The 57,069-nt window shown below is 66.9% G+C and carries 51 protein-coding genes and 1 tRNA gene (1 of these 52 only partly in view); 22 read left to right on the forward strand and 30 right to left on the reverse strand.

What is annotated here, in order from left to right:
• Positions 1-335: 335 nt before the first annotated feature.
• The gene (locus HNQ08_RS10945; protein ID WP_184131559.1) at positions 336-1,448 is read left to right on the forward strand and encodes a 3-deoxy-7-phosphoheptulonate synthase; all 1,113 of its coding nucleotides are present in this window, start codon (positions 336-338) and stop codon (positions 1,446-1,448) included.
• A gap of 91 nt (positions 1,449-1,539) precedes the next feature.
• Here the strand turns inward: HNQ08_RS10945 and mglA are convergent, their stop codons facing one another.
• Positions 1,540-2,130 carry a GTPase MglA gene (gene mglA / locus HNQ08_RS10950; protein WP_184131561.1) on the reverse strand — a complete coding sequence of 197 codons (591 nt, stop codon included), beginning with the start codon at positions 2,128-2,130 and terminating at the stop codon, positions 1,540-1,542.
• A 79-nt stretch (positions 2,131-2,209) separates the two neighbouring features.
• Positions 2,210-2,695: a GTPase-activating protein MglB gene (gene mglB, locus HNQ08_RS10955; protein ID WP_184131563.1), complete on the reverse strand. Its 486-nt coding sequence runs from the start codon at positions 2,693-2,695 to the stop codon at positions 2,210-2,212.
• A 125-nt stretch (positions 2,696-2,820) separates the two neighbouring features.
• On the opposite strand from mglB, the gene HNQ08_RS10960 reads away from it, so the two are divergent.
• Together HNQ08_RS10960 and HNQ08_RS10965 are read left to right on the forward strand one after the other, a co-directional pair.
• Positions 2,821-4,818, forward strand: coding sequence for a phosphodiester glycosidase family protein (locus HNQ08_RS10960; protein WP_342355692.1), 1,998 nt, complete (start codon positions 2,821-2,823; stop codon positions 4,816-4,818).
• Between the two features lie 190 nt (positions 4,819-5,008).
• Entirely contained in the window at positions 5,009-6,142 is a 1,134-nt protein-coding gene (locus HNQ08_RS10965) for a S8 family peptidase (protein WP_184131566.1), read from the forward strand.
• An 85-nt stretch (positions 6,143-6,227) separates the two neighbouring features.
• On the opposite strand, the gene HNQ08_RS10970 is transcribed toward HNQ08_RS10965, so the two are convergent.
• From HNQ08_RS10970 to HNQ08_RS10990, 5 genes are all read right to left on the reverse strand, one after another.
• Complete coding sequence (locus tag HNQ08_RS10970; RefSeq protein ID WP_184131569.1) at positions 6,228-6,770, reverse strand: 3'-5' exonuclease; 543 nt, start codon at positions 6,768-6,770, stop codon at positions 6,228-6,230.
• Between the two features lie 84 nt (positions 6,771-6,854).
• A complete protein-coding gene (uvsE, locus tag HNQ08_RS10975) occupies positions 6,855-7,757 on the reverse strand; it encodes a UV DNA damage repair endonuclease UvsE (RefSeq protein WP_229789973.1) in 903 nt (300 codons plus the stop codon).
• Positions 7,754-7,933 carry a DUF2256 domain-containing protein gene (locus HNQ08_RS27325; protein WP_184131576.1) on the reverse strand — a complete coding sequence of 60 codons (180 nt, stop codon included), beginning with the start codon at positions 7,931-7,933 and terminating at the stop codon, positions 7,754-7,756. Before HNQ08_RS27325 ends, uvsE begins: the two co-directional genes overlap by 4 nt.
• Complete coding sequence (locus tag HNQ08_RS10985; protein WP_184131579.1) at positions 7,923-8,420, reverse strand: gluconokinase; 498 nt, start codon at positions 8,418-8,420, stop codon at positions 7,923-7,925. The genes HNQ08_RS27325 and HNQ08_RS10985 overlap by 11 nt, the downstream gene beginning before the upstream one ends.
• 125 nt (positions 8,421-8,545) lie before the next feature.
• The gene (locus HNQ08_RS10990; protein WP_184131583.1) at positions 8,546-9,100 is read right to left on the reverse strand and encodes a VUT family protein; all 555 of its coding nucleotides are present in this window, start codon (positions 9,098-9,100) and stop codon (positions 8,546-8,548) included.
• Positions 9,101-9,210: 110 nt separating this feature from the next.
• Here HNQ08_RS10990 and HNQ08_RS10995 point away from each other — a divergent pair, with 110 nt between their 5' ends.
• Positions 9,211-9,771 carry a C39 family peptidase gene (locus HNQ08_RS10995; RefSeq protein ID WP_229789971.1) on the forward strand — a complete coding sequence of 187 codons (561 nt, stop codon included), beginning with the start codon at positions 9,211-9,213 and terminating at the stop codon, positions 9,769-9,771.
• Here the strand turns inward: HNQ08_RS10995 and HNQ08_RS11000 are convergent.
• From HNQ08_RS11000 to HNQ08_RS11015, 4 genes are all read right to left on the reverse strand, one after another.
• Complete coding sequence (locus HNQ08_RS11000) at positions 9,768-10,292, reverse strand: AAA family ATPase (protein WP_184131586.1); 525 nt, start codon at positions 10,290-10,292, stop codon at positions 9,768-9,770. The two genes, HNQ08_RS10995 and HNQ08_RS11000, sit on opposite strands and share 4 nt — an antisense overlap.
• 22 nt (positions 10,293-10,314) lie before the next feature.
• Entirely contained in the window at positions 10,315-11,511 is a 1,197-nt protein-coding gene (locus tag HNQ08_RS11005) for an AI-2E family transporter (protein ID WP_184131589.1), read from the reverse strand.
• Between the two features lie 79 nt (positions 11,512-11,590).
• Positions 11,591-13,714, reverse strand: a complete 2,124-nt coding sequence (locus HNQ08_RS11010) for a TRAP transporter permease (protein ID WP_184132402.1) — start codon at positions 13,712-13,714, stop codon at positions 11,591-11,593.
• A gap of 144 nt (positions 13,715-13,858) precedes the next feature.
• The gene (locus HNQ08_RS11015; RefSeq protein ID WP_184131593.1) at positions 13,859-14,839 is read right to left on the reverse strand and encodes a TAXI family TRAP transporter solute-binding subunit; all 981 of its coding nucleotides are present in this window, start codon (positions 14,837-14,839) and stop codon (positions 13,859-13,861) included.
• Between the two features lie 200 nt (positions 14,840-15,039).
• Between HNQ08_RS11015 and HNQ08_RS11020 the strand changes: the two genes are divergently transcribed.
• A complete protein-coding gene (locus tag HNQ08_RS11020) occupies positions 15,040-15,804 on the forward strand; it encodes an amino acid ABC transporter ATP-binding protein (protein WP_221284137.1) in 765 nt (254 codons plus the stop codon).
• A 56-nt stretch (positions 15,805-15,860) separates the two neighbouring features.
• Here the strand turns inward: HNQ08_RS11020 and HNQ08_RS11025 are convergent, their stop codons facing one another.
• Positions 15,861-18,791, reverse strand: coding sequence for an AAA family ATPase (locus tag HNQ08_RS11025; RefSeq protein ID WP_229789970.1), 2,931 nt, complete (start codon positions 18,789-18,791; stop codon positions 15,861-15,863).
• A 173-nt stretch (positions 18,792-18,964) separates the two neighbouring features.
• On the opposite strand from HNQ08_RS11025, the gene HNQ08_RS11030 reads away from it, so the two are divergent.
• From HNQ08_RS11030 to HNQ08_RS11045, 4 genes are all read left to right on the forward strand, one after another.
• Complete coding sequence (locus HNQ08_RS11030; RefSeq protein WP_184131595.1) at positions 18,965-19,669, forward strand: hypothetical protein; 705 nt, start codon at positions 18,965-18,967, stop codon at positions 19,667-19,669.
• A gap of 135 nt (positions 19,670-19,804) precedes the next feature.
• Positions 19,805-20,704: a PhzF family phenazine biosynthesis isomerase gene (locus HNQ08_RS11035; RefSeq protein WP_184131598.1), complete on the forward strand. Its 900-nt coding sequence runs from the start codon at positions 19,805-19,807 to the stop codon at positions 20,702-20,704.
• A gap of 98 nt (positions 20,705-20,802) precedes the next feature.
• A complete protein-coding gene (locus HNQ08_RS11040) occupies positions 20,803-21,597 on the forward strand; it encodes a Cof-type HAD-IIB family hydrolase (protein WP_184131601.1) in 795 nt (264 codons plus the stop codon).
• A gap of 19 nt (positions 21,598-21,616) precedes the next feature.
• Positions 21,617-22,015: a DUF1622 domain-containing protein gene (locus HNQ08_RS11045; RefSeq protein WP_184131604.1), complete on the forward strand. Its 399-nt coding sequence runs from the start codon at positions 21,617-21,619 to the stop codon at positions 22,013-22,015.
• Between the two features lie 20 nt (positions 22,016-22,035).
• Here the strand turns inward: HNQ08_RS11045 and recQ are convergent, their stop codons facing one another.
• Positions 22,036-24,297 (reverse strand): DNA helicase RecQ, encoded by a 2,262-nt coding sequence (gene recQ / locus HNQ08_RS11050; protein WP_184131607.1) that lies wholly within the window; start codon positions 24,295-24,297, stop codon positions 22,036-22,038.
• 120 nt (positions 24,298-24,417) lie between these two features.
• On the opposite strand from recQ, the gene HNQ08_RS11055 reads away from it, so the two are divergent.
• Positions 24,418-26,631 carry an MMPL family transporter gene (locus tag HNQ08_RS11055; RefSeq protein WP_184131610.1) on the forward strand — a complete coding sequence of 738 codons (2,214 nt, stop codon included), beginning with the start codon at positions 24,418-24,420 and terminating at the stop codon, positions 26,629-26,631.
• Positions 26,632-26,637: 6 nt separating this feature from the next.
• Here the strand turns inward: HNQ08_RS11055 and map are convergent, their stop codons facing one another.
• Positions 26,638-27,381 (reverse strand): type I methionyl aminopeptidase, encoded by a 744-nt coding sequence (gene map, locus HNQ08_RS11060; protein WP_184131613.1) that lies wholly within the window; start codon positions 27,379-27,381, stop codon positions 26,638-26,640.
• Positions 27,382-27,484: 103 nt separating this feature from the next.
• Between map and HNQ08_RS11065 the strand changes: the two genes are divergently transcribed.
• Positions 27,485-28,093 (forward strand): GNAT family N-acetyltransferase, encoded by a 609-nt coding sequence (locus HNQ08_RS11065; protein ID WP_184131616.1) that lies wholly within the window; start codon positions 27,485-27,487, stop codon positions 28,091-28,093.
• Between the two features lie 7 nt (positions 28,094-28,100).
• Here the strand turns inward: HNQ08_RS11065 and HNQ08_RS11070 are convergent, their stop codons facing one another.
• The 3 genes from HNQ08_RS11070 to hpf all read right to left on the reverse strand — a co-directional run bounded on the left by HNQ08_RS11070 (position 28,101) and on the right by hpf (position 30,279).
• Entirely contained in the window at positions 28,101-28,475 is a 375-nt protein-coding gene (locus tag HNQ08_RS11070) for a hypothetical protein (protein ID WP_184131619.1), read from the reverse strand.
• A 48-nt stretch (positions 28,476-28,523) separates the two neighbouring features.
• A complete protein-coding gene (locus HNQ08_RS11075; RefSeq protein WP_184131622.1) occupies positions 28,524-29,612 on the reverse strand; it encodes a butyrate kinase in 1,089 nt (362 codons plus the stop codon).
• Between the two features lie 100 nt (positions 29,613-29,712).
• On the reverse strand, positions 29,713-30,279 hold the full coding sequence (gene hpf, locus HNQ08_RS11080; RefSeq protein WP_184132411.1) for a ribosome hibernation-promoting factor, HPF/YfiA family: 567 nt from the start codon (positions 30,277-30,279) through the stop codon (positions 29,713-29,715).
• A 266-nt stretch (positions 30,280-30,545) separates the two neighbouring features.
• Between hpf and HNQ08_RS11085 the strand changes: the two genes are divergently transcribed.
• The 3 genes from HNQ08_RS11085 to HNQ08_RS11095 all read left to right on the forward strand — a co-directional run bounded on the left by HNQ08_RS11085 (position 30,546) and on the right by HNQ08_RS11095 (position 33,362).
• Positions 30,546-31,235 carry a TetR/AcrR family transcriptional regulator gene (locus tag HNQ08_RS11085; RefSeq protein WP_184131626.1) on the forward strand — a complete coding sequence of 230 codons (690 nt, stop codon included), beginning with the start codon at positions 30,546-30,548 and terminating at the stop codon, positions 31,233-31,235.
• Positions 31,236-31,418: 183 nt separating this feature from the next.
• Positions 31,419-32,015 carry a Holliday junction branch migration protein RuvA gene (gene ruvA / locus HNQ08_RS11090; protein WP_184131629.1) on the forward strand — a complete coding sequence of 199 codons (597 nt, stop codon included), beginning with the start codon at positions 31,419-31,421 and terminating at the stop codon, positions 32,013-32,015.
• A gap of 27 nt (positions 32,016-32,042) precedes the next feature.
• Positions 32,043-33,362 carry a low temperature requirement protein A gene (locus HNQ08_RS11095; protein ID WP_184131633.1) on the forward strand — a complete coding sequence of 440 codons (1,320 nt, stop codon included), beginning with the start codon at positions 32,043-32,045 and terminating at the stop codon, positions 33,360-33,362.
• Here HNQ08_RS11095 and fni read toward each other — a convergent pair.
• Positions 33,323-34,342 (reverse strand): type 2 isopentenyl-diphosphate Delta-isomerase, encoded by a 1,020-nt coding sequence (gene fni / locus HNQ08_RS11100; RefSeq protein WP_184131636.1) that lies wholly within the window; start codon positions 34,340-34,342, stop codon positions 33,323-33,325. The two genes, HNQ08_RS11095 and fni, sit on opposite strands and share 40 nt — an antisense overlap.
• 160 nt (positions 34,343-34,502) lie before the next feature.
• Between fni and HNQ08_RS11105 the strand changes: the two genes are divergently transcribed.
• Positions 34,503-34,579: transfer RNA gene (locus tag HNQ08_RS11105), tRNA-Met, on the forward strand.
• Positions 34,580-34,670: 91 nt separating this feature from the next.
• A complete protein-coding gene (locus HNQ08_RS11110; RefSeq protein ID WP_184131639.1) occupies positions 34,671-35,174 on the forward strand; it encodes a DUF456 domain-containing protein in 504 nt (167 codons plus the stop codon).
• 24 nt (positions 35,175-35,198) lie between these two features.
• Here the strand turns inward: HNQ08_RS11110 and HNQ08_RS11115 are convergent, their stop codons facing one another.
• From HNQ08_RS11115 to fusA, 6 genes are all read right to left on the reverse strand, one after another.
• Entirely contained in the window at positions 35,199-35,924 is a 726-nt protein-coding gene (locus tag HNQ08_RS11115; protein WP_184131641.1) for a hypothetical protein, read from the reverse strand.
• Positions 35,925-35,969: 45 nt separating this feature from the next.
• Positions 35,970-36,938: a CPBP family intramembrane glutamic endopeptidase gene (locus tag HNQ08_RS11120; protein ID WP_184131645.1), complete on the reverse strand. Its 969-nt coding sequence runs from the start codon at positions 36,936-36,938 to the stop codon at positions 35,970-35,972.
• A 128-nt stretch (positions 36,939-37,066) separates the two neighbouring features.
• A complete protein-coding gene (locus HNQ08_RS11125) occupies positions 37,067-38,080 on the reverse strand; it encodes a threonine aldolase family protein (protein WP_184131647.1) in 1,014 nt (337 codons plus the stop codon).
• Positions 38,081-38,107: 27 nt separating this feature from the next.
• Positions 38,108-39,121 carry a DUF4034 domain-containing protein gene (locus tag HNQ08_RS11130; protein WP_184131650.1) on the reverse strand — a complete coding sequence of 338 codons (1,014 nt, stop codon included), beginning with the start codon at positions 39,119-39,121 and terminating at the stop codon, positions 38,108-38,110.
• Between the two features lie 53 nt (positions 39,122-39,174).
• On the reverse strand, positions 39,175-40,563 hold the full coding sequence (locus HNQ08_RS11135; RefSeq protein ID WP_184131653.1) for a carboxypeptidase-like regulatory domain-containing protein: 1,389 nt from the start codon (positions 40,561-40,563) through the stop codon (positions 39,175-39,177).
• 159 nt (positions 40,564-40,722) lie between these two features.
• Positions 40,723-42,738 (reverse strand): elongation factor G, encoded by a 2,016-nt coding sequence (gene fusA, locus HNQ08_RS11140; protein WP_184131656.1) that lies wholly within the window; start codon positions 42,736-42,738, stop codon positions 40,723-40,725.
• Positions 42,739-43,134: 396 nt separating this feature from the next.
• On the opposite strand from fusA, the gene metG reads away from it, so the two are divergent.
• From metG to HNQ08_RS11160, 4 genes are all read left to right on the forward strand, one after another.
• A complete protein-coding gene (metG, locus tag HNQ08_RS11145; RefSeq protein WP_184131660.1) occupies positions 43,135-45,144 on the forward strand; it encodes a methionine--tRNA ligase in 2,010 nt (669 codons plus the stop codon).
• A gap of 179 nt (positions 45,145-45,323) precedes the next feature.
• Positions 45,324-46,163 (forward strand): RNase adapter RapZ, encoded by an 840-nt coding sequence (gene rapZ / locus HNQ08_RS11150; RefSeq protein WP_184131663.1) that lies wholly within the window; start codon positions 45,324-45,326, stop codon positions 46,161-46,163.
• A gap of 78 nt (positions 46,164-46,241) precedes the next feature.
• Complete coding sequence (locus tag HNQ08_RS11155) at positions 46,242-47,624, forward strand: gluconeogenesis factor YvcK family protein (protein WP_229789967.1); 1,383 nt, start codon at positions 46,242-46,244, stop codon at positions 47,622-47,624.
• An 88-nt stretch (positions 47,625-47,712) separates the two neighbouring features.
• Positions 47,713-49,002, forward strand: coding sequence for a glutamate-5-semialdehyde dehydrogenase (locus HNQ08_RS11160; protein WP_184131666.1), 1,290 nt, complete (start codon positions 47,713-47,715; stop codon positions 49,000-49,002).
• Positions 49,003-49,038: 36 nt separating this feature from the next.
• Here HNQ08_RS11160 and dxs read toward each other — a convergent pair whose 3' ends face one another.
• From dxs to lipB, 4 genes are all read right to left on the reverse strand, one after another.
• Positions 49,039-50,958, reverse strand: coding sequence for a 1-deoxy-D-xylulose-5-phosphate synthase (dxs, locus tag HNQ08_RS11165; protein ID WP_184131669.1), 1,920 nt, complete (start codon positions 50,956-50,958; stop codon positions 49,039-49,041).
• Entirely contained in the window at positions 50,958-51,635 is a 678-nt protein-coding gene (locus tag HNQ08_RS11170) for a hypothetical protein (protein WP_184131672.1), read from the reverse strand. Before HNQ08_RS11170 ends, dxs begins: the two co-directional genes overlap by 1 nt.
• Before the next feature lie 249 nt (positions 51,636-51,884).
• A complete protein-coding gene (gene lipA, locus HNQ08_RS11175; protein WP_184131675.1) occupies positions 51,885-52,883 on the reverse strand; it encodes a lipoyl synthase in 999 nt (332 codons plus the stop codon).
• Positions 52,884-52,886: 3 nt separating this feature from the next.
• Positions 52,887-53,603: a lipoyl(octanoyl) transferase LipB gene (gene lipB, locus HNQ08_RS11180; protein WP_184131678.1), complete on the reverse strand. Its 717-nt coding sequence runs from the start codon at positions 53,601-53,603 to the stop codon at positions 52,887-52,889.
• Between the two features lie 154 nt (positions 53,604-53,757).
• Between lipB and HNQ08_RS11185 the strand changes: the two genes are divergently transcribed.
• Positions 53,758-54,282, forward strand: coding sequence for a GNAT family N-acetyltransferase (locus HNQ08_RS11185; RefSeq protein WP_184131681.1), 525 nt, complete (start codon positions 53,758-53,760; stop codon positions 54,280-54,282).
• A 1-nt stretch (position 54,283) separates the two neighbouring features.
• Here the strand turns inward: HNQ08_RS11185 and HNQ08_RS11190 are convergent, their stop codons facing one another.
• Positions 54,284-55,228 (reverse strand): hypothetical protein, encoded by a 945-nt coding sequence (locus HNQ08_RS11190; protein ID WP_229789959.1) that lies wholly within the window; start codon positions 55,226-55,228, stop codon positions 54,284-54,286.
• Positions 55,229-55,378: 150 nt separating this feature from the next.
• On the opposite strand from HNQ08_RS11190, the gene rplS reads away from it, so the two are divergent.
• On the forward strand, positions 55,379-55,873 hold the full coding sequence (gene rplS, locus HNQ08_RS11195; protein ID WP_184131684.1) for a 50S ribosomal protein L19: 495 nt from the start codon (positions 55,379-55,381) through the stop codon (positions 55,871-55,873).
• A 242-nt stretch (positions 55,874-56,115) separates the two neighbouring features.
• Here rplS and HNQ08_RS11200 read toward each other — a convergent pair whose 3' ends face one another.
• Positions 56,116-57,069, reverse strand: partial view of a ribose-phosphate diphosphokinase gene (locus tag HNQ08_RS11200; RefSeq protein ID WP_425321344.1) — the 3' portion only. The gene runs 42 nt beyond the window's last position; 954 of the gene's 996 nt are visible here — the last part of the coding sequence; its start codon lies beyond the right edge, outside the window; the stop codon is at positions 56,116-56,118.

Genomic DNA, 57,069 nt, shown 5'->3' on the forward strand with positions numbered 1-57,069 from the left:
GGCGGGCTCTTCGGGGCCATTCTCTTGGGGGGGGGGGGGTGTGGGGTGGGGGTTGTTGGCCGGTGAAGGCCCCCGCGGGCGGCCCGGGTGGGGGGGGGGGGGGGGGGGCCGGCCGCGCCCCCCCCCCCCCCCCCCACTCCCCCGCCTAGACCGCTGGCCCTCGGCCTTTCCCTTTCCCCATTACACTGCCCGCATGCACCCCAGCGCCGCGTACTTTTATTGGCCCCGTTTCCACCGGGCCTAGCGTCGCGCTGTTTCCACCTTCGACCGCCCGGTAGCTGCCCCGCAAAGGCCACCGGGCGGCGCTTCTTTCCCATATTTAAGGAGACCCGCCCATGCCCCAGCTTTCCCACGTCGAACGGTCCAGCGAACGGCCCAGTCCTGAGCCTCACACCCCCCCAAAGAGCCGCACTGAGAACCTGAACGTCTCCAGCTTCACGCCGCTGCCCACGCCCCGCGAACTCAAGACCGCGCTGCCGCTGACGCCGGGGGCCGAGCGCACCGTGCTGGCGGGGCGCCGGGCGGCGCAGGCCATCTTGCGCGGCGAGGACAGGCGGCTGCTGGTCGTGGTGGGGCCGTGCAGCGTTCACGACTCCGGCGCGGCGCTGGAATACGCCCGCCGTCTGGCCACCCTGCGCGAACGGGTGGCGGGGACGCTGGAAGTCCAGATGCGCGTCTACGTGGACAAACCGCGCACGACGGTGGGCTGGCGCGGCTTCCTGATGGACCCCGACATGACCGGCGAGAACGATGTGGGCCGGGGCCTGGCCCTGACCCGCCGCCTGATGCTGGAGGTAGGCGAGCTGGGCCTGCCGGTCGCCACCGAACTGCTCGATCCCTTCGCGCCGCAGTACCTGTTTGACGCTGTGGCCTGGGCCTGCCTGGGGGCGAGGACCACCGAATCCCAGACGCACCGGGTCATGGCCAGTGCCGTCAGCGCCCCGATGGGCTTCAAGAACGGCACCGGGGGCGGCCTCAAGCTGGCCGTGGACGCGATGGTGGCGGCGGCGCACCCGCACGTCTTTTTCACCGTGGACGACGACGGCCGTGCGTGCATCGTGCAGACTCAGGGCAACCCCAACGGTCACCTCATTCTGCGCGGCGGGAAGAACGGGCCGAACTACGCGCCGCAGTTTGTCAGGGAGGCCGCCGAGCTGATCACGGCGGCGGGCCTGGAGGCAGCGGTGATGGTGGACTGCTCGCATGCCAACAGCGGCAGCGATTTCAGGAGGCAGGGCCTGATCTGGCGTGACGTGGTGCAGCAACGCACCGGCGGCCAGCACGCGATCCGTGGCCTGATGCTGGAAAGCAACCTATTGGAGGGCAAGCAGGCCGTCCCGGCCAATCCAGCCGACCTGAAATACGGCGTCAGCGTCACCGACGCCTGCGTGGGCTGGGATGAAACCGAGGCCCTCCTGCTGGAAGCCGACGCGGCTTTGCGCGGCTGAATGGGGGCGGAGGTATTGAAGAGAGGAGCTAAACTCAGAACCGGAAATGCGGGGACACCCCCGCATTTCCGGCTCCGCCTAACGCCCACTCCTACTTGGTCTGCGACAGCCGTTCCAGGACCAGACGGCTGACCGTCTTGAGGGTCTCGAACACGCCCACGCCCTTGTCGGCCATGGCCTCGAACAGTTGCAGTTCGCCCCGGGGATCGATGACCGCGCGGATCATGCTGGCGGGCAGGGCGTCGGGCAAATCGCGCTTGTTGATCTGCAACACAATAGGCACGTCACGAACGTTGATGCCGTGTTCGGCCAGATTCTCGCGCAGGTTGCGCATGCTCTCGGCGTTGGCACGCAGGCGGTTGGGGGCACTGTCGGCCACAAAGACGATGCCGTCCACACCGCGCAGGATCAATTTGCGGCTGGCATTGTAGAAGACCTGACCTGGCACGGTGTACAGATGGAAGCGGGTCTTGAAGCCCTGCACGCTGCCCAGGTCGAGGGGCAGAAAGTCGAAGAACAGGGTGCGCTCGTCCTCGGTGGCCAGCGAGACCATCTCTCCGCGCAGGTGGCCAGGCACCTTGGAAAAGACCTGCTTGAGGTTGGTGGTCTTGCCGCTCATGCCGGGGCCGTAGTACACGATCTTGCAGTTGATTTCGCGGGCCGCGAAGTTGATGGTGCTCATGGGCTGGTGCCTCCTTGGGCGGATTCAGAAGAGGGGGGCGAGGGACGGATCAGCTGGGGCCGAGCCAAGACGTGGAGGCTTAACCCAGCAGATCGTCAAGCAGGGAGGTGGCCCCCGCACTGAAGTCGCTGTCGAGCTGGATCTCGGGGAGGTCCTTGAGTTCGTCCAGAATGGCGGCGAGTTGCGGCACCGTCTTCTTGGAATAGACCTTGACCTTCCCCAGCGGCACGCTGGAGTCGAAGATCAGGGTCAGCAGCGCCTGATCCCCCACCGATTCCACGTACAGGGTGCCGTTCTCGCCCTGGTGAATCTGCTCGCTGAAGGTGCGCTCGCCCAGCATGTTGGCCAGCGCGGCCGTGGCGGCGGCGTTGCTGGCCACCAGCGTTGCCACGCTGTCCAGCGCGGGCGGACGCGGGGCCCACAGTGCCTCCTTGTGGGACAGCACGAAGCCCTTGCGGTCTACCAGCAGACCGTAACGCACGCCGGCGGCGTCCAGCAGCTCCTGAATAAGCGCGTCCACGCGGGCGTAGGCTTCCCCGTACAACGCGAGTGAGGGTTCGATCATGAGATGCAGTATATGAACAGAGGCCAGCACAATAACCTGACGGCGAAGTGGGTGAGTGCCGAAAATGCCCCATTGGTCCTGCCCCTGGGCACCCGGTCCCGCACCCAGACGCTAGACTCCCCCGCGTGAAGTTCGGGCAGAAGATGGCAGGCGAGAGACGAACGCGGACCCTGGGGCTATGGCTGCTGATCGGCGCGGGTCTGTTGAGCGGAATGGCAACGGCGCGGCCCACCGCCATCGGTGGGGTCAGGCAGAGTGCCGGGGTGGATTCCAAGCTGCTGGGCGGCACCGAGATGCTGGCGGTGTGGACCCTGCCGCGGCTGGGGGTCTCGGTGCGCAACGATCCGCTGGACCTGCGGCTGCTGCTGGGCAAGCGGGAACTGCGGTATGCACCCGGCCGGGGCTGGACGGCGCTGGGGTTGACGCTTAGCGGCAAGCTGCCTGATCCCGTGACTGAGGGCGGCAGCCTGCATGTGCCGCTGCGGGCGCTGGAACTGCTGGGCGTCCGGATTCTGACCGACACGCCCGGCCTGCTGGGCTTTGCCACGCCCGCCAGGGTGCCCACAGCGACGCTGCTACCCTCGGACGGCGGCCCAGAACGACCAGTGATCAGACCGCCCGTGACAGTGTCCCCCCCTACATCCGCGCAGACCCAGCCTGCCGCCCTTCAGCCCACCCCGCCTGCCTCCACGGCACCTGCTCCAATCACGGCTCCAGTCACGCCACCTGCGGCAGCGTCCCCCAGCCTCCAGCCCGTTCCAAGCCTGCCCGCGCCACCGCCGCCCCTGACGCCCATCCTCAGCGTGCCGAAAGTGGCGAATCTGGACACCGTGCGGATCAGCCGGACCCTGTACCGCACGGTAGAGGTCCAGCGGGTGGTGCTGGACCTGAGCGCTCCAGCGTCGCAGGTGGTGTCGCGCGAGACGGGCGGGCTGGGCCTGTTCCTGCCGGGCGTGACGGTGACCGGCAGCCAGCAGACGCTGCCGGGCGGCGACACCCTGACCCTGGCCCAGACCACAGCGGGCGCGGCCCTGCGGCTGGCCACCGGGGGCGGACGCAGCGAGATCTTCACGCTGGAAGATCCGTTCCGCGTGGTCATTGACACCACCACCTACACCGACGCCAGCGTGCCGCCGCCCATCAACCCCGACGACCTCCCCGCCGGAGTGACCTACCGCAACCGGGGTCTGCTGCACCTGTTGAGCTTCGATCCGGCGATGTTCCAGCCGCGCGTAGTGAGCGCGCCGCTGGGCCGGTCCCTGTCGGTGCCGGATCTGGTGAAGTCGGCGGGCGGGGTGGCCGGGGTCAATGGCGGGTATTTCGATCCCAGAACTGCCCTGCCCGTCGATCTGGTGGCGGTGGGCGGCCTGATGACGGCGGCCAGTCTGGAGAAACGGGCCACGGTGGGCTTTACCGCCGGAGGCGAGGCGCTGTTCGGTTATCCACGTCCGCGCTACGTCCTGAGTGGGCCATTTGGCAGCGTCACGGTCAACAGCGTGCGTTCTGCCCCCAACGCCGCGCTGCTGACCGCCTTCGTGGGCGACGGCAAAACGTCGGTGGGCGGCGCGGGGCTGACCACCCTGCTCGTGGCCCCCGGCAGCGCCAGCGTGACCCGGGCCGCAACCGGGCAGTTCATCGCCCCGGCCAGAACGCTGGCCTTTACCTTCGATCCGGCGCACTTTCCGGCCCTGCCCCGCGAGGCGGGCGCGGCCCTGAACGTCACCCTGAACTGGCAGGCCACCGACGCCCCCTGGGAGAGCGCCGTGGACGCCCTGAGCGCCGGGCCGCTCCTGGTGCAGGGCGGCAGGGTGGCCATCGATCCGCGCCGCGAGGGCTTCAACACCGCCGCTGGCGTCTGGCGGTCCACCCGCCAATCGGCGCTGGGCACCCTGAACGGCCAGCCCACCATCGCCTACTTCGAGCACGGCACCCCCGAAGCCTTCGCCGCCGCGCTCGTCGGAGCGGGCGTGCGCGACGCCGTACGGATGGACAGCGGCAGCAGCGCCACCGCCTATGTTCAGGGCGGCTACGCGGGCCTGGGCGCTTACCTGAACACGATCTGGAGCCAGCCGGTGCCAAACGCGATCGTCTTCGTCCCACGCGGTGTGGCAGGCAGGAAGTAGTTTTACCAAGGACAGAATCCTCTATCTATATAAGTCAATGACAGAATCCCGTGTCCGGGTTTAGACTGCTGCCCAGGCCACAGCTGGCGGGCCAGAGGGGGACGGCATGAAGAAGGACCGTTTCATCGTGTGGCGACAGGACACCAGGATTCGGGTTGGGACTGAGGCGGATGGCATATTGTCGCCCTCCATGGATGCAGCACCAGCGCCGTCCATGAGCCTGGAAATCCAGACCCTGGATCACCGCGAGTTGCCCGATCTGCTTCAGGAAACGGGCGTGCAACTGGCTGCCCCCAGCATTCCCATGCGCCTGATCCGTCCGGTGCGCCGCTCGGAGGCCAGCCCCACGGCAACCGGTCCCACCTGGGGCGTGCAGGCCGTCAGGGCCGACACCAGTTCGCAGAACGGCCGGGGCGTGACCGTTGCCATTCTGGACACGGGCATTGACCCTGAGCATCCAGCCTTCGCGGGCGTGAACCTGGTGCGGCGCGATTTCACACTGGAGGGCGGGGACGCAGACGGCGGCGTGGACGCGCAGGGGCATGGCACCCACTGCGCCGGAACGGTCTTCGGACGCGATGTGGCAGGGCAGCGCATCGGCGTGGCCCCCGGCGTGGAACGTGCGCTGATCGGGCGGGTGCTGGGTGCGGACGGCAGCGGCAGCAGCGAGGGCATCGCGCGGGCGCTGGCCTGGGCCGTGCAGGAGGGTGCACATGTGGTCAGCATGTCGCTCGGCATGGACTTTCCGGGGCTGGTGGCCGAACTGATCAAGCGCGGGCTACCCGCCGAGCTGGCCACGTCGCAGGCCCTGCTGGACTACCGCGCCAACCTCAACCTGTTCGGTGCGCTGGCCGCCTACGCTCGCAGTTACGGCGGCGACACCACCCCCACACTGCTGATCGCCGCCGCCGGCAACGAGAGCCGCCGTCAGCAGAACCCCGACTGGGAAGTGGGCGTCGCGCCCCCGGCCACCTCGGACGGGTTTATCTCGGTGGCGGCAGTGGGGCTGGGCGCAGAGCAGAAGCCGGATCAGGGGCTAACCGTCGCGCCGTTTTCCAATACGGGCGCCACCCTCAGCGGCCCCGGCGTGAACGTGACCTCGGCCAGGCTGGGCGGTGGCCTGGTGGCCTACAGCGGCACCAGCATGGCAACGCCCCATGTCGCGGGGGTGGCGGCGCTGTGGTTTGGGGCGTTGATCGAGGCTGGCGACCTGACCCGGAATACGGTCGAAACTGCCCTGAAGGGAAGTGCCACCCGTCAACCGCTGATTGCAGGTGTGGACAAGCTGGACGTGGGCCTGGGGCTGGTACAGGCTCCGCAGTAGAGGACTTCAAAACGCCGAACTGCTCACACAGCACCGGATTATTGCGGTGAGCCGCACGGGCCTGCTGACCGTCAGACCACTCCTATTAGGCTTCCACCCGCAACATCTCCAGCAGACGCAGGTACGCCTGTGCCGTCACCTGCACGTCGCCGTAACTGCGGTGGCGTCCGCCGGGAGCGAAGTTCAGGCCCAGCCGCTCGGCCAGCACGGTCAGATTGTGGGCACGCTCACGCGGAAAGGCACGGCGCGAGAGTTGCACGGTGCAGTATTCCGCCGCCGGTTTCCACACCAGACCATGCCGCCGGGCATTGGCGCGCATGAAACCACTGTCGAAGCCGATATTGTGGGCCACCACCGCCGAGTCGCCCACGAAGTCCAGGAATTCGGGCAGCACCTCGGGCATGGTGGGGGCGTGGCGGACCATCTCGTTGCTGATGCCGTGAATGCGCTCCACACGCCAGGGAATCAGCAGCGGCTCGCCGAATTCGCCCACCGGGCGCACCAGCGTTTCATACTTCTGCGATTCCTCGACGCGGCCATCGACCACCCGCACCGCGCCGATCTCCACCACCGCGTCGCGCTCCGGCGAGAGGCCTGTGGTTTCCAGATCGAAGACGACGACGTTCACGCCGCGTAGGGTAGCGCGAGAAACGGGGTGTGACCCAAAGGGGCTGGGTGAGGATCAGGACAAATCACTGGCCGCCCCGGCCCTCTAGACCGTTTCCAGCCCCATCAACGCCCCCACCGCTTCCTCCTTGCCCTTGGCCTCCACCTCAATCCACCCCACGTCGGCGTAGGCGGCAGGAAGCTGGTTGATCAGGTGGCTATGGCGGCGGTCCTGCGGCCCCTCGATACCGTTGGACAGGTGAATCACCTGCCAGTCGGGCGGGGTCCAGGTGGCGCGTGCCTTAAGCACCCATTCGCGCACGGCGGGATCATCCTGATCTGGCAACTTGTCGTGAATGACATGGTGGTGCCCGTCGTAAACCATCGGAACGCCCGTCGCCTCGCACACCGGCAGCAGATCGGCAGGACCGTAGGCGAATTCGTCGTTCTCCAGCCCCAGGCGCAGGCGGGCGGCGTCAGGCAGATCGGGAATGACCGCGGTCAGCTCGGTGGCGCGGCCCCCCTTGCCGCCGTGCAGCAGCAGCAGGTTCCAGGGACTGCGCTCCAGCCCCATGCCGTCCATCACGCGGGCGTGCGAGTTCAGGGCATGAACGCTGCGGACCCGCACATCGGGGGTATCGCTGTTCAGGACGATGAACTGTTCAGGGTGCATCAGGACCCGAATGCCCTGATCCACGAAGGCCTGTCCTGCCTCCCGCAACTGGGCCGACAGTGAGGTCAGCACCGCCTCCCCGGTGTCGTCGCCGATCAGGTCCAGCATGGGAAAGAGGCTGGCGCTCATGCGGTACAGCCGGATGCCCCGCGTGGCGCAGAAGTCGGCGGCGCCGCGCAATCTGGAGATGTTGTCGGTGTATAGGTCCAGCAGCTTGGCCTCGCGCTCGGACGGCGACAGCGCCCGGTAGCGGCTGAGCGTCACGGTGCGGAAGCGGACCTCCGGCCCCACGGTCAGGCAGACCAGACCGTAAGCAGGACGTGGATTCCCGCTCACGAGGCACCCTTCGCCGCTGCACGGCACCGGTCCGAACAGTATTTGACGTTGTCCCAGTCGCGCTCCCACTTCTTGCGCCAGCTGAAGGGGAGGCCGCACACCGGACAGACCTTGCTGGGCCGCTCGGAGGGTTTGCGGCCCCCACCGAAGGCCTTGCTGGCGGCCTTAGCGGGCATATGGCAGGCCCAGCGCGGCCAGCGTCAGCCGCGTCAGATCGGAGGGCGAGTCCTGCGGCGTGATGTGCAGGGTCAGCACGTCGGCCTCGTCCCGGTCCGGGGGTTCCAGCGTCTGCAACTGTGAGGGCAGCAGATCGGCGTGGGCGTAATGGTCGTCACGCTGCTGAAGACGGGTGAGGAGCAGGTGCGGCGGCACGTCCAGAAAGATAAAGCGGGTGTCCGGTACACGCAGCAGGTCGCGGTAGCTGCGGCGCAGGGAGGAACACGCCAGAATCATCTGGGAGCGCGCCAGCAGTTCGGCGCGCAGGCGCAGCAGCCAGGGCTGACGGTCCTCATCGCTGAGGCCCAGCCCAGCGGCCATCTTGGCCCGGGCCTGCGGTGTGTGGAAATCGTCGCCGTCCAGAAACGGCCAGCCCGTCCTCTGCGCGAGATCCTGGCCCAGCGTGGTCTTGCCGCTGCCGGACACCCCCATCAGAATCAGTCTCATCTTCGCCGCCACATGACCTCCAGTCTGGAGCACCCGCCCCCCCGCTTGGCGTGAGTCGGGCGTACCGTCTCTTTAGAACGCATTTCCTCTATGTCGCCCTGTCGGTGCGTTGACGCCCTTCCCGCTCAGGCCAGCGCCCGGCTGGCATGCCGGATACGGATGGCAAACACGGCGGCGATCAGATACTTCGCCAGGATGTCGGCAAAGATGATCTGCGCGATCTCGCTGCCGGACATGACGCCCAGGAAGGCCAGCAGGTTGAACAGCACCGAGTCCAGCGGCACGCTGACTGCGTTGCTCGCCAGCACCCGCGTCCACCAACTGCGGTGAATCAGGCGCTGATACACGGCAGTATCAGCCAGTTCGCCCGCCAGGATCGCCAGGAACGACGCCCCGATAAAGCGCCATTCGGTGCCGGTCAGCAGCGCCGCCAGCGTGTTGATCAGTAGCGCCGAGGCAATGGCGATGTACACGGCCCTCAGGCCACCGGCGCGGTGGATGCGATCGCGCAGGGTGAAGACGGCGGCAAAGAAGATGGTCCCGACGCTGAGCAGGCCATACACCGGCAGCGGAATGAACTTGTTGAGGGTGATGTTGGCAGCCAGAATGCTCAGGGCGTACAGCGCGATCAGCAACAGGGGCAGCGGGGCAGGACGTCCCCGGACGGTGGAATGGTTCATGGGTCTAACCTCCGGCCTGGGCAACTGCAGAGGTCGCGGGCCGCCCGCAAGGGTAGCAGAGACGCGGCCCTGAAAGAGGGCCGTGACAGCCGGCGCAGCAGACTGCCCCGGTGCGCGCCCGCCTCCTTTTCCTGTCCCTGCTGCTGACGGCGGCCCCGGCACTGGCGGCCCCCACCCCGCCCGGTTACGTGCTCTCCGGCATGCCGCTGATCCGCCAGAGCTATAACGCCTGTGGTCCCGCCAGCCTGACGCAGGTGCTGCGGTACTACGGTCTAAACGCCGATATGGCGATGGTCAGCCGCTACACCCGCACGTCGGAGACGTCGTATATGACGGCCCAGGCCATCCTGGATTTCGCTCCGCGCGTGGGCATGGAGGCGCGGCTGTACGCGGGCGGCTCCCTTAACACTGTGCGGGCCGCGATCAAGAACGGGGTGCCCGTCATTGCGCTGCAGACCTACGTCAGCCCCAGCGGGCGGCCCATTCCCCACTGGCGCGTGGTGGTGGGCTACAACGACACTGCCCGGCAAACCTACCTGATGGACCCGCTGCTGGGCTACGTGGCGATGGGCTACGACGACTTCGCCCGCGTGTGGGCGGACCACCGGGGCCAGTTTGCGCTGCTGTACCCGCCGAAGTTATCCGCAACGGTCAGGAGGGTAATCGGTTAGGTCAGCAGGCGCGCAACGGTCTGCTCGACGCTGAGGTTGGAGGTGTCCAGCACCCGCCAGCCCGCCGCCAAGTAGTCGGCCGGCGGCATGGACGGATGCAGGGCCGCAATCATCGGCACCAGATTCTGCGTGTCGAATGCCTTGCCGGTGCGGGCCGCGTTGCGCGCCTGCGCGACCTCCAGCGAGGGGGACAGGAAGACCGGGCGAACGTCCAGTCCATCCCAATGAACGCGCATCGCTTCCAGATCGGCGGGCCACAGCACATCGTCAATCACCACGGCGAAGTCCGCCTCGGCATACAGCCGGGCGTGGAAGGCGGCGGCGCGGCGGGCCAATTCGAACTGCTGGACCGCTTCCGGCGGGTGATCAAGGCTGGGGTGCACCAGACCGGACACCACCAGTTCCCGCAAGTCATCCACCGGCAGGTGCAGGCCGCGTGGAAAGTGCTGGAGCAGGGCGTGTGCCACGCTGGACTTGCCTGCACCCGGACTCCCGGACAGCACCCAGATGGGGCCGCTCACGGGAGCACCTCGGCACAAGGCATCATTTTGGCCCCCCATTCTGCACGTCTTCCGGCACCGCGCCCCCCACACCCCGGTAAGCGGCGCTGGTCATCCAGTACCGTTCCAGCCAGCGCTTGAGCAGTGTGGCGGTGGGAATGGCGATGATAGCTCCCACCGGTCCCGCCAGCGCCAGCCCGACGAGCAGCGCGATCAGGATGGCCGCCGGACTGAGGCTGACCACCCGGCCCATGATCAGCGGCCCCAGCACGTTGCCCTGCAACTGGTTGATGATGAAGAACAGCGCCGCCACCAGGGCAATGGTCAGCCCGCCCTGGGGAATGGCCTGCAACATGGCCGCCACGGCAGCCAGCACGATCCCGATGTACGGCACCAGACTCAACAGGCCGCTCAGGGCGCCCAGGGCCAGCGCGTTGGGGACCTTCAGCGCCAGCAGGCCCAGCGTGGACAGCAGCGCGCCGGTTAGCATCAGCAGCAACTGCCCGCGCAGGAAGCCGCCGAAGCTCTGGCTCACGTCCTCCGAGAGCCGCAGCACGGTGGGCTGCGACTGGCGCGGAAAGACGCGCAGCAGGCTGCGGCCCACCCGGCCGAAGTCCAGCATGAAATACGCCGCCAGCGTCACGATAAAGCCCAGTTGCCCCAGCCAGCCCACCAGATTGGACAGCGTACTCAGAACGCTGGGGCTGGAATTCAAAAGCCGTTCCACCAGCGGCCCGGCGTTCTGAGTGATGTTGTCGGTCTGCTCGTCGATGTAGGTGCTGACGCTGGCCTTGAGACCCTGCACGCCCTGGATACTGTCCAGTCTGTCCAGCACGTTGAACAGCGTGATCTTGAGGTTGATGGCGATCACCGGAATTCCAGCGATCAAGCCTGTAATCTGCTGGCTGAGGGTCACGATCAGCAAGGTGGCCAGTCCCAGCGCCCCCAGGATCAGCAGCAGCACGCCCACCATGCGGCCGACGCGGCGGCGTTCCAGCCACTCCAGAATCGGGTTGACCAGAAAGGCCAGCCCGTAGGCGGTCAGCACGGTCAGCACCACGCTGGCCAGCAGTTGGCTGCCCCACATCAGCGCCCGGGCGGCCACCACGATCAGTGCGGCGTAGAGGATCAGCCGCACCAGCGGAATAGCCCACAACCGCCAGATCAGATCACGCACGTCGCTCGCCGAGCGCCAGTCGCCCACGGGTCTGCGCGGCGTAGAGGGTGGCGGCCGGGTCATGCCCCTATCCTGCCACTTCAGGAAGGCCAAAAGCAGTGCCCCCGCCGTGGGGGGCGGGGGACATGAAGACTGTCGAAGATCAGGCCGCTACTGGCACCGCTGTCGGAGGCTCGCGGCGGCTTCCTGCCTTCTGCCAGAAGTAGACAGCGGCGATCAGGCCCAGCGCTGCCAGATTGACCAGCAGGTGACTGGGAATGATCAGCATGAACGAGGCCACCAGCAGCATCAGCGCCTGCACGGGATTGGTCTTGCGGTGCAGAAAGCGCATGGTGGCGGCGCTGAAGGCCACCAGCCCGATAAAAGCGAATAGGATCATGAAAACCGCGTCGCCGAAGCCCAGCCCGCTCAGCCGATTGTTGGCGATCAACAGCAGTTGCGGGTTGAAGAACAGCATGTAGGCCAGCAGCGCCGTTCGCAGTTCGTACTTGAAGGCCTGCACGCCCGTCGCCACCGGATTGCCGCCGCTGATGGCCGCCGCCGCAAAAGCCGCCAGTGCCACCGGCGGCGTGCTGTCAGCCATGATGCCGAAGTAGAAGACGAACATGTGCACGGGCAGCATTTGCACCGGATTGGTGTTGTCTAGCCCCGCAATCTTGGCAATGATCGGCACGATCAGGGCGCTCATCAGGATGTAGTTGGCGGTGGTGGGCAGCCCCATACCCAGGATCAGCGCGATCAGCTGCGCCATCATCAGCACGATCAGGATGGCCCCGAAGCCCGCCACCGCCCCGGCATCCACACCTGGAATCAGGCCCGCCACCGTGGTGAGCAGGTCGCGAACGCCGTTGCTTACGAGCTGCACGATATCGGCCAGCCCAAAGCCCAATCCGGTAATGGTCACGATCCCGACGATGATCCCGGCGGCGGCGGTGGCGATGGCAATGCCGATCATGCTGCGGGCGCCGCCCTCGAAAGCGTCGATCAGTTTCCTGCCCCCATCCAGCAGGCCCTGGCCCACGCTCAGGCCGTTCTTTCTGCCGAAATAGACCTCCTGAAGAAACATCATCACGATCATCATGAAAATGGTGTTCAGGGCCACCCGCTCGGGCGTGGCCTCCGGATTGATGGTCAGCGTGCCGATCAGGTAGCCCAGCGGCACGAGGTAGTACCAGCCCTTCACCAGGGTCTGGCGCACGCGCGGCAGTTCGTTGCGCGGCAGGCCCTTCAGACCCAGTTTCAGCGCCTCAAGGTGAACCACCACCAGCAGGGCGCCGTAGCACAGGAACGCCGGAATCGCCGCCGCCAGAATCAGCGTGCGGTACTCAATGTTCAGGTTCTGCGCCATGATGAAGGCCGCTGCGCCCATCACCGGGGGCATCAGCTGACCGTTGCTGGAACTGGCCACCTCGATCGCCCCGGCCTTCTCGGCGCTGTAGCCCACCCGCTTCATGGTGCCGATGGTGATGTTGCCGCCAGTCACCACGTTGCTCACGGCCGAGCCGCTGATGATGCCGTTCAGGGCGCTGCTCAGGACACTGGCCTTGGCTGGGCCGCCCCGGAAACCGCCCAACGCGCCCTGCGCCACATTCATGAACCAGTCGCCCGCGCCCAGCTTGTCGAAAATGGCCCCGAACAGCACGAACAGAAAGACGATCTGCGCCGAGACACCGATGGCCGTGCCGAAGATGCCTTCGGTGTTGGCGAACAGTTGGCCGACCACCTGCGGCCATGTCTGCCCGGCGTGGAGCTGAAGCTGCGGCCCCAGATCGCCCCGGATCAGCCCACGCGGCCCGGTCAGCGCGTACAGCATGAACACCGAGGCCACGATGGGCATGGCGATGCCGATGGTGCGCCACGCAGCCAGCAACAGCAGCACCACCATCGCGCTGCCGACCCACACGTCCACGTTCGTGAGCACCCCGCCTTGCACGGTGGCAATCGACGGATACTGCGCGATCAGGTAGACAGCGGTGCCGGTTGCCAGCAGGCCCAGAACCCAGTCGTACCACGGCACTCTCGTCTGGGCGGCGCCCGGCGTCTTGCGAAAGGGAAAGACCAGATACGCCAGGCTGAATGCGAAGGCCAGGTGGATGGCCCGCAGCGTCAACGTATCGATGTCGCCCACCTGCGCGGCGTACATCTGGTAGACACACCAGGCCACGGCGATCACGGTCACCAGCGTCCTCTGCCAGCCAAAGAGCTTGCGCCCTCCGGTCTCGGCGGCCTCCACCATCTCCAGAGCGCGGCGTTCGCCCTCGGTCATCTCGGTCCCCGGCGGCTCCAGGCTGGGATCACTGCTGATCGGTCTTGTGGGGTCACTCACTGCTTGCTCATCTCCTTTTCAAAGGGAGGGGACCAGCCTCCCGATCTGTGTTTGGCTGGCCCCCTTCATTTCCGGTCCGTGATCTTACTTGACGCTCAAACCCTGTTCCTTGAAGAACTTGACCGCGCCAGGGTGCAGTGGAGCGGGCAGCCCCTTGACGGCCTTGGCGTAAGAGAAGTTGGTGCCCAGAGCCGGATGAATGGCCTTGAGTCCCTTCTCGTCCCCGAAGGCCGCTTTCATGGCCTTGTAGATGGTGTCCTCGCTCTCGTCGGTGGTGGTGACCAAGGTGGCCTGCACCGCCACGCCGGGCACGGTGACGTCAATGCCCTTGTAGCTCTTGGCCGGAATGTTGTACCGGACATAGAAGGGGTACTTCTTGAGCAGGCTGGCCGCCTGGTTGCCCGCCACGGGCACCAGTTTCACGTCTACCGTTTGGGCAATCTGGGCAATGGCGCTGGCCCCCACACCCACGGTGTAGAACAGCGCGTCGGCGCGCTTGTCCTGCATCAGGCTGATGCCCTGCGAGGGCGAGACGCGCAGCGCCTGCCCCAGGTCGTCGAACTTCAGGCCGTAGGCTTCCATCACCTGCGCCGCCGTCTGTTCGGTGCCCGATCCCAGGTCGCCGATCACGACTTTCTTGCCCTTGAGGTCAGCAACAGAGTTGATGCCAGCGTCCTTACGGGCCAGAACGTGCAGCACTTCGGGGTACAGCACGGCCATGGTGCGGATCTTCTTGTCGGCCTTGCCCTTGAAGGCGTCCAGGCCCGTGCCGGTGTAGGCGTAATACACCACGTCGTTCTGGGCCACGGCGGCGTTCAACTCGCCGCTGGCCATGGCGTTCATGTTGAACACGCTGCCGCCGGTGGAGCGGGCGTTGGCGCGGATGCCGCTGCCCGAATCATTGATCATTTTCGCCATGCCGGTGGCCACCGGGAAGTAAACGCCCGTGGTGCTGCCAGAGCCGATGGTCAGGAAGGTGGTGCCCTGGGCCAGGGCTGCGCCGGCCAGCAGGGTGGCGGTGCCGAGAACGGCGGCGGTCATGAACTGCTTGTTACGATTTTTCATGTGATTCCTCCGTGGGAGCAGTCCTGCATGACAGCAGGCCGCAGAAAAGTTGAAAGTTGTGAAATCCTATCACATGCCTTGAATTGGACACGCTTCCATGAAGGCAGGTCAGGTTGTTCTGGCGGCGGCACAACCGTGGCTGACACCCTCTGGAGGGTCATTGCTGGTCTGGGCGCGTTCCCTCGGATAGAGTTGTTCGCATGACCTCTCTCGCCAAAGCCAGCCCATCAGGTGCGCCGATCATCCAGGCCGAGAACGTCCAGAAGCACTTCGGCAGCTTTCAGGCCCTGAAGGGTGTCAATCTGAGCGTACGCGCGGGCGAGGTGGTGGTGATCATTGGCCCATCGGGCAGCGGCAAGAGCACCTTTATCCGCACCATCAATGCGCTGGACCCACACGACGGGGGACAGATCACGGTGGACGGCATTCCGCTAAACGGCAAGGGCAACCTGGACGCCATTCGCCGTGAGGTAGGCATGGTCTTCCAGTCGTTTAACCTGTTTCCGCACCTGACGGTGCTGGAGAACATCACGCTGGCCCCCACCCGCGTCCGCAAGACCAGCAAGGCCGAGGCCGAGCGGCGCGGGCTGGAGCTGCTGCGCCGGGTAGACATCGAGGAGCAGGCCCACAAGTACCCCGCGCAGCTTTCGGGCGGCCAGCAGCAGCGCGTCGCCATTGCCCGCGCCCTGGCGATGGACCCCAAGGTCATGCTGTTCGACGAGCCGACGAGCGCCCTCGATCCGGAGATGATCAAGGAGGTGCTGGACGTGATGAAGGATCTGGCACGCGGCGGCATGACCATGCTGGTGGTCACGCACGAAATGGGCTTTGCCCGCGAGGTGGCGGACCGGCTGCTGTTCTTTGATCAGGGCAACGTGGTGGAGGACACCACCCCCGAGGAGTTCTACAACAACCCCCAGCATGAGCGGGCCAAGCAGTTTTTAGGCAAGATTCTGGGACATTAGAGGCCAGGGCCGCACCTCTCTGAATTCCGCAGGGGAATTCGGGTTCCGTCTCACGGTCACGCCATCCCACCGCCTCCCATTTCCAGCAACCACAGGGCGTCGCCCGGGCGCAAGTGGGCCAGAGCGTCGGCACGGACGCCGTACATACTGCGCAGCAGGGTCCAGCCCTGCCCGTGCTCCTCCAGCACCCGACCCAGCGCCCGCCACACCCCCGCGCGAAAGGGGGCCAGAGCCGGGTCCGCCAGGGACACGCGTAGCCAGTCCAGCGTTTGCGCGCCGTCGCCCAGGGTCACGGCCCCCTCCAGGGTCAGCAACTGCGCCTGCAGGCCGGGATCGGGGGCGTCACCCAGCCCCGGCTGAACGCGGCGCATTAGGGCGTGGGCGCGGTTCAGTTCGGCCAGGGCGTCGGCAGGGCTCCCGGCGCGGACCTGCACCTCGGCACGCATGGCGCGGGCCTGGGCCTGCTCGTAGGGATGTGCGGCCAGGGCCAGGGCACGGTCCACCAAATCCAGGGCCGCCGCCGGATCGGGGTCCGCCAGCGCCCGACTCAGGTACATGTCGAACAGCAGGATGCCGTCGCGGTCACTGCCCTTTCCCGGACTGCCCGGGCGCTGCTGGGCGATCAGGTCGTCCAGCAGCGCCCGGGCCCGCTGCAGGTCGGGATGGTCCACCGCCGGGCTGAGAAGGGGTTGCAGGTATGCGCCGCCCAGCCCACGCGTCAGGTAGGCCAGCGCCACCCGGTAGCGGGTACGGCGCTGACGGTACCGCACCTCGGCAGGGCGGGCGCTGCGGCCCGCCAGCAGGGCCAACGCCTGAATCGAGGCCATCAGCGCGTCGTCCGGACGGCCCAGCGCCAGCAGCACCGGAATGCCCTCCGAGAGCAACCGGGCCCGGGGCACGTGATCGGCGTGTCGGCGCGGATCCGGGGGCAACAGGGCCAGCGCGCGGTCCAGAGTGACTTGCGCTTCCTGCACCTTCCCCAGGCGGCGCAGGGCGGTGGCGCTGCGGGTCAGCACGCGGGCACATTCCTCCGCCCCCGCTCCCGCCGCTTCCAGGCGGGCCGCCGCGTCGCGCAGCGCCTCCAGTGCGGTGGCGGGCTGGCCCAGGCGCAGCCGCAGGTCCCCCTCCTGATAGCGGGCGCGGGCCGAGAGCAGCGGGCTGGAAACTGGCACCGAGGCCAGGGCGCACAGTGCCTCGTCCCAGCGCCCCGCATCCTTGGCGATCAGGCCGCGCCACAACCCCGCGCGGGGACCACCCACCGCCACGCGTGGGTCAGAGACCGCGTAGGTGGCTGCCTCCAGGTCACCGCCCCAGCGGGCCAGGGCCGCCCGCACCAGCAGCGCATCGGCGCAGGCGGCCACCGTCCAGGGGTCACGGGCAGGTGAGGGGGCCGAGAGCGCGGCGCAGACTTCCGGATGGGCCAGTTGTTCCGCCGCCGCTGTCATGTTGCCGGCTTCCAGACTGCTCTCGGCCAGCTTGACGCGCGCCCAGGCCCGCACCGGGGGCTGCGCGGCCTCCAGCAGGGTGAACAGCGCGTCACGCAGCCTCGCGTCGTGGTAGTCGCCCCGGCCTGCAAAGTGCCGCACCACTGCTCCGGCCAGTTCGTCACGGATCTCCCCCACCGCGCCGTGGCGGATGGCCGGCCACAAGGGTGGCAGCCAGCGGGCGTCGTCCGGCTGCGCGCGGACCTGGGCGGCCAAGGCAGGCCAGTCTTCCAGAGCGGCCAGCGCGGCCAGCCGGACGGGGCGTCCCTCCCCGGAGAGCAGTCCGGCCAGTCTGCCTACCGCTCCGGCGCGGTCTGCCGGCTCCACCCCGGTCCAGGCGGCGCGCAGGGCGGGCGTGGGGGTCCAGCCCAGCGCATCCGAACCGGCCAGCAGCGCGCGGGCATGGGGTGGCAATTGTCGGAGTTCTCTGCGCAGCGCGGCCCGCAGCAGTTCGGGTGGCCAGGAAGCCGAGGACAGATGCGGTGTGCAGGCCGCCAGCGCCGCCGTCGCCCCGGCCAGCCCCCGGATGTCCGGGTCCGCCAGCAAAGCGGGCGTGTCCGCCCCGGCCTCTCCCCCACGCAGGCGGACCAGCAGGCTCAGGCGGTCCAGGTGACGTCCGGTCTCGGCCACCAGCAACTCGGCTTCGGCGCGCGGCACGCCCAAGCGGGCCATCAGGTAGCCGCGCGCCTCGGCCGGGGTGGGCGGGTGCAGCGCGATGGTCTCGGGAGGTGGCACGCCGGGAGATGGAGAGCGGAGGTCAGCGGGGGCAGCGTCCTCCAGCGCCAGCAGCACCGCCAGCCCAGGGGGCGCCGCGTTCAGCAGGTGTTCGACGGCCCAGCGCGCCGGGGAAATGGCCGAACCCTCCGTGCTGCGGGGCGAACTGGCCGCGAAATTCAGGTCATCGGTCACCCGCACCAGCAACGTGCCGGACGCCGGAAGTTGACGGCGCGCGGCCTCCGACTGCGCCGCCGCCAGTTGCGCGTAAGCCGTACCGGGAGCGGCCCCCAGTCCCAGCAATCCGGACACGTCGCCGGACAGGAACAGCCGCTTCACGGGAAGCCCCGCCTCGCGCAGGGCGAAGTCCAGGCTGTCCAGCAGCACGGTCTTGCCAGCCCCGGCCCGGCCCGTCACGATCAACCGGGGACAACGGCCCGCCCGCACCCCGGCCAGGAATTGCCGGTAGGCCCGTTTCTTGCTGCGGCCCAGCAATTCCAGTTCGGCGGGCAGCGGCGTCGGCGCCGGAGCCGGAGCGGTGGGAGTTGCGGGCAGCGGGCGGCCCACCTCAGCGGCCAGTTCGGTCAGAATGGCGCGCAGGGTTTCCCGGTCCGCCGACGTGCCGATATCGCGGTAGATGATGTTCCGGACCGCCGCGGCCCCGGTCCCACGCGCCCGCATCTCGCCCTCCAGCCAGCGCAGGCTGCCGCGCCGCACCCCGGCAGCCCCACCGCTAGCATCCGGGGGCAGGTGGGCGCGCAGGTCGGCCAGCACCGCCTTGTAGTTCACGATGCCTCCCAGCGTAGCACCCCTGGACGCAATCTGGACCCGGTTCAGAAAAGAGCCGGGCTGACGTACCTGACGGGGGCATCAGCATCGTGACGCGCGGCTGTGTATACTCGGCGCAGCCCTTAAACCAATCCCCCTTTCAGCCATTTCTATGGCCCCTCTGGAGAATCCCTATGCGCACCCCCATGCTGATCGCCGCCCTGACCGCCGCCCTTGTGGCCCCCTCCGCCTACGCCCAGAGCCAGGCCGCGGCCCAGGACCTCTACGATTCGGGCAAGTGGCAGGAAGCGGCCCTGGCCGCCGCTGCCCTGAACACCAGCGCGGGCCTGGCCCTGGCCGCCGAGGCCACCACAGCCGGGGCAGGTCTGGTCGCTGACGCCCAGAAAAAGGCCCTGTTCCAGAAAGCCCAGGACTACGCCAAGAGCGCGATTGCCAAAGACAGGAACAACGCCGACGCCTACTTTGAACTGGCCCGCGCACAGGGGCGCCTGGCGCAGTTCTCGGGCATCCTGCAGAGCCTGGGCTTGGCCGGGGACATGAAGAAGAACCTGGATCAGGCCATCAAGCTGAACCCCAGACTGGCCGGGGCTTACGTGGCGCTGGGCCTGTGGCACGCCAACCTGGACGAGAAGGGCTTCATCGCCCGCCGCGCTACCGGGGCAGACAAGAACCAGATCGCCCCCAACTTCGAGAAAGCCTTCGCACTGGAACCCAACGTGGCCGTCCACCACATCGAGTACGCCAATGCCCTGATCCTCCAGAAGCGTAAGGCCGAGGCCGCTGCCGAACTGCAAAAAGCCATCGGCATGCCCGCCGACACCTTCTGGCAAAAGCGTGACCTGGAAGCGGCGAAGAAGACCCTGGCCAGCCTGAGGTAAGCGGATCTGAGACGCAGCACACCGGGGCTGACCTCCTCCGGTGTGCTGTGCCCTATCCACTAAAAGGCAAGAGTAGACCGTCGCTTCCAACGCCCGTGCCCGCCTTTCACGAGGCGGCGCGCTAAATTGGCTTTCATGATCGCCTACAGTGAGGTCAGCGCCTTTACACGCACGCCAGGCCAGGGCAACCGCGCAGGCGTGGTGCTGGACGCCGCCGGGCTGAGCGAGGCCGAGATGCGCGAGCTGGCCGCCTTTCTGGGGGCCCCCGAGACCGTGTTCGTCATCCGCCTGGGCCGCTCTGCCGTGCGGGTGCGCTACTTCACCCCCACGCAGGAGGTGGAGTTCTGCGGCCACGCCACGCTGGCCCTGGGGCTGATGCTGGCGCAATCGGGCCACTGGCGTGGCGAGGCGCTGGAACTTGAAACGCTGGCAGGCCGCGTGCCTCTGCGCCTGATCAGCGAGGCGGGCGTGCCGCAGCAGGTCTGGATGCAGCAGCAGCGTCACGAGGTCCGGCCCCTGCCCACCACCCTGCGTGCCGAACTGGCCGAGGCACTGGGCATCGACGCCCGCATGATCCACCGCGGCCTGCCGATGGCTGCCGCCAGCACGGGGCTGTGGAGCGCTTTCGTGCCGCTGCTGGACCCGATGATCCTGGACGGCCTGCAACCTGATCTGGAGCAGATCGCCATGCTCAGTGAAGCCCTGGAGGTGGGCAGCGTGTACGCCTACGCCCCCATGGGGGTCAACCGTCTTGCGGCGCGCGATTTTGCCCCCGCCCTGGGGATTCCCGAAGACCCCGTGACCGGCAGCGCAGGCGGCGCGTTGATGGCCCTGCTGGCGCAGGGGGGCCGCCTGCCGGTACGCGCCGGACGGGCCTGCGGCGTGATCTACCAGGGCCACGCGCTGGGCACTCCCGGCGAGGTGGAAGTGGAGGTGGAAATGCGCGGCGACGCGGTGGTGGCCGTGCACGTCGGCGGCTGCGCGGTGCTGGAACGCGAGGGGTTGTGGAAACGCGGGGCAACGCGAGAGGGCTGAGCCGTCAGCTCAGAGCGCACGTCCTGTCCCAGGTCATCTCCGCCCGCCATCTATCCTCCCCCACCCTGCCCTGACGCCCAGCCCATAGACTGCCGCCCATGCTGGGACTGATTTGCGTGGATGTGGACGGAACCTTGATCGGCACAGACAACACCGTGCGGGACGATGTGTGGGCGGCGCTGGCGGACGCACGGGCGCGCGGCATTCGCATCGCGCTGTGCAGTGGGCGGCCAGCCATCGGCAACGCGCTGGGCTACGCGCGGCGGCTGGACGCCGACGGCTGGCACGTTTTTCAGAATGGGGCCAGCGTGGTAAGGGTGGACTCGGGGGAAAGCCTCTCCGAGGCCTTGCCCGAGGACGCGCTGCCCATGCTGATTGGCCGCGCCCACGCCGAGGACCGCCTGCTGGAGGTCTACACCGACACCGAATTCGGCGTGACCAGACCCGGCACGCTGGCCGAGCGCCACTCTGCGCTGCTGGGCGTACCGTATGACCCCCGCACCCCGGAGTCACTGGTGGGCACGCGGGTACGGGCGCAGTGGGTCGTGCCACGCGAGCAGGAGTCGGCGGTGACGGCGGAGCCGCATGCGGGGCTGGACCTGCACCCGGCGGGCAGCCCAGCCATGCCGGACACCATGTTCATCAGCATTACCCGCGCGGGCATCAGCAAGGGCAGTGCGGTGCGGCGCATCGCGGCGGAATACGGGCTCGACATGGACCGCGTAATGATGGTGGGCGACGGAGAGAACGATGTGAGCGCCATGCGGGTGGTGGGCCATCCGGTGGCAATGGGCAACGCGGACCCTCCTGCCCGCGCCGCGGCCCGCTACACGGTGGGCCACGTCGATGATGGCGGTTTGATGGAGGCCGTGGGGTTGGCGCTGACCTTGTAATCGCCTAGATTGCGGGGACATGCTGGACACCGTCGAAAAAACAGTGCAGGTGGGCGCACGGGCCATCGCCTCGCTGGCAGAGTTCTCGGCAGCGGCGGTGATTGCTGCCGCAATCGTGCAGGCGCTGTGGCGCTCGCTGCACGCCCTGTTCCTGCCACGCGATCCTGGTGCCAACGATCAGGCCAAGCAGAACCTGCGCCTGCAACTGGGCCGCTGGCTGGCCATCGCGCTGGAATTCCTGCTGGCCGCCGACATCCTGCTGACCGCCATCGCCCCCACCTGGGAGGATATCGGCAAGCTGGGGGCCATTGCGCTGATCCGCACGGCGCTGAACTATTTCCTAGAACGTGAGATCGACGCGAACAACCGCGAAAAAAGCAAGCGGAAAGTGGGCGGAAACATGGAGCAGGAAGCCTAGAAAGAAGGGGGGCGCTTAGCTCAGTCGCCCAGCGCGGCCCGCACCGCGTCCACGATGCGCTCGCCGTAATTCTCGATGCGCTTCGGTCCCATGCCGGGCAGACCTTGCAACTCGTCCAGACTGCGTGGGCAGGCCAGGGCCAGGGCCTCCAGCGTGGCGTTGGGGAAGATCACGAAGGCGCTGTGGCCGGTCTCACGGCACAGCTCCCGGCGCAGTTCCCGCAGGGCCTCGGCGATTTCCGGATGGGCTACACCCTCATTCGGGTCAGCTGCCGGAACGGGGCGGGGCGGCTCAGCCCAGACAGGGCGGGCAGGCTCCCGCACAGACGCCGTTCCCTCTCTCCCACCACGCAGCAGGCCCAGCACGGCGCTGTTCTCCCGAGCCCCGCGTTCAGCCGGCAGCGCAGGCCGAGGCGCTCCCCTTTCCCCGCTGGAGTGTTCACGCACAATCTCCAACACGTCCTCGCCGTATTCGGCCAGTTTGCGCTGACCCACGCCGCTTACCGTTCCCAGGGTGGCACCGCTGCTGGGGCGCAATTCGCAGATGGCCTTCAGGGTGGCGTCGCTGAAGATGGCGTAGGGCGGCACCGCCTTCTGACGGGCCAGCTGGAGCCGCCACGCCCGCAGAGCCTCAAACAGTGGCGTGTCCTGCGCGTCCACCGGGGCACGGCCGCTTCTGGACGCGTCGCGGTCACGCTTGCGCACGTGTTCGCGGGGCAGCAGGCTGTCCTCGCGCAGCGTCAGGGTTATCTCGCCCTTCAGTAGGGCACGGGATTTGCCGGTGGCGCTCAGGCCATGGTGTTCGCCCGCCGCCAGGTGGCCCAGACTGACCAGCTGGCGGATCAGCCCACGCCACATCTTCTCGTCGTGCCCCTTCCCGACGCCGAAAGTGGGCAACAGGTGGTGTCCCATGCCCACCACTTTCTCGGTGGGCTCGCCCAGCAGCACGTCGGTCAGGTGGGCGGCGCCGAAGCGGTTGCCGGTTCGAATGGCCGCCGACAGGGCCATCTGCGCCTCGCGGGTGGCGTCACGCACGCGGGGCGGATTCAAGCAGATGTCGCAGTTGCCGCAGGGCTCGTCGCGCTGCTCGCCGAAGTAGGCCAGCAACAGGTTGCGGCGGCAGCCACTTGCCTCGCAGTACGTCAACAGGGCATCGAGCTTGGCGGCCTCCACACGCTTGACCTCCTCTGGGGCGTCGCTCTGCGAGAGCATGCGCTTCACGTTCACCACATCGGCCAGACCGTAGACCATCCAGGCGGTGCTGGGCAGGCCGTCGCGCCCGGCGCGGCCCGTTTCCTGGTAGTAGCCCTCCATGCTCTTGGGCAGGTCCAAGTGCGCCACGAAGCGCACATTGGGCTTGTCGATGCCCATGCCGAAGGCCACCGTCGCCACCACCACCACGCCCTCGTCATTCAGGAAGCGTTCCTGGGCGTGGTTGCGCTCACGTGGCGAGAGACCCGCATGGTACGGCACGGCGTCGATGCCCTGAGTCACGAGCCACTGCGCGGTCTGCTCCACCGATTTGCGCGACAGGCAGTACACGATGCCTGCGTCTCCCCGGTGTTCGGCGTGGATAAAGTCCAGCAGCTGGGTCTTGGGCCCCTCCTTGTTCGCCACCCGGTACTGAATGTTGGGGCGGTCGAAGCTCGAAATGAACTGCGCCGCGCCGCGCAGCTCCAGCACCCGCAGGATGTCGGCGCGTGTGCGGTCATCGGCGGTGGCGGTCAGGGCCACGCGGGGAATATCGGGGAAACGCGCGGGCAGCACGCCCAGCTGCCCGTACTCCGGCCTGAAATCGTGGCCCCACTGCGAGACACAGTGCGCCTCGTCAATGGCGAACAGGGCCACCGGGGAGCGTGCCAGCAGCTCCAGCGTGCGGCCCAGCAAAAGACGTTCGGGAGCGACGTACAACAGATCGAGTGCCCCGCCCAGCAGCGCCGCCTCCACCTCGCGCACGCCCTCGGGCGGCAGGGTGGAATTCAGAAAGGCGGCCCGCACGCCCAGTTGCCGCAGCGCGTCCACCTGATCCTTCATCAGCGCGATCAGCGGCGAGACCACGATGCCGGTGCCGGGGCGCAGCAGGCTGGGCACCTGATAGCACAGGCTCTTGCCGCCCCCCGTGGGCATCAGGACTAGCGCATTGTCTCCTTCCACCACCGTCCGCACGATGTCGGCCTGCACGTCCCGGAACGCCCCGTACCCCCAGACGCGGCTGAGGACTTCCAGAGCGCGGGCGTCGGTATCGGCGGGAGAATGAAGGGATTGGGACGCGGCAAGGGACATTCCTGATAGGATAGCGCGTTCTGTGTGGGACGTAATGGAACGCCGCCGCGAATCGGGGCCGCTCCTGCACCGGACGAAGGGCGGCGCTTCCAACTGGACTGATGCTCTACAGTCCGGGGCGTGCACTTCCTGGCCCGCCTCGCGTCCCGACACCCCTGGGCGGTGCTGGCGGTCTGGGTGATTGCCGCCGCCCTGAGCCTGCCCCTGGCCGCCCGCGCCCCAGCCGCCCTGAACGCCGATCCGGCCGGGGGATTATCCCATTCGGGGGCCAACACGGTCAGCGGGCTGCTGCGCGAACGCTTTGGTGAGCGCGACACCAACACCGCCATTCTGGTCACGCGCAGCCTTCCGCCGCTCACCACGCCCCAGGGACAGAAGATCTACCGGGCGTTCGTGGACGGTCTGGAAACGGTAGCGGGCGTCTCGCGCGTCGTGCCCGCCACCCCCGGCGGCCCTGTGCCCACGCAGGCGACAGACGGCGTGCTGGCCCTGACGGTGGCCCAGATTCCTTTACAGGAGGGCGGCACCGAGGCGCTGTCCAGGGTGCGTGATTACGTGCGCGGCGTCCAGAGCGAGGCGCTGACCATTCGCGTGACCGGCGGGCAGGCGATTGCCGACGACTTCACCGAATTTGCCGAGACCGACACCAAACGCAGTGAGTTCACGGCGCTGCCGCTGATCGCCGGACTGCTGCTGCTGGTCTTTGGAGCACTGGTGGCCACGGGCCTGCCGCTGGCGGTGGGGGTGCTGAGTATTTCCGTGGCGATGGCCGCCCTGTACGGCCTGACGTTCCTGATGCCGGTCAGCACCTTCGCCCAGAGCGTGATCACCATGCTGGGGCTGGGCGCGGGCATCGACTACGCCCTGTTGATGGTGAACCGTTTCCGCGAGGAGCTGAGGCACGGAACGGATCCCCGCGCCGCCGCCGCCCGCACCGTGATGACGGCGGGGCGCAGCGTGGCCTTCAGCGGCTCCACGGTGGGCATTGCAATGGCGGGCCTGATCCTGCCTCCGGTGGCCTTTGTTCGCAGCATCGGCATCGGTGGTGTGCTGGCCGTCATTCTGACCGTCTTGGCGAGCCTGACGGCGCTGCCCGCGCTGCTGGCCCTGCTGGGTGAGCGGGTCAACAGCCCACGTCTGCTGAAAGTGACCTGGGCGCAGAGTGGCGCGGCGTCGGTGGCCTGGACTGCCTTCGCGCGGCGCGTCACCGCCCGCCCCGTGCTGGGGGTTGTGCTGTCCACTGCCTTTTTGCTGACGCTGACCGTGCCTGCCCTGGGCCTCAAGACCGGCTACGCGGGCGCGTGGGGCCTGGTTCCCGGTGTGCCCAGCCGCGACGCCCTGGGTGACGTGCGAGAGCTGGGCGCGGGTGGACTTCTCAGCCAGTTCGAGGTCATCCTGGACCTGCAGGGGCAGCGCTACACCCCGGCAGACCGCAACCGTTTTCAGGGGACGGTCAACGAGCTGCGCGCCCTGCCCGGTGTGAAGGCAGTGATCAGTCCCTTCCTGACCCCCGCTGATCTGGCCGCAGTGGGCAGTGGAGGGCTGGAGGCCCTGAGCGTCCTGACCCGCCGTTCCTTCAGCGCGGACCGCAAGCTGCTGCGCTTGACGGTGGTGCCAGACGATACCCTGCGCGCCCAGGACATTGCCGCGTTCGAGGCCCGTGTGCGCGCCACGCTGGACGCCAGCGGCTACGCGTACCTGCTGGGTGGCGCCCCGGTGGGCGGCGAGGAATTCAGCCGCGCGATCATCGGCACGCTGCCGGGGGTCATCGCCGTGGTCTTCACCGGAACCTTCCTCCTCCTGATGGTGGCCTTCCGCAGCCTGCTGATCCCCCTCAAAAGCATCGTCATGAACGCCCTGACCGTGGGCGCGGCGGTGGGCGTGGTCACGCTGGTCGTGCAGGGCGGCTTCCTGGCCGCGCCGCTGGGCATTCCCGCTGACGTAGGTGTGCTGGACGCCTCGCTGCCGGTGCTGCTGTTCGCCGTGATGTTCGGCCTGAGCATGGATTATGAGATCTTCCTGCTCTCGCGCGTGCAAGAGGAGGTGCTGCGCGGGGCCAGGAACGACGAGGCCGTGGTGCTGGCAGTGGGCCACACCGCGCGCATCATCACCAGCGCCGCCGTGATCATGTTCATCGTGTTCGTGGCCTTTATGTTCGGGCGCGTGGTCGCCACCAAGAGCATCGGCCTGGGTCTGGCGGTGGCGGTGGCGCTGGACGCCACGCTGGTACGTCTGGTGCTGGTGCCCGCCTTTCTGAAGCTGGCCGGAAAGTGGAACTGGTGGCTGCCGGGCTGGCTGGACAAACGCCTGCCGCATATCCGGCTGGAGCATTGAGGACGCTCAGGCGGTCAGGATGAGCGGCCTGCCCCCGGTAATCATGACCGTGTGTTCAAAATGGGCCGCCAGACCACCATCGGTGGTGCTTAAAGTCCACCCGTCACGCAAGGTCCTGACCCGGGGGGACCGGCCGGTCGAGACCATCGGCTCAATGGCGATCACCAGCCCCTCGTGCAACTTTTTGCGGTCTACCGGGCGGTAGTAGTTCGGCACGTTGGGATCCTCGTGGATGGCGCGGCCCACCCCGTGACCGAACAGCTCCCGCAGCACCGTGAAGCCGCGGCGCCTGACCTCCGTTTCAACGGCCCGACCGATGGCATGAACGGGCTGGCCCGCTTTGGCAGCGGCCAGGGCCGCCTCAAGCGCCGCCTCGGTGCATTCGATCAGCCGCGTGGCGACAGGCGACGCCGGGGGAACCGCCACAGTCACGGCGGCATCTGCGACGTAGCCGTCCACGAAGGGCGTGACATCCAGACTGACCACATCTCCTGCGGCCAGCGGACGCCGTGTCGGCAACCCATGAACGATATCGTCGTTGACACTGATAAAGACGTTGACCGGCGCGTTGTAGGTCATGCGCGGGGCAGATTCGGCCCCGTACTGCCTGAAGACCCGCCCAGCCAGGGCATCAAGCTCGGCGGGTGTGACACCCGGCTCGATGGCGGCCCGCAGCGCACGGAGCGTCTCGGCCACCACGAAGCCCGCGCGTTTCATTCCCTGCAGTTCGGTCTCGGTGGTCACGGTCATGACCGTCACTGTAGGGCACCGGGGGCTGGTCCGGGGGTCAGCCCCTCTCCTCTCGCGTCCCTGCCTCTCCCATCCTCCCGACCGAATCTGCTTGAATACCCCCATGTTCAAGATCCGCCCGGCCCGGCCCAGTGACCAGGATTCGCTCTACCGCATCTGCCTGGAAACGGCGGACAGTGGCGCGGACGCCACATACCTGTACCGCGATCCGCTGCTGGTGGGGCACATCTACGCCGGACCGTATCTGGCCTACGCGCCCGATTTCGCCTTTGTGCTGCAGGATGAGGCGGGCGTCTGCGGCTACGTCATCGGTGCGCTCGACTCGCACAGGTTTGAGGCGACGCTGGAGCGCGAGTGGTGGCCTGCCCTGCGCCGCCAGTATTCCGATCCGGCCAGTACACCTCCCGCCGAGCGCACCCCGGACCAGCGCCTCGCCCACCTGATTCACCACCCGCACACCGCCCCACAGGAAATTGTGGACACCTATCCCTCGCACCTGCACATCGATTTGCTGCCCCGTGGTCAGGGCGGCGGCAACGGGCGGCAGATGATGGAGCGGCTGTTTGCCGCCCTGAGAGGAGCCGGTTCCCCTGGCGTGCATCTGGGCGTGGGGGGGCGCAACACGCGGGCCATCGGGTTTTACCGCCATCTGGGGTTTCAGGAACTGGAACGGTGGCCGGGAGGATCGCTGACGCTGGGGCTGAAGCTGTAACGCCGGGTCAACGCTGCTGGTCGCGCACCGCCGCCAGCGTTTCCTCGAACTCGTCGAGAAACTCGTCTTCCAGCTGGCGGTCCCGGATCAGGGCGTCCTGCTCGGTGGTGGCCTGTTCGCGGGTCCAGCGCACGCGGGCCTGACGCGCCCCGCTGACATTGCCCTTCCCGGCGATGAAACGCGCCGCGTGGCGGACCGCCTCCAGAGGATCGTCGGTGGGCGCAGTGACGCTCAGGTTCCGCAGCCCACCCTGATCGTTGACCAGGGACGAGGTCACCTCCACCCGCATGCCCTTGCGGGCCAGGAACACCTGATCCACGCGCCACATGCTGGTGGCCCGGATGGGCTCGGCGGCGGAACGGACGGGGCGGCGGCGGGGCATCAGCCCTTCACGCTCCCAGCACGCTGACCAGCACAGGTTTCCCGCACATCACAGCTCCGGGGCGGCCACCTGGGGGTGCCGCCATTCCCGGGCGGTGTCCAGGCCCAGCAGCACCCGGCCCGCGCCCTCCGCAAGCGCCTCGAGTTCCAGTTCACCCGGAATCACCAGCACCGGGGCAATCCAGGCCACCCGGCGCTCGATGCGGTCTACCAGTTCGTCCCAGCGGGCGATGCCGCCAGTGATCACCAGCGCGTCGGGGCGGCCCGTCAGCGCGCCGGTCTGCTCTCCCAGCCCCTTGCACACCTGATGCACGAAGGCGGCGGCGGCGGCCTGCACGGCAGGATCGCTGACCATGCGCGCCTCCAGATCCTTGAGGTTGGCGCTGCCCGTCAGTGACAGGAAGCCGCCCCCCCCGGACAGCTGATGTAGCGCCGCCGCCTCACCCTTCTCCCGGACCAGCCGCAACAGCATGCGGGCGGGCAACGGGCCGCTCTGCATCGCGCCCAGCGGGCCACCGTCGGGGCCAGTGCCGGTGGTGTCTACCGCGCGGCCCTTCTCGAAAGCGGTGACGCTGGCGGTGGCCCCCAGGTGGGCCACCACAATGCGGGCATCCTGCAAGCGCATGCCCACCTCGTGCGCCGCGCGGCGGGCCACAACGCGCACGTTCAGGGCATGAAACTGAGCGTGGCGGCGCAGGCCCCTGATCCCGGTCTCGCGCGCCTCAGGCAGCAGCTCGTCCACGCTCTGGGGATCGACCACAAAAGCGGGGACGCCGTAGTCCAGCGCCAGCGTCAGTGCCAGCGGACCACCCAGATTCGGCGGATACTGTGCGCCCTCACCTTGCACGGCAAATTCAGCCATCTCCGGGGTGACCCGGTACGTGCCGGCAGCCACCCGCCCGATCAGGCCGCCGCGCCCGACGACAGCGTCCGGGGCAGGCCAGTCGGCGGTCAGTTCCCGGATCTGCGCCGACAGCTGCGGCAGGTCTGCGGCAGTGGGCGGAGCGGCTAGATTCAGTTCGCTGCGGGTCAGCGACAACTCCAGCTGCCCCGGCAACGCCGAGTTCAGACTCGGCTCAATGCTGGCGCAGGCGAGCTTGATGCCGCTGGTTCCTGGATTGATCACATAGGCGATCACAACGCCGCAGAGTAGCAGAGCCCCGCCGGGAGATGTCCCGGTTCCAGGGAGAGGAGAGGCGCAGGCGCATGGCCCGGCCTCCACCCCAGCGTGCAGCCGCTCAGCTACTCGGTTCGATCAGTCCGTAATGCCCATCCTTGCGGCGGTACACCACTCCGGTCACGCCCGAATTCATGTTGGAAAACACGTAGAAATCGTGACCCAAAGCCTCCATCTGCACCACCGCGTCTTCCGGGTTCATGGGGCGCAGGTCAAAACGCTTCTGACGCACGATCTCGGGAACGAATTCGGTCACGTCGTCGAGGCCAGCCTCCACGGCAGCCTCGGCGGGACCGGGCTCCGGCACTGGCACGGCCTCATGGCGGGCCTTCATGTAGCGGGTCTTGAACTTGCGCAGCTGCCGCTCCAACACATCGCTGGCCTTGTCGATGGCAGCGTACATGTCGGCGTGGTGCTCCTCGGCGCGGATAATGCCGTTGGGCACGTTGAGCTGTACTTCCACGCGGTTGCGGCGCGTTGAGTCCCTTACATCCCTCACTGTCAGCGTGACCCGCGCGTCTGTAATGGAGTCGTTGTAACGGTCCAGTCGCGTGAGTTTTTCCTCGACGTAATCGCGCATGGCGTCTGTAACGTCGACGTTCCGGCCTGACAGTTTGTAGATATGCACGGCTTTCACCCATCCTTTCCCGGAAGGGTAGAAAGTGGCCTTCCGGTCCTCCTCACTGTAGCCCGCCCCGCGCGGCGTTGTCCGGCGGACTCTTCATGGCGCCTACACCCATGCTGGGGGTATGATGAGGGGCGCAGGCGTGGGGAAGGCATGTGGAGGCCCCTCCCCCCCACCACCATGAAGACTGACCCAGGAACGGGGCAATCCAGCAGACCATTTGGGGCTCCCCAGGGGCGGTATCATGGTGCCATGACGGTGGATCGGCCATGAAGGTGGATCGGCAGGAGCAGGACGAGGCCCGGCGCGAACGCATTGCCCGAGCCGCTTTCGAGCTGTTCGCCCGCAGCGGCCTGGAAGCCACCAGCGTCCAGGACATCGCCCAAGCGGCCTTTGTGAGCCGCACCAACCTGTACCGCTATTTCCCCAGCAAGATTCACATGCTGTTGGCCCACTTCAATAAGGATGTGCAGGCCAGTCGCGACGACGCCCTGGAGCGCCTGCACGCCGGGGCCAACCCGCAGCAGGTCTGGGAAAAGGTCATGGCCCGCATGGCCGATCTGGGCGTGCGCTACCGCCACCTGGTCGGCGCGGTGGCGCAGGCGGTGCTGGGCGCGTCTCCCCTGGGTGAGCCGGAGCAGGGCAACACGGGCGCCCGGACGAAGAACCCGCTGTCATTTCCAACCCGCCTGTCCCCCGCCGATGGCCTGGGGACGGCGCTGACCCTGGGTGCCCTGGTGGAACCCGTGCTCCTGGCCATGCAGGCCCAGGGGCGACTGCGCCCGGAAGTCAACGTCGCCGGCCTGAGCGCCCTACTGGTGGACGCCTGCCTGCTGGCCCTGATGCACGGCGGGCACCGCGATCAGCGCGAGGTGCTGCGCGACTGGCAGGACCGCTTCAGCCTGCTGATGTCCGGGGCACTGGCGCCCGGCGTGGTGGTAGAAGGCCAGCGGGACTGAAGCGAGAGGGCCCTAAAATCGGTTGAAGGCAGGGCGGCGGCCATTAATCGCCCTCGCTGCTTGAGGTCCGGAAAGGGCCGACATCCTGGAATGATTTAACCTGAGTGGATAGGTTCAGTCCGTTGCGGCCAATGTTGCCCGCTCCCACAGCCTGCATGACCGCGAACCACTAGAATCGACGGCGTGATTGCATACCTGACCGGCGTGGTGCGCGAGGTGCGCGAGAACAGCGCCGTGGTGGTGGCGGGCGGCGTGGGCTACGAGGTCCAGTGTCCGGCAGGGACCCTGGCAAAACTGGTGGTGGGCGAAACCGCCGAACTGAACACCCGCTTCATCGTGCGCGAGGACGCCCAGTTGCTGTTCGGGTTTGGCGACACCGACAGCGTGCGCTTGTTCGATCTGGTGACTGGCGTGAGTGGCGTGGGGCCAAAACTGGGGCTGGCATTGTTGTCGGCCATGCCAGTCTCTGCGCTGGCCCAGGGCCTGCTGAGCGGCGACGCCAAACTGCTCTCCAGCGTCTCCGGGGTGGGCAAGAAGACCGCCGAGCGGCTGGTCCTGGAACTGCAGGGCAAGGTGCCCGAACACTTGGCCGCGCCCACGGTGGGCGGCGTGAGGGCCGCGAAAGTGGCGACGACGGCGGGCCGCGACGCGGTGGACGCGCTGCTGGCCCTAGGGTTCCGCGAGGCTGGGGTGCGCGCCGTGGTGGCCGAACTGCTCTCCGCCGAGCCGGACCTGAACGCCGACGCCCTGATCCGCAAGGGTCTGGGCCGCCTGCGATGAGGACCCACCGGCTATGAGGCGCCGGCTTTGACCCACGGCCAGCCCGACGAATTGCACATCGAACAGACCGGAGATCAGGACGCTGGAACGCCGGACGGCCAGGAGTCGGTTTACCAGGAGCAGAAGGTGTCCTGGCTGGAACTGTTCTTCGACCTGATCTTCGTGGTGGCCTTCGATCAGCTCGCCAAGCGGCTGGGTCAGTCGCCGGAGGCGGCTGCAGTCCTGCACTTCTGTCTGCTGTTCGTGGCGGTGTGGTGGGCGTGGGCGGGCAATGCCACCTTCGCCGCCCGCTATGGCAACGAGACCCGTGTCTACCGCTGGGGCACCCTGGCACAACTGGTGTCGCTGGCCATGATCGCCCTGACACTGCGCGGCGACCTGTCGGACACGGGCGCGGCCTTCGCGCTGGCGTATGGCGCCAGCCGGATCATTCAGGCGGGAATGTACGCGGCGGTGGCGCGGCGGGGGCCAGGGGGCATTGACTTCGCCGGGCGGATGACCCTGTCTTTTGGGCTCGTGGCGGCGTTGTGGCTGGTGTCTGCGCTTTTGCAGAGTGGTTCCGGGACGCAGATCGGGCTGTGGTGCGCCGCCCTGGTCCTTGATGTGCTGACCCCGGTGGTGATCCGCCACCACAGCCATGACGCCCTCCCCCACGAGGGTCACCTGCCAGAGCGTGTGGGGCTGCTCCAGATCATCGCACTGGGGGCCATCGTGACCGAGATCGTGGCGGGCAGTCGCCAGCAGGACCTGGATGCGAACAACCTGATTCCAGCGCTCGCGGCCATCGTGACTTCGGTGGCGTTGTGGCGGCTGTACTTCGACCAGGCGCGCTCGCTGCCCCTGCTGGGGGCGCGGGTGGATCACCGGGTGGGGGTCATGTTGGCGTGGCTCTACGGCCACCTGCCCTTCACCCTGGCGGTGGTGGTGCTGGGCGTGGGGCTGGGCCACGGCCTGTCCGCTGCCGGAACCGCTAAGGCGGCCGGAGACCAGCGCATGGTAGGCGCGTCGCTGGCCCTCGCGCTGCTGACGCTGGCCTTCTTGCGCTGGAACTCGCTGCGGGTGACAGGCCAGTTCTTCCCGGACCGTAGCGTTCCCGCCCTGCTGCTGGGGACAGGGCTGGCAGCGGGCCTTCTTCTGATTGATCTGGACACCCGGGGAGTGCATCTGGCCGTGGCTGGGCTGACTGTTCTGGTGGCACTGATCAGCGCCACCGATCCGGTCACGCAGCGGATGGGCCGGCTGGAGGAGCGGGTGCTGGAACAGCTCGAAGAGGGCAACCAGCCCGACTCCGTGGAGGACGCTCTGGATCAGTTGCCCGATCCCCACACCGCCGACACGTCCGCGTAACCGCCGACAAAGAGGGCCACGCGCAGCTCCTGAATAAAGTTTGCCAGCCAGTCCTCCACGGCCTCGGCGCTGTCCAGTGCGGGCGCGAGCAGCGGGCGGGCCACCGCCACCACCCCCGCACCCAGGCTCAGCGCGCGGGCAGCGTCCAGCCCCGTACGAATCCCGCCCGAGGCGATCAGCGGCACCCCCGGAGCAGCGGCCCGCGCGTCCCGTAGAGCCTGCGCCGTCGGCACCCCCACCTCACACAGGTCCGGGCTGATCACCGCGCCGTGTTCGACGAGCTGTTCCACCCGCGCCCAGCTGGTCCCCCCGGCCCCAGCCACATCCAGCGCGGCGAAGCCCAGACCGGACACGGCGGCCACCGTATGTCTGTCCAGGCCATGCCCCACCTCTTTCAGGATCACCGGGAAGGGAAGCTCCGGCAGCAGTTCGGCCAGCCGCGCCGTCAATCCGGCCCAGTTGGTGTCACCGCCGCGCTGCAAGGCTTCCTGCAGGGGATTGACGTGGATGGCCAGGGCGTCGGCCCCCACCGCCTGCACGGCGCGGCTGGCCTGCTGGGCGCCGTAGCCCAGCAGGAACTGGGCCCCGCCCAGGTTGCCGATCAACAGGATGTCGGGGGCAGCCCCACGAATCTGGAAAGTGGCAGCGGTGTCGGGACGTTCCAGCATCACGCGTTGCGAGCCCAGCATCAGCCCCAGCCCCAGGGTCTGCGCCGCCCGCGCCAGATTGGCGTTGATGCGCCCGGCCCGCTCGGCCCCACCGGTCATCGCGCCGATCAGTACCGGCGCGCTCAGGTGGTGGCCCAGGAAGGCCGTGCCCAGGTCGACGTCGCTCAGGTTGCGCTCCGGCAGGGCGCGGTATGGCCACGGCACGGCTTCCAGCCTGGTGGTCACGCCGGCGTACTGGCTTTCAGGCAGCAGGCACGCTTCCACATGGCGCAGTTTGCGCGCTGCAATGTCGGGGGGCACCGCTGGGGTCATGGCCACAGCCTAACGCCCGCCGCAAGGGGCCAGCGGGTGAATTCCCGCACTACACGGCACTTGGCGACCGCAGGCACAGTTGACAGCCTGCGCTATCGGCTGTACTATTCCCAAGCGCTGAGACAAGAAGGACAGCGCAAGGCACGAGGAAAGAAGGTTACGCAGGGTAGAGCAGTCTGGTAGCTCGTCGGGCTCATAACCCGGAGGTCGCAGGTTCAAATCCTGTCCCTGCAACCAAAACGAAAGTCCCCCACTTCATAGTGGGGGATTTTTCTTGTGGAAGGCAAGCTGGAACTCCATTACCCTCCAGGCCGTACTGTGGAGCAAGATGAGCCTTGCCTTTCTGATTTTTCTGGTCGCCTGGATCGTGGGGATGGTGGCGACCTTCGTTCCCGTCCTGCCCGCCACGCTGATCATTTTTCTGGGGGCGCTGGGCGCCACGCTGCTGGACGGCTTTCAGGTCTGGCCCGATCTGCCCTTCCTGCTGACTTTCGGGGCCATCACAGTGCTGATCGGCTTTGTGGACAATCTGGCCTCGGCGTGGGGCGCACGCCGCTACGGCGGCAGCAAACAGGCGGTGTGGGGGGCATTGATCGGCGGTCTGGCAGGCCTGTTCATTCCCTTCGGCCTGCTTGTGGGGCCGCTGGCCGGGGCGCTGCTGGCCGAATTGCTTGTCGTCCGCAGAACGCTCCCCGACGCGCTGCGCTCGGCCTGGGGCACCTTGGTGGGTCTGCTGACCGGGCTGGCTGCCAAGCTCGTGCTGCACCTGCTGATGGGGATCTACGAGTTGTGGCGGCTGTGGGAACCGGCGCGGAGCGTGGCGGGGGGCTAGCCCCACCACCTGTGAGATCCTCGCTTATCTGGCGAAAAGCAGCGGCGACACCCCGATCAACCCGATGACCAGCGCAGGCAACAGCGGCAGCAACGTGCCCATCACCGCCTGAACGGGGCGCTCAGTCAGGTGGCGAAAGGCGGCGTATACGAAGCCAAACTGCGCTAGCGTGCCCAGCAGCGTGACCATCACCAGCCCAAATCCGGCAGAGGTCTGGAAGGTCTGCGCCAGAGCAAGGCGCTCCAGCACACGCGGATCGCCGCCTGGGGGGAAGGCATCCACGGTGGCCCCTTTAGGGACGAAGGCGGCGGCGGGCGTCAGCAGCGTAACCACGATCACCAGCAGATACAGCGGCGGCAGCAACGCGAAGCTGGCCCCGTAGACCTCTGCCGCGCGGCCCTTGAAACCCGCGCCAACCCGCCCCAGGCCCCACATCAGCATGAAGACGAACACGCTGAGAAAGGTGGTGCCCAGCGTGTTGACCGCATAGGTGGCGAAATTGGGGGCTGCCGCCTCGCTGTGGGCCGCCGCAAACACGGCGGCGTGGCGCACCAGCAGGGTGTAGGCGAGGCCGCCCAGCAGACCGGCCACCACCGGCACCCACACATAGCGCCACCACACCAGATCCAACTCCTGCAATTGCCCAACGAAACTGCGTGGGCTGGCCAGCAGCGTGACCGGTGTCGGAGGATCCGGAAATGGGGCCGGCGGGCTGAGCTTGCGGGCGGTGGACTTACGGGGTGAGGCCATAGACCCCGCCATGCTAGCGGCTGCGGCGCGGGACAGACGGCAGGATCAGAACAGCGCGCTTCTCAGATTGGTGACCCACAGCCCCACCTGCGGGAAGGTCAGGGCCACGGCCACGGCGCCGAACAGCACGATGACCACGTAGCTCAGGCTCAGCCACGGGCCAGGAGCGCAGCGCTCCTGCGGATCGGGTTTCGGGGTCAGCCACAGGTGCAGCACCACCATGACCACGGCGCCAAAGAGCAGTGCCCCCAGCGCCAGCGGAATTTTCAGGGCCGGGTTGCCCAGCAGTTCGGTGGCCTGCGCCGGATCGCCCAGGTTCTTGCCAGCAACAAATGCGCCCAGCCCCACCGCCAGCGTGTTGTTCAGCGCGTGGACGATCACGCTGTTCCACAAGCTGCCGCTGTGCTGCACGAGGCGCGCCAGCACGTAGGCCAGCGGCAGGATCCCGGCGATACTGGCCGGAACGCCATGCGCCACCGAGAACGCGAAGGTGGAGGTCAGCGCGGCCACGGTGAAGCCCGCCGCCCGCTCGTGGCCGCGCATCAGCAGGCCCCGGAAGGCCACTTCCTCGGCAAAGGGAATCAGGATTCCTGCCGCCAGCAGCAGCGCCCACAGGTCCGGTCCACTGCTCAGAAACTGCGGCACCGAATCCGCCGCCGACGGGAAAAAGGTGATGTAGGCCAGCACGAAGGCCCGCGAGGCCAGGAAGGCCAGCGCGAAGGCCGCCAGCGCCAGGCCCCACGACGGCGGCGTGCGCCAGCGCGTGTCTGCCAGGAGCGCCCGCACAGTGGACCGGAAGAACACGAAGGCCGCCAGCACCACGACAGCAAAAGAGGCTAGCAGCGTCACCCCCAGCGGCACCCGCTGCGCGATCAGCAGCGCCGAGACCACGTTCTGGATCACCAGCAGACTGAGTGCGGCGCGGTTGCCGTTCACCGCACGGATGCCGGCGGGCGGCTGCGTCTTGTGGGGCCAGGGCGGGGAGGCGGGGGTGTCGGTGTCCGGCGCGGTCATGGTTCAGAGGGTACTGCGCGGCCCCCGGCCTGCGCCTCCGCTGAAAGACGGAGACTTTCTTGAGGCTTAGCCGTTGGGGGACCCTCCCCTGCTCTCCCCGGTTCCGCAGCGGGAGGAACGCCTTTCCCTCAGGCGGTCAGCACCTCGATGGCCTGCTCAAGCGCCCCATCCCCGGTCTGGTGATGCAGGACAAAGCGCACCGAATCTGGCCCCAGGGCACTGGCGAGTACACCCTGCTCGGCCCACTTCGCCACCTGCCCGGCAGCGTTGGGCAGCGTGACGTAGATGATGTTGGTCTGCACGGCGGCCAGATTCACGTCAAAACCTGCCTTGACTAGCGCCTCGGCCAGTTCGCGGGTCCGGCGGTGGTCTTCCTTCAACCGGGTCGGGCCATCCCGCAGGGCCACCAGCGCGGCTGCCGCCAGGATTCCAGCCTGACGCATCCCGCCGCCCAGCATCTTGCGGTAACGGTGGGCCTGTTTCATGGCCTCGGCGCTGCCCACCAGCACGCTGCCCACCGGTGCACCCAGCCCCTTGCTCAAGCACACGCTGACGGTGTGGAAGTGCCGCGTGATCTCGGAGAGCGGTACGTCCAATGCCGCCGCCGCGTTGAAGACCCGCGCTCCGTCCAGATGCAAGGGCAGCCCCTCGGCATCGGCCACGGCGCGGATCTCCCTGATGGTATCGATGGGAATGATGGTGCCGCCCGCCTTGTTGTGGGTGTTCTCCAGGCTGATCAGTCCGGTGGGTGACTGGTGGACGCTGTGGCGCACGGCCAGCCGCACGGCCTCGGGTGCGGGCACCCCCAGCGGCGCGGGCACGAAGCGCGGCACGACACCGGAGAACGCCGCCATCATGCCCAGTTCCCACTCGTAGATATGGCTGCCCTCGGCGCAGACAACTTCCTCGCCCCGGCGGGTGTGCACGGCAATCGCCACCTGATTTGTCATGCTGCCGGACGGCATGAACAGGCCCGCCTCAAAACCGGTCAGGCGGGCAACCTCAGCTTGCAGTTCGTTGACGGTCGGGTCTTCGCCGTACACGTCGTCGCCTACCGCTGCCGACGCCATCGCGGCGCGCATTTCGGGAGTGGGCGTGGTAACGGTGTCGGAGCGCAGGTCGGCAATCACAGGAGGAGCCATGCCCACCATGCTAGCAACGCGTGATGCTCAGCGACGCATCAATCGCATCAGGACGGGACGCAGACGGATGACCCATAAAGGCGCGCCCAGAATATCGGTAGCAAACGGTTCGCCCCACTCGGCGCAATCGCGCAGAATTTCAAGCTGTGGCCCGGCAGGAGCGAAGTTTTCAAGGCGTCCAATCGCGTGGAGGGCACGGATATGATCGTCGTCTGGTTCCAGCGCCAGCGCCTCGTTCAGCAGGCGGCGTTTGGCGAATGGCCCCACCCAGTTGGCCAGCCCACTCAATGCACCGGCCTCTCGGCTCAGGGCCAACGACTGCCGGAAGGCTTTTTTCGCGCCTGCATGGTCATTAGCAAAATGGCCGAGATGATGTCCAAGTTGGCACAGGCGCTGAGCTTCCAATCTGGCGCGTTCCTGCTCCGGGAGCGATTCATGCTCGGGACGTTTGACAAACGCCGCCTGAGCTTCATGGCTACCGCCCCATTCAGTCCTTAAATTGCTCAGCATGGTTCGGCGCAGTTGCATTGAGCCTGGAGCGGCTTTCAGCCCTGCAAGGTAAGCGTCCCAGCCCTGTTCTCCCTGCTGCATCTGCAAGCAAATCAGGCCGCAGTAGGCCAGCGTCGCCTGCGCGTCAAGTTCCACAGCTTCCACAAAGTAGGACCACGCTTCTGCCATGACCTCGGCCAGTTCCTGCCGGTTTTCTTCGGGAATGTCTTTTGCCAGACGCATGGTCCGTAGCTGCCAACCGTGGGCGAACAGGTGCGACGCCAGTGACACCCGAGCTGGGTACGACTGGGGATAGGCGTTGACCCAGGCCCGAAACGGCTTCGTGAACTCGGGGCGGTAGGACTCAGCCAGAGTGTAGGCCCGGCGCAGCTCTTTTTCAGACAACTGCTGCACTGAAAAGGCATGGTGTAGACCACCGTAATGCGTTTCCAGTGCCTCAAAGTTCCTGTCAGACAGCAAGTCGCGCAGGGCTTCACGGGAAAGGCGAGCAGGCGTAGATGTCGTGGCCGGAAGCGACGCGAGGACGGTCATCAGGCCAGCAGCCTAGTCCGGCGTTTCTTGCCAGAATCTCTCAGCGGGCAAGGTCAGTCCCGCACGTACACTTTCATCTGCTTGATGCCGCCGCCGCTATAGTTCGCCGGATTGAAATCGTCCCACGGCACCCAGCGCACCGTCACGCTGTCATGCTCCACGTCGCCGTCGGTCAGACCAAGTTTGAGTGGTTTCTTGCTGCCATTGGGCAGGGTGGCGGTCACAGTCAGGATGTACTTTCCAAGCGGCAGATCATTGAAATTGGTACTGTGGTACGGCCAGTCCTGACCCAGTGTGGTGCGGCCACCCCCGTTGGGATCGGAATAGGGATAGCCGCCGGGAGGGGCGAGCGGCGCGGCTTTAAAGGTGTACACGATGGGTTTTCCTGTGCTGCCGTCCACCAGTTTGCCCTGCGGGATAAAGGTCACGGTGATGACGCTGCCACCCGGAGCGGCTCCGGGCGTGACGGCGCTATACCTCGAGTCGCAGTATGCGCTCGCGGGCAGGCCGCAGTAACTGAAATCCACACTTGAGCCGTAGAAATCCGTGTCCCTGCTGGCCCCGGCCCCGCTGCCCGCCCGTAGGCCCGACAGCTTCCAGCGGAAATTGAGGTTGCCGCCCTCGCTGGAGTCCACATTGGTGTTGGGGTTCCCACTGGCCGGATCCATGAAAAACGAGAAGGTCTGGCCCTCGAAGGTGGTCGTGTAAGAGGCCTTGGCCTGATAGCGTCCGTCTGGCACGCGCAGGCTGTAGGTGCCGTCGGCCTTGGTCTCGGTCTCAAAGCTGGTTTTCTGGCCCTGCGTGAAGGTGGTGCCGTTGATGAATACCCGCGCCCCTGCCAGCGGACGGCCCTGTGTGTCCAGCACCAGTCCGGTGACGTAGCCGGGCTTGATGGCCGGGACTTTAGCGGTGCTGGCCGGGGCGGCAGGCTTCGCCGGGGCTGGTGCAGGGGTGGGCCGGGGCACGCTGGCTGCAGGAGCGGTGGGTTGCAGAGCGGGCGCAGGTTTGGCCGGAGCCGTGCCCGTCACAGGCTTGAGCACGCACCACGCCAGCACGGCATTGCCTTGAGCCTCCACCCAGAGGCCAGCCAATGACTGCTGGGGACCGCTCAGCGCGAAGACCGACGCCCGGCCATCAGCCTCATCGTTGCGGTCCAGCAGGCGGTAGGTGTAACCCAGCGACTTGACTCCACTGTTGAAGGTCTCTTCCAGATCGTCATCGGGCTGCGTCCAGACTACGTACTCGCTCTTTGTGCAACTGCTTCCGGCCGCGCTGGCCGCGTCGCGCAGGGCCGAGGCCAGATCCGCGACGGCGGCGCGGTCCGTCACAATCACCGCGCCCTCGTTGAATGTGGCGGGAACCAGGGTGCTGCCAGGGCCAGCAGCCAGCGCCGGAAACGCACCACAGAGGAGAAGCGACAGCAGGCGGACGGTTCCTTTCATACGGCACCTCAGAAGTGGCGGCTGGGTAAGGCCTGGGCCGTTCAGGCCAAGGAAACTTTGGGCTGAAGCTCAGGTGGGAAGAATCGCCATGCTAAGACGGGAAGGAGCGAATTGTCAGCCCCCACCCCCAGTGTCCTTCGGGCCATCTCGGCCCAGGCCTTACCCAGCCGCCACTTCCGCCCTTCTCTCCTCGATAATCTTCTTCGCCAGATGATCCGGCACGTCCTGGTAGCCGTGCGGCTTGATGCTGAAAGCACCCCGGTCTCCGGTCAGCGAACGCAGATCGGCGCTGTAGTTCTGCAACTCGGCCTGTGGCACCACAGCGCTGATGGTGATGACGGTGCCACCCGTGTCCATGCCCTGTACGCGTGCGCGGCGGGTTTGCAAATCGCTGATCAGGTCACCCGTGAACGAGGCGGGCGCGCGAACCTTGAGCAGGACGGCAGGCTCTAGCAGGCCGGGCCGGGCGTTTTCCAGCGCGTTCCTGAGGGCTAGGCTGCCCGCCATGCGAAAGGCGATGTCTGAGCTGTCCACATCGTGATAACTTCCGTCCAGCACGGTCACGTGTACGTCCTGCAAGGGGTATCCCGCCAGACTGCCCTTCTGCATGGCGTCCTGAATGCCCTTCTCGATACTGGGCAGGTACTTGCCGGGAATCGCGCCGCCCACCACGGCACTCTTGAAGCTGAAACCCTCGCCGGGTTCGATCCGCACCGTGCAGTCGCCGTACTGCCCGTGACCCCCGCTCTGTTTCTTGTGCTTGCCCTGCGCCTGTGCGGCGGCATGAATGGTCTCGCGGTACGGAATCTGCGGCGTGGTGGTGCTCACGTTCACCCCCTGCGCGGCCAGCTTCTCGGCGGCAATGGTCAGGTGCATGTCGCCCATGCCGCTCAGCAGTTGCTCGCCGGTCTGCGCGTCACGCTGGAAGTGCAGCGTGGGGTCTTCCTCCATCAGGCGGGTCAATGCCGCACCCAGCTTGTCCTCGTCCTGCCGGGTGGCCGGGTGCAGGGCCACCGTGTGCGCCGGGTCGGGCAGCCACAGGGGGTCGTACTGGATGGGATGGGCGGGATCGGCCAGCGTGTCGCCGGCGCGCAGATCGGTCAGTTTGGTCAGGACGCCGATCATCCCGGCCCTCAGCTCCGGCACCTCGGTCAACTCCTTGCCGTTGATCAGATACAGGTGGGCGGGCCTGACCTCCAGGCCGTCGCGCGAGGTGTTCACCACCGTGTCGCCGGGCCGCAGGGTGCCGCTGTATACCCGGATGTACGCCAGCTTGCCCACAAAAGGATCAATGCTCACCCGCCATACGCGCGCGCTGAACGGGGCATCGGGCGTCGGCTCGCGGTTCTGGCCATCCTGACCAGTGGTGGGACCGCGTTCGCGAGCGCTTCGGAGACCCGTGACCAGCAGATCCAGCAGTTGCGCCAGTCCCACGCCCGTCGTGGCGCTGACGGGAATCACCGGGTACAGCGTCCCTGCGTGCACGGCCCGCAGGAAGGCAGCGTGCAGGTCATCCGGACCGATCTGCTCGCCCTCCAGGTAGCGTTCCATCAGGGCATCGTCGGATTCGATGATGGCGTCGGTCAGGCTCTCCCGCGCCTCCCTGAGCACTGAGCGCATGTCGGACGGGACCTCACCACCGCCGCCCACCTCTCCGGTCAGGACGTTCACCACATCCCGGAACTCCGGTCCCTCGCCGACGGGCAAGTACAGCGGCGCGACGTTGCCCGGCAGGCTGGAGCGCAGGTCGGCCAGCACGGCAGAAAAGTTGGCCCGTTCGCGGTCCATCTTGTTGATGGCGATCAGACGCGGCATGTTGAAACGGTCGGCGGTGGCCCACACGCGCTCGGTGCCCACCTCAACGCCGCTCACGCCGCTGACCACCATCAGGGCGGCGTCGGCGGCGCGGATGGCCCCGCGAATCTCGCGCACAAAATCGGCGTAACCGGGGGTGTCCAGCACCGTGATGTCTGTGCCGTTGTGGTTCAGGCGCACGACGCCGGTGGTGATGGAAAAGCCGTGCGCCTTCTCGGCGTCGGTGTGATCGCTGTGGGTGGTGCCGTCCTCCACCCGACCAGGACGTGAAATGGCCCCGCTGTGGTGCAGCAGGGCTTCGCAGAGCGTGGTTTTCCCAGCGCCGCTGTGCGCGGCGAGACTCACAATACGAACGGGCATTCTTGAACCACCGATCCTTTTTAGTCAAAAAGAGTGGGCGGGGCGAACGGCCTCCGGCGCGGACGGGATTTTGGTGGACGCAGTTTACACCCCATCCGGGGTGCGGGCACCAGACGGGGCCAAGGGCAACCCCTGGCCCTGGGGCGACCAGACCACTCCCGGAATCCAGCCCTCCCCGCGCTAAACTCCCCGCATGACCATCACTTCCTGCCAGACCGTGATGATGCGAATGCCCCTGCTGCCCTGAGCGCTTCAGGGCTGGAAGTGAGGTGCGATTTCTCCAGGCTGGAGGACACACCACGCGCCACTTTTTCCGTATCCTGTCACGGTTGTCCGCCCCGCCTCTCATCAGGGCGCCGTGCTTTTCAAGTGCCGGGCGGAAAGGAAGGGAACACCATGACCGACAGCAGCAACGAATTTATCCTCACCACCGCCATCGACTATGCCAACGGCGAGCCGCATATCGGCCACGTCTACGAAAAGATCCTGGGCGACGCCATCGCCCGGTATCAGCGGCTGGCCGGACGAGACGTGACCTTCGTGATGGGCACCGATGAGCACGGCGAAAAGATCAGCAAGGCCGCCGCCAAGGCCGGGGTCACGCCGCAGGAACTGGTGGACGACCTGAGTGACCGCGCCTTCCGGGGACTGTGGGACAGGCTGGAGATCAGCTACGACGCCTTCATCCGCACCACGGCCCAGCGCCACAAGAAGTTCGTGCAGGACGTATTACAGCGCGTGTACGACGCGGGCGACATCTATTTTGCCGAGTACGAGGGCCTGTATTCGGTGGGCGCGGAACGCTACGTGACCGAAAAGGAACTCGTGGAGGGCACGGACGGCGTGCGCCGCTACCCCGGTGACCGCGACGCCCCCGAACTGCGCCGCGAGGCCAACTATTTCTTCAGAATGGAGAAATACCAGGACTGGCTGCTGGACACCCTCAAGGCCAATCCCGGGCTGATTCAGCCTGCCGGATACCGCAACGAGGTGCTGGAAATGCTGTCCGAGCCGATTGGTCCTCTCAGCATCAGCCGCCCGAAAAGCCGCGTGCCATGGGGCATCGAGCTGCCGTGGGACGCCGACCACGTCACGTACGTGTGGTTCGACGCGCTGCTGTCGTACCTGACCCCCTTCGTGGCGAGCGGGCGCGACGCCGCGACGGTCAGCGGGCTGGCCTGGCACGTGATCGGCAAGGACATCCTCAAGCCCCATGCGGTGTTCTGGCCCACCATGCTGAAAGCGGCGGGGCTGCCCCTGTACCGCAAACTGGTGGTGCACAGTCACATCCTGGCTGAGGACGGGCGCAAGATGGGCAAATCGCTGGGCAACGCCATCGACCCGCAACAACTGGTCAGCGACTTCCCGGTGGACGCCATTCGCTACACGCTGCTGCGGGAGGCTTCCCTCGGCGCGGACAGTCCCTACGGTGAGGGCATTCTGGTGTCGCGCCTGAACAGCGATCTGGCCAACGATCTGGGCAACCTGCTGTCCCGCACGGTCAGCATGATCCACAAGTACAGGGGCGGCGTTCTGCCTGCCGCGCACGAGCCGAACGAGCGCGAACGCGAGATCGAGGCGGCGGCCCTCGCCCTGCCCGGACAGATCCTGGGCCTGGTGGATGACCTCAAGATCAACATGGCGATTGAGGCGGCCATGAATTTCGTGCGCGACCTGAACCGCTACCTCGCCGAGAGTGCGCCGTGGAATCTGGCGAAGTCCGAGGAAACGGCCCGCCGCCTGGACACCGTGCTGTATACCGCCGCCGAGGGGCTGCGCGTGGCCTCGGTGTGCCTGGAAGCGGTGATTCCCAGCAAGGCCCGCGAACTGCGCTCTCAGCTGGGGCTGGGCACCCAGACCTACGCCCTGGCCGGGGCCTGGGGCCTGACACCGGCGGGAACCCGCGTGCCGGGCGGGCCGATCCTCTTCCCGAAACCGGAAGTGTCCAAGCCAGAACAGGAAGAGGGCAGGGAAAAGCCGGACAGGCCTCAGAAGACCGTTCAGAAGGAGAAGAAAGTCGTGACCCAGGTTGCCCAGCCCACCGCCCCCGTCGCCAGCGAGACGCCCGCTGAAACCGAGGCCCTGATTTCCATCGAGGACTTCGCGCGCATCGACCTGCGTGTGGCCGAGGTCATCGCCTGCGAGGCGGTGGCGAAGGCTGACAAGTTGCTCAAGCTGACCGTCAGGCTGGGTGAGGAGACGCGCACGGTGGTCAGCGGCATCCGCAAATGGTACGAACCCGAAGCACTGGTGGGGCGCAAGGTGATTCTGGTGGCGAACCTGAAGCCGGCCAAGCTGCGCGGCATCGAGTCTCAGGGCATGATTCTGGCTGCTGAGGACGACGCCGGCAACCTGGATCTGGTGGGCCTCACGCTGGATCTGCCCAGCGGAACGAAGGTGCGCTAGGAGCTGAAACGCAAGCAGCGGAGTGAATTGTCAGCAGGGTCTGTCGGTGGCGTCATCTCACGACTGGCAGACCCCTGTCAGGACCAGCAAGGACGGCGGGGTGCCGTGGGCCCGCAAACGTGGATCCGGGTCAAGACGCTCACGTCCAAAGCCCGCCCCGGCCCTATAGACTGGGTCATATGCCGTTTATCGTGGTTTCGGGACTGTCAGGCAGTGGCAAGAGCACGGTGCTCCGCACGCTGGAGGACGCGGGCTTCTTCACCACCGACAACCTGCCGCCGGAACTGTGGGGGGCCATGCACGACCTCGCGACGGCGCGCGGGCTGGAGCGCGTGGCGATCAGCACCGACGCCCGCACACGGGATTTCCTGGGGGCACTGGAATCCAGCCACGAGCGCCTGACCCGCCGCCGCGAGGACCTGCGGGTGCTGTTTCTGGAGGCCACGGCGGACGTGCTGCTCAGGCGCTACAACCTGACCCGGCGCGAACATCCGCTGGGCGACACGCTGCTGGTGGACTTTGCCCGTGAGCGCGAACTGCTGGCCCCGCTGCGCTCGATTGCCGATACGGTGATCGACACCACCGACCTGAGTGCCAGTGAGCTGTCCGAGCGGGTGCTGAAGCTGTACCGCCTGGAACGCGATTTTCACCTGCGGCTGGTGTCGTTCGGCTTCAAGCATTCGCCCCCGCGCGACGCGGACATGGTGCTGGACGTACGTTCGCTTCCCAATCCCTATTACGACCCGGCCCTGCGCCCGCGCACCGGCCTGGAGAAGGATGTGGCAGACTACGTCTTTCAGAACGAGGACGCCGAGAGGTTTTACGCCGGTCTGCGGGAGTTTATCCGCAATGCCGCCGAGCGGGCGCAGGCCAGCGGGCGGCACGGGTATACCGTGGGCATTGGCTGCACGGGCGGACAGCACCGTAGTGTGGCCGTGACTGAGCGACTGGCCGCTGATCTGAAAGACCTGAATGTGGAGGTAGGCGACCACCGCGACATGCAACTGGAGGCGAGCTGATGTGAGCGGGACGCCTCTCACAAGGCCTGACTGCTCCCCATGGCAGCATGTGCCGACGGCAGTGACCGGGGGGAGCGCATGAGCGATCCTCCCCTGCGGGGTGATCGGCCCCTGGCCCCGGCAGAACGGGCAGGGGCAGTCCGCCGGCGGGCTGTTCAGGGCGGTCAGCACGCCACCCGCCGCGCCCGCGTATGGCTCGCGCCGGGCATGGGGGTCAAACGCTGGCTGGCGCTGTTCATGGTGTGCACGCTGATCGGCGCCGTGGGCTTCCTCCACTTCACCTGGACCGGACCGCTGCATTTTGTCGCCACGCGCTGGATCCTGTACCTGAATGCCCTGACCGAGCCGGGCCTGGTCCCACTGCACATTACCGGGATGGCCGTGATGGGGCTGGCGTTAATCGGGGCGTTTTTCAGCATCGCCATGCTCAACCGCTCCATCCTGAGCGGCACCGGCACGGTCCCCGGAACAGCCATGGACATGATCTACGAGCGGCGCAACCTGTCGCGCGGCGCCCGGATCGTGGCGGTGGGCGGCGGCACCGGGCTGTCGAACCTGCTGTCGGGCCTGCGGCTCTACACCGCCCACACCACCGCCATCGTGACCGTCTCTGACGACGGCGGCAGCAGCGGGCGGCTGCGCGAGTCGCTGGACATGATCGCCCCCGGCGACCTGACCGACTGCTACGCGGCCCTCAGCGACAGTCCGGTCATGGCCCGGCTACTCCTCCACCGCTTTTCACGCGGCGACGGCATCGAGGGCCACACCTTCGGCAACTTAATGCTCGCCACCCTCAGCGAGGAGCAGGGCGGGCTGGCCTCCGCCATGCAGGACATTCACGAGGTCCTACGCATTCGCGGGAAGGTGTTCCCGGCCACCACCGCCCCCGCCACGCTAGTGGCGCATCTCAGTGACGGGCGCACGGTGCGCGGCGAGAGCAAATTTGCCGCGTCGGTGGGCAACGCCCGCATTCTGAAGGTCACGCTGGACCCGCCGAATCTGCCGGCGCTACCCCCAGTGCTGGACGCCATCCGCGACGCCGAGCAGATCGTGCTGGGGCCGGGCAGCCTGTTCACCAGCATCATTCCTGCCCTGCTGGTCCCCGGGATCGCCCACGCCGTGCGTCATTCGGCGGCCCCGCTGATCTACGTCGCCAGCCTGATGACTGAACCCGGCGAGACCGACGGCCTGAGCCTGGAAGACCACATCCGGGCCGTGACCCAGCACCTGGGCCGCACCCCTGACTGCGTGCTGGTCAATAACGCGTCCCTGCCTCCCGAAGTTGCCGAGCGTTACGCAGCGGCTGGGGCCCACCTGCTGGACCTGAATGGAGCCAGCAGCGACCTGATCGCCTGCGCCGTGGTGCTGCCGCTACTGCAACCCGGTCAGGCCCGACATGATCCGGCCGCGCTGGCCCAGGCGCTGCTGACCCAGGCTCCGCGCCGCCGCATGCAGCATTAGCCCTGCGCGCCGCGGCGCTGCTGTCTGGCCCGCACCCGTCTACCCACCGTCCCGCGCCCACGCTCCGGGGCCTGTTACGCTGTTCCCCATGACGGCGCCGCAAGACACAGCAACCAGCATCCGCGAGATGGGCGTGCGGGCCAGGGCCGCGGGCCGCGTGCTGCGCTCCCTGCCCACGGCGCGTAAGGCCCAGGCGCTGCAGGCCATCGCTGCCGAGTTGCGCGCCCGGTCCGGCCAGATTCTGGACGCCAACGGTCAGGACGTGCAGGCCGCGCAACTCTCGGGGCTGCCCGCACACATGATCGCCCGCTTGCGCCTGGACGCCGCCGCGCTGGAAACGGTGGCCGCCGACGTGGAAGCAGTCTCGCGCCTGCCCGATCCGGTGGGCGAGACCACTCCGGCCCAGCCGCAACCCAGCGGCATTCAGGTCTCGCAGAGGCGTGTGCCGCTTGGCGTGCTGGGGGTGATTTACGAGTCGCGCCCCAACGTGACGGTGGACGTGGCCGCCTTGGCGCTGATGAGCGGCAACGCGGTGATCCTGCGCGGCGGCAAGGAAACGGTGCACAGCAACGCGGCGCTGGAGGCGGCCATCCGCGTAGCGCTGGAGGCCGAGGGCCTGCCGGGCGACGCCGTGCAGGTTATCCGCGATCCGGCCCGGGAGCACATGCGTGAACTGCTGCGGCTCGACGATCTGGTGGACGCCATCATCCCGCGCGGAGGGGCCGGGCTGCACCGTTACTGCGTGGAGAACGCCACCGTTCCTGTGATCGTGGGCGGCATCGGCGTGGTCCACATCTACCTGGATGCCAGCTTTACCCATGACCCGGACGATTTACGGCGCGCCGCCGAAATCATCGTGAATGCCAAGGTCCAGAAACCCAGCGCCTGCAACGCCCTGGACACGCTGCTGATTGACCGCGAGGCCCTGGCTGCCCTGCCTGATCTCGCCCGCGCCCTGCTGGAAAACGGGGTGGAACTACGAGCCGATGCCGAGGCGTGGGGGGCGCTGCAGGATGCGGGCATCGTGACCACGCCCGCCGCCGACAGCGACTACGGCACCGAGTTTCTGGCCCTGACGGCCAGCCTCAAGGTTGTGTCGGGCGAAGAGGAGGCCCTGGACTTCATCGCCGCGCATGGCAACCACACCGACGTCATCCTGACGCGCAATGACGCGCAGGCCGAGCGCTTTATCCAGGATGTGGACAGCGCCGCCGTAATCGTCAACGCCAGCCCCCGCTTCAACGATGGCGGCCAGCTGGGCCTGGGCGCAGAAGTCGCCATCAGCACGCAGAAGCTGCACGCCCGGGGGCCGATGGGGTTGCGCGAACTGACCACGACGAAGTGGGTGGTGGTGGGGGAAGGGCAGATCAGGGGCTAAGCGATGCAAGCGCAGATCGCGCGCCCCTCCCTTCCCTCAGACGCCCAGAGGAACGTCCACCCCAAGCTCGGCCAGCACGGTGCGGATTGCCTGCGCGTCAATTCCGGCGCGGGCGTGAACGCTCTCGGCGGTGGCGTGGTCCTGGAATTCGTCCGGAATGCCCAGCGTCCGCACGGGCACGCTCAGGCGCATGCTGTTCAGGGCCTCAAGCACGGCGCTGCCGAAGCCGCCCACCAGCGTGTTGTCCTCCACGGTGACGATCGCGCGCGCAGTGGAAGCCACCTCGCGCAGCATGTCCAGGTCCAGCGGCTTAACGAAGCGGGCGTTGACCACCCCCACGCCGGGCAGATCGTCTGCCGCCGCCTGGGCATACTCGAGGGCCTTGCCGCCCGCCAGGATGACCACGTCCGAGCCGTCCCGGAGCCGGTCCCAGGTGCCCCACTGCAGTTCGGGCCAGGTTCCCTCGGGCACCTTGACCGTGTTGCCGCGCGGATAACGGATGGCGAAGGGGCCATCATGCTCCTGCGCATATTTCAGCATGCCGCGCAGTTCGGAGGCGTCCTTCGGCAACCCGATACGAACGTTGGGGATGCTGCGCAGGTAGCTCAGGTCAAACACGCCGTTGTGAGTCGAGCCGTCCGCGCCCACGATGCCGGCGCGGTCGATGGCGAAGGTCACGTTCAGGTTTTCAATGGCCACGTCATGCAGCACCTGATCGTAGGCGCGTTGCAGGAAGGTCGAGTAGATCGCCACGATGGGCCGCAATCCCTGCAACGCCATCCCGGCGGCGGTGGTCACGGCCACGTCCTCGGCAATGCCCACGTCCAGATAACGGTGCGGATGCGCCTTGCTGTAGCCGACCAGCCCGCTGCCCTCGCGCATAGCCGGGGTGATCACGAAGGTGCGTGGGTCGCGCTTTGCCAGCTCGGTCACAGCGTCGCCAAAGGCCGCGCTCCATGAGTACGCGCTGCTGGCCTTGAAATCCCCGGTTTCGGGATCGAATTTGCCGGGACCGTGCCAGTAGATCGGGTCCGCCTCAGCGTAACTCAGGCCCTTGCCCTTGCGGGTCACCACATGCAGGATCGTGGGGCCGTCCAGATCCACCAGCCGTTCCATCAGCCACACCAGCTCTTGGACATTGTGGCCGTCCACCGGGCCAACGTAGCGCACGCCCATGGTGGCGAAGGGATTGACGCTGGCCGGATCGAAGAAATGGCGGGTGCTGCTTTTGGCGCGGCTCATGAAATCGGCCAGGGGCTTGCTGACAGCCTGGACTGCCTTCTTCCCCGCGTCCTCGCCCTCCTGGAACCACTTCTGAACTTGCAGGCCGCGCATGAATTTGTTGATCGCGCCCACGTTCTCGGAAATGCTCATCTCGTTGTCGTTCAGGACGATCAGCATCTTGCGGCGCAGGTCACCGATGGTGTTCAGGGCGGCCAGCGCCATGCCCCCGGTCAATGACCCGTCACCGATCACGGCGGCCACCTTGTGGTCCTGGCCCAGCGCGTCGCGCGCCATCGCCATCCCCAGCGCGTTCGCCAGGCTGGTGCTGGCGTGCCCCACCGTGATCGCGTCATGCTCGGATTCACTGACCTTGGTAAAGCCGCTCAGGCCGCCCTCTTTTTTCACAGTGTGCATCTGCTCGCGCCGTCCGGTCAGCATCTTGTGGGCATACGCCTGATGGCCGACGTCGAACAGAATCCGGTCACGCGGGCTGTTCAGCACGTAATGCAACGCCACGATCAGGTCGGTCGCGCCCAGCGAGGACGCTAAGTGGAGTCCGCCCACCGAGCAGACCCGCACGATCTCATCGCGCAGTTCCTGGCTCAGCGCGGGCAACTGATCACGCGAGAGTTTCTTGAGGTCTTCCGGGCCATGAATCCGGTCCAGCAGCGGTGTGCCGCGGTACACCAGATCCGTTCGGTCGCGCTCACCTGTCTGTTTGAGTTCGGTCATCAGCGGCCTCCCTTGAAGTTGCGTCCCACGAGCAGCAGTCCCTCGGGCGTGCGGACCTCGCCCACAAACGGCGTGAACCACAGCTGTTGCGTGGCCGGGAACAGACCGCCCACCGTATCACTGACCTGACGGGTCACCACCCAGACCTCGAAGGTTCCGGCGGGCGTGTCCTGCTGCCGCTTTTCCTGAACGGTGTAGCTGTAGTTGAGCGTGCCCTGCACCTGCACCTGCCCGTCGTCCCCGCTGATGGCGATGTTGCTCTGACCCTGCCAGGTCAGCCCCACCTTCCAGGCATTTTCTGCCGGGTATTCCAGCCACGGCGGGTCCAGACGCACATTCACGCCGGGTTTTCGCAAGCCCAGCAACTTGACTCCTTCCCCCGAGAAGGTCCGGTACCACGTCTGGTCCGCGCCGCGCCCGGTCAGTTGCAGCGCCTGCACGGTCTGTCCGGCGTAGATGCTCGGGCCCAGCGCGCGCAGCACGTACGGCACGCTGGCGGTGGGTTCACCTTCAGGCAGGTAGGACCAGGTCAGTCCAGCCTGACTGGGGTAGAACGACACCGTGTTGACAGGCGTGCTGGTCTGCACCGTGGGTGCCGGGCCGGTGGTCCGGGGGGTACAGGCACTCAGGCCCAGCAGCAGGGCTGGGCCCAGAGCGAGAAGGAAGGTGGGACGCATGATCCCCAGAGTAACGCGACCCATGAGGCGCATTCTGTCAGTTAAGCGAAAGTCACGCGTCCTGCTTTTGGGGGAGGTCAACGAGAAAGGCCGTATGGGACGTCGGCCAGGGCGACCACTCAAAGCAGGATTGATGCTGCGGTATGAAGGCTCTCTCTGTTCATCTCAACTTTTGATTCGGCAGTCATGTTCACCGAGAAGGGGCCGCAGGCTTCACGCCCCGGCCCCTTCTCCCCTTTCCAGCCTCAATTAGATCAGGCTGAGCTGATCCCCGTCTGCGATGTGCCCCAGATGCTCCGGCAGGCCACGCGGGTGGTCCATCACGATCTGCTCGGCCTTGTAGCTGCTGCGAACCAGCGGCCCCGACACGATTTCCAGGAAGCCCAGCTTCATGCCTTCCTCGCGGATTTCGTTAAATTCGGCGGGCGACACGTAACGCTCCACAGGCAGGTGGTGCATGGTGGGCCGCAGATACTGCCCGAAGGTCAACACATCCACCCCTGCCGCGCGGCAGTCGAGCATGGTCTGGGTGATTTCCTCGCGCGTCTCGCCCAGCCCCAGCATGATGGACGTTTTGGTGATCACGTCCGGACGGGCCCGTTTGGCGTGGGCCAGCACCGCCAGCGTCTGGTCATAGTCGGCGCGGATGTCGCGCACCGGGTGGGTCAGGCGGCGCACGGTCTCGATGTTCTGGGCGTAGGTGTCTACGCCGCTCTCCAGGACCAGATCGACGCAGTGGGTGTTGCCGCTGAAATCAGGTGTCAGCGCCTCCACACGGGTTTCGGGATTCAGTTTCTTGATGGCCGCTACCGTCTTGGCGAAGTGGTACGCGCCGCCGTCAGGCAGGTCGTCGCGGTCCACCGAGGTCAGCACCACGTATTTCAGGCCCATCAGTTGCACGCTCTCGGCCACACCCTGCGGCTCGTCCAGATCCAACTTACCCATCGGGTTGCCGGTGTCCACGGCGCAGAAGCGACAGCCGCGCGTGCAGATGTGGCCCATTAGCATGAAGGTGGCGGTGCCACGTGACCAGCACTCGCCGATGTTGGGGCACATCGCTTCCTCACAGACCGTGTGCAGGCGGTGTTCCTTGACGATCTTACGGACCTCGCCGAAAACCTGCCCGGTGGGGATGGTGACTTTGAGCCACTCCGGCTTCTTCTCGCGCACGGGCACGCTGTCCTTGCGGTAGATGCCGTTCTTGATGAACTTGGCCTGTTTTTCAGTGCTCTGATCATTCTGGGTCATGAATTAGCTCCCCGCTCCGGCAAATTCCGGCAACGTCCAGTCGTAATGTTCAAAAGTGGTGGAAAAAGCGTCGGACAGCGCCTGACGGGCCGCGGCCATGTCAGGACTCTGGCCCAGACCGCGCAGTTCATATTCACGTTCCACGCTGGTCATCTGCGTTCCGCTCAGGCCACACGGCACGATCAATTCAAAGTGCTGCAGATTGGTGGTCACGTTCAGCGCCAGCCCGTGCAGCGCCACATTCTTCTGCACCGCCACCCCGAAGGAGGCGATCTTCTGATCGTAGCTCAGGCCGTTGACCTCGCGCGGATCGACGTAAACGCCCGCGTAGCCAGGATTGGGGCGGGCGTCGGGCAGGCCCAGGGTCTGGAGCGCCGCGATGGTGGCGGCCTCCAGCAGCCGCAGGAAGTCCTGCACGCGCCGCCCCACCGGGAAGATCGCGTAGGCCACCAGTTGACCGGGGCCGTGGTAGGTCACGTCACCGCCACGCTCGACTTCCAGCACCTCGATGTCCTGATCGAGCAAGTACTCGCGCGTCACGATGATATTGCTGCCCTCGCGCGCCTTGCGGCCCAGCGTCAGGACGGGGGGGTGTTCCACCAGGAGCAGCGCGGGTCTGCCCCCAGCAGCCACCCGCGCGTGGTGCTCCCTTTGCAGCGCCCAGGCGTCGCGGTACGGCACGCGGCCCAGATCCAGAATGTCGAATACGGCGGCCTTCATAGCCTGGATTGTACGCCCGGCCCGCCAGGATTCACCGTGTCCTGCGCTGAATTGCGCCCGGTATTGACCACGTTCCGTGGTGAATCTGCGCCCTCAGGCTGGTTGGGGTCCTCTCTGGAGTGTCCAGCTTGCCAGGACATATATTCTCTGGACGATGCCCAAACTCGTTATTCCCACCAGCCGCTACAAACAGAGCTTTCTCGAGGCCGTGCGTGAGGTCCAAGCTTCCGGCAGCGGCCTGGGCGACACCCTGAAGTGGGACGCGGCCCAGATGGAAGCCGACTTCGACCGCGCGCTGACGGAGTTGCGCCGCTACGAGCCGGGCAACGAACTGCCCGACGGCTTCGTGAACTCCGAACCCCTGTGGCTGGTGGAAGGCGAGGCGTACCTGGGCCGCGCGAGCCTGCGCCACACCCTCAATGCCAGCTTGCGCGAATTCGGCGGCCACATTGGCTACGAGATACGGCCCTCGGCGCGGCGCCAGGGCCACGGCAGGACCATCCTGCGGCTGACGCTGGAGCGGGCGCGGGAACTGGGTCTGGAGCGCGTGCTCGTGACCTGCGACACCGACAACCTCGGTTCCCGTGGAGTCATTGAGGGCAATGGCGGCGTCCTGGAGGGCGAATTCGTACTGGACTACCATCCAAAACCGCTGCGGCGCTACTGGATCACGCTTTAACTCAGACCCGAGATGGCGTTTCGTTCAACGCAGCCTCGTCGCGCAGTTCCCCGGCCCGGTCTCTCATCTCGTGGGCCAGCCCTTCGAGCGCCTCGGCCTTTTCTGCGCCCGACGCACCCGTGTCACCCATATGATCGGCCACCGCCTTGCCGATCTGGGTCAGCGCGTCCACCTGCTGCCCTGCCGCGTCATCCAGTTCGCTGATGCGCTCCACGATCTGTTCGCCCGCGGCGGTCAGGGCCTGAATCTCCTCCTCGATACTGACCCGCCGGATCTCATTCAGACGCTGCTGGTGGTCATTCAGCAGCGCTTCGAGCTGCGCGGCCTGTTCCAGCGTCTGGGTCTGCGCCTGCGCCGTGCCGATGATGGTCGTCAGAGCTTCAAGTTGCCCGTTGACCCGTTCATGAATGGCCTGCAAGCGGGAAACGTTGAGGTCATTGAGGGGCGTGCGCGCCACGTCCTCCAGTGCCAGCCCGATCAGGGCGTTCAGTGCCTGCGCCGCAGTCACCTGCTGCTCGCCGTTTTCCACGATGTCCAGCAGAGCCTGCGCCTGTCCGCCGCGCTCCTCCGCAGTGGCCCCCAGGGGCAGGGTACGAATCTGCTCGGCGGTCAGGTAAATGACCTGGCGCAGGGCGTCGGTGGCCGCCAGCCCCTGCTGCCCGGTGCGGATGATGTCTTCGAGCATGCTGCTCTGCGCCCACCCTGCCGCGCCGACATGTTCACGGGCGCGTACCTCCGAGATCCGGCGGCGCTGGAAATGCGCTGCCTGCTGGGCAGTGGTCAGAAGTTCGTCCCGTTTTTCCCGACCTGAATTCACGGTTGGCCCGGCAGGGTCAGTGGAGCGCACCTGCACAGAAACATTGAGGAGATCATGCGAGTCACATGAGCAAGTCTGGTGTATGCCTGCCAGCGCGAAGGTAATGTACACACCGCTTGCCGTCTTCACCTGACGTCACGTATACTCCCAAGGTTCGGCCCGGCTGTCAGCGTGCAGCCGAGGTCCGTATCTGGTGAAAGAACGTCTCTGCCAGTTCCTGCCCGACGCGGGCTGAGAACGCTGGAACGTGGGGCGGTCCGCTGACCTAAGGAGCCTGCAATGAGCAACATCAAAGTGAACCGTGGCGCGATTCTGCGCGCCGTCGAGCAGCCGCACATCAAGACGGACCACCCCGATTTCCGCCCTGGCGACACCGTCCGCGTGGAAACCAAAGTGGTGGAAGGCAACCGCACCCGCAACCAGGCCTTTGAAGGCGTGGTCATCGCCCTGAACGGCGCGGGCAGCCGCCGCAGCTTCACCGTCCGCAAGATCTCCTTCGGTGAGGGCGTGGAGCGCGTGTTCCCCTTCAGCAGCCCGCTGCTCGCCAAGGTCAGCGTGCTGGAGCGCGGCAAGGTGCGCCGCGCCAAGCTGTACTACCTGCGCGATCTGCGCGGCAAGGCCGCCCGCATCAAGAGCGACCGCAGCCGCGTGATGAAGGACGCCGAGGCCAGCAAGAGCGCCAGGGCCAGCAAGCAGGCTGCCGATCAGGCCGCCGAAGCCGCTACCGCCCAGGCCGCCGTACCAGAAGCAACCCCCGACACCCAGGGCGAATAAACCCGGAGCCTGACGTCAGGCCGCCTGTCCTTTGTGACAGGCGGTTTTGAATTGGCGCGTGGAGCCTTCCGGAAGCAGGCCGCCCGGGGCAGACAGGGTTGCACCGACTTCTCGCCACAAGTCGCGAGGGGACCAAAAACAATGTTGGGAGAGAAAAACAACGGGTCCGTGCCTCTCAGCCTGGACCCGTTGTTTTCCTCCCGCTCTATGTGGCTTGCCGCCTGCTTCAACACCTGACTGCCCTAGGTGAACAGGGTGCTGACGCTCGCGCCAGTATGGATATTGGCAATCGCGTTGGCAAACAGCGGGGCCACGTCCAGCACGGCCAGCTTGCCGCCCGCTGCCTCGATCTTGTTCGGGGAGACGTAGACAGTGTTGCAACTGGCGACCTGGGTCACGTCCAGCCCCGCGATACGCTGGATGGCCGGCCCGCTGTAGACGCCGTGGGTGACGGCCACGTATACGTCCCTGGCTCCCATGTTGCGGGCGATATTGACCGTCTCCACCAGGCTTCCGGCCGTGCTGATCTCGTCATCCACGATGAACACGGTCTTACCGTCCACCTCGCCGATCAGGGCGCGCGGTACCACTTCGGTGTCTGAGACGCGCTCCTTGTCGATCATCGCCAGGCCACAGTCCAGCAGACGCGAGATGCGGCTGGCCCGCTTGATGCTGCCCGCGTCGGGGGCCAGCACCACACCCTCGTGGGCGCTGGGCACACAGCTCCGGAAGTGCTCGGAGAGCACGATGTCCGCCGACAGGTGATCGACTGGCACCTTGAAAAAGCCGTGAACCTGCGGGCTGTGCAGGGTCATGGTGAGCACCCGGTCCGCGCCGGCCTCCTGGATCAGATCGGCCACCAGTCGGCCCGCAATCGAGATGCGGGGACTGTCCTTCTTGTCGCTGCGGGCATAGCTGTAGTACGGAATCACAGCGGTCACGCGTCCGGCGCTGGCACTCTTGGCGGCGTCGATCATCAGCAGCAATTCCATGATCGAGTCGCTGACCGGGGTGCTGAAGGTCTGCACGATGAACACGTCGGCCTCGCGCAACGACTGCTCGTAATGCACGATCAGGTTGTCGTTGGTGAACTTCTCTGTGGTGCTGTGGCCCAGCGGCACCCCCAGGTTGTCGCAGATGGCCTGCGCCAGGGGGCGGTTGCTCTGGCCGGAAAAGACCATCAGGGGCGAGCGGCG

The organism is Deinococcus humi, assembly GCF_014201875.1.
Classification (GTDB): Bacteria; Deinococcota; Deinococci; order Deinococcales; family Deinococcaceae; genus Deinococcus; species Deinococcus humi.

Coding starts and splice junctions, on each gene's coding strand:
- HNQ08_RS10945 (WP_184131559.1), top strand. CDS start 336: ATGCCCCAGCTTTCCCACGTCGAACGGTCCAGCGAACGGCCCAGTCCT.
- mglA (WP_184131561.1), bottom strand. CDS start 2,130: ATGAGCACCATCAACTTCGCGGCCCGCGAAATCAACTGCAAGATCGTG.
- mglB (WP_184131563.1), bottom strand. CDS start 2,695: ATGATCGAACCCTCACTCGCGTTGTACGGGGAAGCCTACGCCCGCGTG.
- HNQ08_RS10965 (WP_184131566.1), top strand. CDS start 5,009: ATGGATGCAGCACCAGCGCCGTCCATGAGCCTGGAAATCCAGACCCTG.
- HNQ08_RS27325 (WP_184131576.1), bottom strand. CDS start 7,933: ATGCCCGCTAAGGCCGCCAGCAAGGCCTTCGGTGGGGGCCGCAAACCC.
- HNQ08_RS10985 (WP_184131579.1), bottom strand. CDS start 8,420: ATGAGACTGATTCTGATGGGGGTGTCCGGCAGCGGCAAGACCACGCTG.
- HNQ08_RS10990 (WP_184131583.1), bottom strand. CDS start 9,100: ATGAACCATTCCACCGTCCGGGGACGTCCTGCCCCGCTGCCCCTGTTG.
- HNQ08_RS11005 (WP_184131589.1), bottom strand. CDS start 11,511: ATGACCCGGCCGCCACCCTCTACGCCGCGCAGACCCGTGGGCGACTGG.
- HNQ08_RS11010 (WP_184132402.1), bottom strand. CDS start 13,714: ATGACCGAGGGCGAACGCCGCGCTCTGGAGATGGTGGAGGCCGCCGAG.
- HNQ08_RS11015 (WP_184131593.1), bottom strand. CDS start 14,839: ATGAAAAATCGTAACAAGCAGTTCATGACCGCCGCCGTTCTCGGCACC.
- HNQ08_RS11020 (WP_221284137.1), top strand. CDS start 15,040: ATGACCTCTCTCGCCAAAGCCAGCCCATCAGGTGCGCCGATCATCCAG.
- HNQ08_RS11030 (WP_184131595.1), top strand. CDS start 18,965: ATGCGCACCCCCATGCTGATCGCCGCCCTGACCGCCGCCCTTGTGGCC.
- HNQ08_RS11035 (WP_184131598.1), top strand. CDS start 19,805: ATGATCGCCTACAGTGAGGTCAGCGCCTTTACACGCACGCCAGGCCAG.
- HNQ08_RS11040 (WP_184131601.1), top strand. CDS start 20,803: ATGCTGGGACTGATTTGCGTGGATGTGGACGGAACCTTGATCGGCACA.
- HNQ08_RS11045 (WP_184131604.1), top strand. CDS start 21,617: ATGCTGGACACCGTCGAAAAAACAGTGCAGGTGGGCGCACGGGCCATC.
- recQ (WP_184131607.1), bottom strand. CDS start 24,297: ATGTCCCTTGCCGCGTCCCAATCCCTTCATTCTCCCGCCGATACCGAC.
- map (WP_184131613.1), bottom strand. CDS start 27,381: ATGACCGTGACCACCGAGACCGAACTGCAGGGAATGAAACGCGCGGGC.
- HNQ08_RS11065 (WP_184131616.1), top strand. CDS start 27,485: ATGTTCAAGATCCGCCCGGCCCGGCCCAGTGACCAGGATTCGCTCTAC.
- HNQ08_RS11070 (WP_184131619.1), bottom strand. CDS start 28,475: ATGCCCCGCCGCCGCCCCGTCCGTTCCGCCGCCGAGCCCATCCGGGCC.
- HNQ08_RS11085 (WP_184131626.1), top strand. CDS start 30,546: ATGAAGGTGGATCGGCAGGAGCAGGACGAGGCCCGGCGCGAACGCATT.
- fni (WP_184131636.1), bottom strand. CDS start 34,342: ATGACCCCAGCGGTGCCCCCCGACATTGCAGCGCGCAAACTGCGCCAT.
- HNQ08_RS11110 (WP_184131639.1), top strand. CDS start 34,671: ATGAGCCTTGCCTTTCTGATTTTTCTGGTCGCCTGGATCGTGGGGATG.
- HNQ08_RS11115 (WP_184131641.1), bottom strand. CDS start 35,924: ATGGCCTCACCCCGTAAGTCCACCGCCCGCAAGCTCAGCCCGCCGGCC.
- HNQ08_RS11120 (WP_184131645.1), bottom strand. CDS start 36,938: ATGACCGCGCCGGACACCGACACCCCCGCCTCCCCGCCCTGGCCCCAC.
- HNQ08_RS11125 (WP_184131647.1), bottom strand. CDS start 38,080: ATGGCTCCTCCTGTGATTGCCGACCTGCGCTCCGACACCGTTACCACG.
- HNQ08_RS11130 (WP_184131650.1), bottom strand. CDS start 39,121: ATGACCGTCCTCGCGTCGCTTCCGGCCACGACATCTACGCCTGCTCGC.
- HNQ08_RS11135 (WP_184131653.1), bottom strand. CDS start 40,563: ATGAAAGGAACCGTCCGCCTGCTGTCGCTTCTCCTCTGTGGTGCGTTT.
- fusA (WP_184131656.1), bottom strand. CDS start 42,738: ATGCCCGTTCGTATTGTGAGTCTCGCCGCGCACAGCGGCGCTGGGAAA.
- metG (WP_184131660.1), top strand. CDS start 43,135: ATGACCGACAGCAGCAACGAATTTATCCTCACCACCGCCATCGACTAT.
- rapZ (WP_184131663.1), top strand. CDS start 45,324: ATGCCGTTTATCGTGGTTTCGGGACTGTCAGGCAGTGGCAAGAGCACG.
- HNQ08_RS11155 (WP_229789967.1), top strand. CDS start 46,242: ATGAGCGATCCTCCCCTGCGGGGTGATCGGCCCCTGGCCCCGGCAGAA.
- HNQ08_RS11160 (WP_184131666.1), top strand. CDS start 47,713: ATGACGGCGCCGCAAGACACAGCAACCAGCATCCGCGAGATGGGCGTG.
- dxs (WP_184131669.1), bottom strand. CDS start 50,958: ATGACCGAACTCAAACAGACAGGTGAGCGCGACCGAACGGATCTGGTG.
- HNQ08_RS11170 (WP_184131672.1), bottom strand. CDS start 51,635: ATGCGTCCCACCTTCCTTCTCGCTCTGGGCCCAGCCCTGCTGCTGGGC.
- lipA (WP_184131675.1), bottom strand. CDS start 52,883: ATGACCCAGAATGATCAGAGCACTGAAAAACAGGCCAAGTTCATCAAG.
- lipB (WP_184131678.1), bottom strand. CDS start 53,603: ATGAAGGCCGCCGTATTCGACATTCTGGATCTGGGCCGCGTGCCGTAC.
- HNQ08_RS11185 (WP_184131681.1), top strand. CDS start 53,758: ATGCCCAAACTCGTTATTCCCACCAGCCGCTACAAACAGAGCTTTCTC.
- rplS (WP_184131684.1), top strand. CDS start 55,379: ATGAGCAACATCAAAGTGAACCGTGGCGCGATTCTGCGCGCCGTCGAG.